The 56,746-nt window shown below is 66.7% G+C and carries 52 protein-coding genes (1 of these 52 cut by a window edge); 27 read left to right on the top strand and 25 right to left on the bottom strand.

The features are described from left to right. Both ABIB51_RS18500 and ABIB51_RS18495 read left to right on the top strand, forming a co-directional pair. Positions 1–322, top strand: the 3' portion of a protein-coding gene (locus tag ABIB51_RS18500; RefSeq protein WP_354190682.1) for a FadR/GntR family transcriptional regulator. Its footprint begins 467 nt before the window's first position; 322 of the gene's 789 nt are visible here — the last part of the coding sequence; its start codon lies off the left edge, out of view; it ends in the stop codon at positions 320–322. A 116-nt stretch (positions 323–438) separates the two neighbouring features. Continuing rightward, a complete protein-coding gene (locus ABIB51_RS18495; protein WP_354190646.1) occupies positions 439–1,506 on the top strand; it encodes a glycerophosphodiester phosphodiesterase family protein in 1,068 nt (355 codons plus the stop codon). 144 nt (positions 1,507–1,650) lie between these two features. Here ABIB51_RS18495 and ABIB51_RS18490 read toward each other — a convergent pair whose 3' ends face one another. Further along, complete coding sequence (locus ABIB51_RS18490) at positions 1,651–2,031, bottom strand: VOC family protein (protein WP_354190644.1); 381 nt, start codon at positions 2,029–2,031, stop codon at positions 1,651–1,653. 367 nt (positions 2,032–2,398) lie between these two features. On the opposite strand from ABIB51_RS18490, the gene ABIB51_RS18485 reads away from it, so the two are divergent. Continuing rightward, complete coding sequence (locus ABIB51_RS18485; RefSeq protein ID WP_354190686.1) at positions 2,399–2,548, top strand: hypothetical protein; 150 nt, start codon at positions 2,399–2,401, stop codon at positions 2,546–2,548. Positions 2,549–2,607: 59 nt separating this feature from the next. Then, entirely contained in the window at positions 2,608–3,060 is a 453-nt protein-coding gene (locus tag ABIB51_RS18480; RefSeq protein WP_354190642.1) for an SRPBCC family protein, read from the top strand. A gap of 124 nt (positions 3,061–3,184) precedes the next feature. Here the strand turns inward: ABIB51_RS18480 and ABIB51_RS18475 are convergent, their stop codons facing one another. Both ABIB51_RS18475 and ABIB51_RS18470 read right to left on the bottom strand, forming a co-directional pair. Beyond that, the gene (locus ABIB51_RS18475; protein WP_354190640.1) at positions 3,185–3,601 is read right to left on the bottom strand and encodes an ester cyclase; all 417 of its coding nucleotides are present in this window, start codon (positions 3,599–3,601) and stop codon (positions 3,185–3,187) included. A gap of 288 nt (positions 3,602–3,889) precedes the next feature. Further along, a complete protein-coding gene (locus ABIB51_RS18470) occupies positions 3,890–4,303 on the bottom strand; it encodes an ester cyclase (protein ID WP_354190638.1) in 414 nt (137 codons plus the stop codon). 190 nt (positions 4,304–4,493) lie between these two features. On the opposite strand from ABIB51_RS18470, the gene ABIB51_RS18465 reads away from it, so the two are divergent. After that, complete coding sequence (locus tag ABIB51_RS18465; RefSeq protein WP_354190636.1) at positions 4,494–5,690, top strand: TerC family protein; 1,197 nt, start codon at positions 4,494–4,496, stop codon at positions 5,688–5,690. 39 nt (positions 5,691–5,729) lie between these two features. On the opposite strand, the gene ABIB51_RS18460 is transcribed toward ABIB51_RS18465, so the two are convergent. The 6 genes from ABIB51_RS18460 to ABIB51_RS18435 form a co-directional block, all read right to left on the bottom strand. Beyond that, positions 5,730–7,091, bottom strand: a complete 1,362-nt coding sequence (locus tag ABIB51_RS18460) for an MFS transporter (protein WP_354190634.1) — start codon at positions 7,089–7,091, stop codon at positions 5,730–5,732. A gap of 96 nt (positions 7,092–7,187) precedes the next feature. Beyond that, a complete protein-coding gene (locus ABIB51_RS18455; RefSeq protein WP_354190632.1) occupies positions 7,188–7,955 on the bottom strand; it encodes an amino acid ABC transporter ATP-binding protein in 768 nt (255 codons plus the stop codon). After that, positions 7,952–9,052, bottom strand: coding sequence for an amino acid ABC transporter permease (locus tag ABIB51_RS18450; protein WP_354190630.1), 1,101 nt, complete (start codon positions 9,050–9,052; stop codon positions 7,952–7,954). Before ABIB51_RS18450 ends, ABIB51_RS18455 begins: the two co-directional genes overlap by 4 nt. A gap of 6 nt (positions 9,053–9,058) precedes the next feature. Further along, a complete protein-coding gene (locus tag ABIB51_RS18445) occupies positions 9,059–9,961 on the bottom strand; it encodes an ABC transporter substrate-binding protein (RefSeq protein ID WP_354190629.1) in 903 nt (300 codons plus the stop codon). Between the two features lie 345 nt (positions 9,962–10,306). Next, on the bottom strand, positions 10,307–10,642 hold the full coding sequence (locus tag ABIB51_RS18440; protein WP_354190627.1) for a cupin domain-containing protein: 336 nt from the start codon (positions 10,640–10,642) through the stop codon (positions 10,307–10,309). Positions 10,643–10,701: 59 nt separating this feature from the next. Then, a complete protein-coding gene (locus ABIB51_RS18435) occupies positions 10,702–11,007 on the bottom strand; it encodes an acylphosphatase (protein WP_354190625.1) in 306 nt (101 codons plus the stop codon). Positions 11,008–11,163: 156 nt separating this feature from the next. Here ABIB51_RS18435 and ABIB51_RS18430 point away from each other — a divergent pair, with 156 nt between their 5' ends. Next, positions 11,164–11,427: a YegP family protein gene (locus ABIB51_RS18430; RefSeq protein ID WP_354190623.1), complete on the top strand. Its 264-nt coding sequence runs from the start codon at positions 11,164–11,166 to the stop codon at positions 11,425–11,427. Between the two features lie 54 nt (positions 11,428–11,481). On the opposite strand, the gene ABIB51_RS18425 is transcribed toward ABIB51_RS18430, so the two are convergent. Next, a complete protein-coding gene (locus ABIB51_RS18425; RefSeq protein WP_354190621.1) occupies positions 11,482–11,955 on the bottom strand; it encodes a hypothetical protein in 474 nt (157 codons plus the stop codon). A gap of 126 nt (positions 11,956–12,081) precedes the next feature. Between ABIB51_RS18425 and ABIB51_RS18420 the strand changes: the two genes are divergently transcribed. Continuing rightward, positions 12,082–12,651: a PadR family transcriptional regulator gene (locus tag ABIB51_RS18420; protein ID WP_354190619.1), complete on the top strand. Its 570-nt coding sequence runs from the start codon at positions 12,082–12,084 to the stop codon at positions 12,649–12,651. Here the strand turns inward: ABIB51_RS18420 and ABIB51_RS18415 are convergent. After that, positions 12,623–13,336, bottom strand: a complete 714-nt coding sequence (locus ABIB51_RS18415; RefSeq protein ID WP_354190617.1) for a hypothetical protein — start codon at positions 13,334–13,336, stop codon at positions 12,623–12,625. The genes ABIB51_RS18420 and ABIB51_RS18415 overlap by 29 nt on opposite strands. Before the next feature lie 38 nt (positions 13,337–13,374). After that, on the bottom strand, positions 13,375–14,103 hold the full coding sequence (locus ABIB51_RS18410; protein WP_354190615.1) for a hypothetical protein: 729 nt from the start codon (positions 14,101–14,103) through the stop codon (positions 13,375–13,377). A 248-nt stretch (positions 14,104–14,351) separates the two neighbouring features. Here ABIB51_RS18410 and ABIB51_RS18405 point away from each other — a divergent pair, with 248 nt between their 5' ends. Both ABIB51_RS18405 and ABIB51_RS18400 read left to right on the top strand, forming a co-directional pair. Beyond that, entirely contained in the window at positions 14,352–15,599 is a 1,248-nt protein-coding gene (locus ABIB51_RS18405; protein ID WP_354190613.1) for a mechanosensitive ion channel family protein, read from the top strand. Positions 15,600–15,701: 102 nt separating this feature from the next. Then, positions 15,702–17,495 carry an alpha-glucosidase gene (locus tag ABIB51_RS18400; RefSeq protein ID WP_354190611.1) on the top strand — a complete coding sequence of 598 codons (1,794 nt, stop codon included), beginning with the start codon at positions 15,702–15,704 and terminating at the stop codon, positions 17,493–17,495. A gap of 297 nt (positions 17,496–17,792) precedes the next feature. On the opposite strand, the gene ABIB51_RS18395 is transcribed toward ABIB51_RS18400, so the two are convergent. The 3 genes from ABIB51_RS18395 to ABIB51_RS18385 form a co-directional block, all read right to left on the bottom strand. Continuing rightward, positions 17,793–18,590: an alpha/beta fold hydrolase gene (locus ABIB51_RS18395; RefSeq protein ID WP_354190609.1), complete on the bottom strand. Its 798-nt coding sequence runs from the start codon at positions 18,588–18,590 to the stop codon at positions 17,793–17,795. A gap of 143 nt (positions 18,591–18,733) precedes the next feature. After that, positions 18,734–19,612, bottom strand: a complete 879-nt coding sequence (locus tag ABIB51_RS18390; RefSeq protein WP_354190607.1) for a pullulanase X25 domain-containing protein — start codon at positions 19,610–19,612, stop codon at positions 18,734–18,736. Between the two features lie 305 nt (positions 19,613–19,917). Next, a complete protein-coding gene (locus tag ABIB51_RS18385; protein WP_354190605.1) occupies positions 19,918–20,178 on the bottom strand; it encodes a hypothetical protein in 261 nt (86 codons plus the stop codon). A 179-nt stretch (positions 20,179–20,357) separates the two neighbouring features. On the opposite strand from ABIB51_RS18385, the gene ABIB51_RS18380 reads away from it, so the two are divergent. Then, complete coding sequence (locus ABIB51_RS18380) at positions 20,358–20,582, top strand: hypothetical protein (protein WP_354190603.1); 225 nt, start codon at positions 20,358–20,360, stop codon at positions 20,580–20,582. Positions 20,583–20,744: 162 nt separating this feature from the next. Here ABIB51_RS18380 and ABIB51_RS18375 read toward each other — a convergent pair whose 3' ends face one another. Next, positions 20,745–21,239 carry a hypothetical protein gene (locus ABIB51_RS18375; protein ID WP_354190601.1) on the bottom strand — a complete coding sequence of 165 codons (495 nt, stop codon included), beginning with the start codon at positions 21,237–21,239 and terminating at the stop codon, positions 20,745–20,747. An 88-nt stretch (positions 21,240–21,327) separates the two neighbouring features. Here ABIB51_RS18375 and ABIB51_RS18370 point away from each other — a divergent pair, with 88 nt between their 5' ends. From ABIB51_RS18370 to ABIB51_RS18360, 3 genes are all read left to right on the top strand, one after another. Then, positions 21,328–21,468: a hypothetical protein gene (locus tag ABIB51_RS18370; protein ID WP_354190684.1), complete on the top strand. Its 141-nt coding sequence runs from the start codon at positions 21,328–21,330 to the stop codon at positions 21,466–21,468. A gap of 448 nt (positions 21,469–21,916) precedes the next feature. Next, positions 21,917–22,183: a hypothetical protein gene (locus ABIB51_RS18365; RefSeq protein WP_354190599.1), complete on the top strand. Its 267-nt coding sequence runs from the start codon at positions 21,917–21,919 to the stop codon at positions 22,181–22,183. A 1-nt stretch (position 22,184) separates the two neighbouring features. Then, positions 22,185–23,060, top strand: coding sequence for an FHA domain-containing protein (locus ABIB51_RS18360; protein ID WP_354190597.1), 876 nt, complete (start codon positions 22,185–22,187; stop codon positions 23,058–23,060). Positions 23,061–23,076: 16 nt separating this feature from the next. Here ABIB51_RS18360 and ABIB51_RS18355 read toward each other — a convergent pair whose 3' ends face one another. After that, entirely contained in the window at positions 23,077–23,265 is a 189-nt protein-coding gene (locus tag ABIB51_RS18355; RefSeq protein ID WP_354190595.1) for a hypothetical protein, read from the bottom strand. A gap of 598 nt (positions 23,266–23,863) precedes the next feature. On the opposite strand from ABIB51_RS18355, the gene ABIB51_RS18350 reads away from it, so the two are divergent. Genes ABIB51_RS18350 through ABIB51_RS18340 form a run of 3 tightly spaced genes read left to right on the top strand, consistent with a single transcriptional unit; the run spans position 23,864 to position 25,309 of the window. Then, complete coding sequence (locus tag ABIB51_RS18350) at positions 23,864–24,085, top strand: prolipoprotein diacylglyceryl transferase family protein (protein ID WP_502916173.1); 222 nt, start codon at positions 23,864–23,866, stop codon at positions 24,083–24,085. A gap of 43 nt (positions 24,086–24,128) precedes the next feature. After that, positions 24,129–24,419 (top strand): transposase, encoded by a 291-nt coding sequence (locus ABIB51_RS18345; RefSeq protein WP_354190593.1) that lies wholly within the window; start codon positions 24,129–24,131, stop codon positions 24,417–24,419. Between the two features lie 14 nt (positions 24,420–24,433). Beyond that, positions 24,434–25,309 carry an IS3 family transposase gene (locus ABIB51_RS18340; protein ID WP_354190680.1) on the top strand — a complete coding sequence of 292 codons (876 nt, stop codon included), beginning with the start codon at positions 24,434–24,436 and terminating at the stop codon, positions 25,307–25,309. Between the two features lie 454 nt (positions 25,310–25,763). Here the strand turns inward: ABIB51_RS18340 and ABIB51_RS18330 are convergent, their stop codons facing one another. The 3 genes from ABIB51_RS18330 to ABIB51_RS18320 all read right to left on the bottom strand — a co-directional run bounded on the left by ABIB51_RS18330 (position 25,764) and on the right by ABIB51_RS18320 (position 28,350). Further along, on the bottom strand, positions 25,764–26,237 hold the full coding sequence (locus tag ABIB51_RS18330; protein WP_354190591.1) for a hypothetical protein: 474 nt from the start codon (positions 26,235–26,237) through the stop codon (positions 25,764–25,766). 281 nt (positions 26,238–26,518) lie between these two features. Continuing rightward, a complete protein-coding gene (locus ABIB51_RS18325; protein WP_354190589.1) occupies positions 26,519–27,013 on the bottom strand; it encodes a hypothetical protein in 495 nt (164 codons plus the stop codon). Between the two features lie 251 nt (positions 27,014–27,264). Then, positions 27,265–28,350 (bottom strand): adenosine deaminase, encoded by a 1,086-nt coding sequence (locus tag ABIB51_RS18320; protein WP_354190587.1) that lies wholly within the window; start codon positions 28,348–28,350, stop codon positions 27,265–27,267. Positions 28,351–28,395: 45 nt separating this feature from the next. Between ABIB51_RS18320 and ABIB51_RS18315 the strand changes: the two genes are divergently transcribed. Together ABIB51_RS18315 and ABIB51_RS18310 are read left to right on the top strand one after the other, a co-directional pair. After that, complete coding sequence (locus ABIB51_RS18315) at positions 28,396–30,993, top strand: excinuclease ABC subunit UvrA (RefSeq protein ID WP_354190585.1); 2,598 nt, start codon at positions 28,396–28,398, stop codon at positions 30,991–30,993. Between the two features lie 205 nt (positions 30,994–31,198). Next, positions 31,199–31,864, top strand: coding sequence for a transglycosylase family protein (locus tag ABIB51_RS18310; RefSeq protein WP_354190678.1), 666 nt, complete (start codon positions 31,199–31,201; stop codon positions 31,862–31,864). Between the two features lie 98 nt (positions 31,865–31,962). On the opposite strand, the gene ABIB51_RS18305 is transcribed toward ABIB51_RS18310, so the two are convergent. Beyond that, positions 31,963–32,547, bottom strand: a complete 585-nt coding sequence (locus tag ABIB51_RS18305) for a hypothetical protein (protein ID WP_354190583.1) — start codon at positions 32,545–32,547, stop codon at positions 31,963–31,965. 147 nt (positions 32,548–32,694) lie between these two features. On the opposite strand from ABIB51_RS18305, the gene ABIB51_RS18300 reads away from it, so the two are divergent. The 6 genes from ABIB51_RS18300 (at position 32,695) to ABIB51_RS18275 (ending at position 38,549) form a co-directional block, all read left to right on the top strand. Next, positions 32,695–33,594 (top strand): MSMEG_6728 family protein, encoded by a 900-nt coding sequence (locus ABIB51_RS18300; RefSeq protein ID WP_354190581.1) that lies wholly within the window; start codon positions 32,695–32,697, stop codon positions 33,592–33,594. 106 nt (positions 33,595–33,700) lie between these two features. Continuing rightward, on the top strand, positions 33,701–34,573 hold the full coding sequence (locus ABIB51_RS18295; RefSeq protein ID WP_354190579.1) for an SDR family oxidoreductase: 873 nt from the start codon (positions 33,701–33,703) through the stop codon (positions 34,571–34,573). Positions 34,574–34,615: 42 nt separating this feature from the next. Continuing rightward, on the top strand, positions 34,616–35,005 hold the full coding sequence (locus ABIB51_RS18290; protein ID WP_354190577.1) for a DUF1622 domain-containing protein: 390 nt from the start codon (positions 34,616–34,618) through the stop codon (positions 35,003–35,005). A 41-nt stretch (positions 35,006–35,046) separates the two neighbouring features. Further along, positions 35,047–35,838 (top strand): isocitrate lyase/PEP mutase family protein, encoded by a 792-nt coding sequence (locus ABIB51_RS18285; RefSeq protein ID WP_354190575.1) that lies wholly within the window; start codon positions 35,047–35,049, stop codon positions 35,836–35,838. Between the two features lie 90 nt (positions 35,839–35,928). Further along, entirely contained in the window at positions 35,929–36,726 is a 798-nt protein-coding gene (locus ABIB51_RS18280; RefSeq protein ID WP_354190573.1) for a YqjF family protein, read from the top strand. 266 nt (positions 36,727–36,992) lie between these two features. Next, a complete protein-coding gene (locus ABIB51_RS18275; protein ID WP_354190571.1) occupies positions 36,993–38,549 on the top strand; it encodes an HNH endonuclease in 1,557 nt (518 codons plus the stop codon). Positions 38,550–38,741: 192 nt separating this feature from the next. On the opposite strand, the gene ABIB51_RS18270 is transcribed toward ABIB51_RS18275, so the two are convergent. The 4 genes from ABIB51_RS18270 to ABIB51_RS18255 all read right to left on the bottom strand — a co-directional run bounded on the left by ABIB51_RS18270 (position 38,742) and on the right by ABIB51_RS18255 (position 49,385). Next, positions 38,742–40,715, bottom strand: coding sequence for a serine/threonine-protein kinase (locus tag ABIB51_RS18270; RefSeq protein ID WP_354190569.1), 1,974 nt, complete (start codon positions 40,713–40,715; stop codon positions 38,742–38,744). An 82-nt stretch (positions 40,716–40,797) separates the two neighbouring features. Beyond that, complete coding sequence (locus ABIB51_RS18265) at positions 40,798–45,117, bottom strand: type VII secretion EssC family protein (protein WP_354190567.1); 4,320 nt, start codon at positions 45,115–45,117, stop codon at positions 40,798–40,800. Between the two features lie 63 nt (positions 45,118–45,180). After that, the gene (locus ABIB51_RS18260; RefSeq protein ID WP_354190565.1) at positions 45,181–46,530 is read right to left on the bottom strand and encodes an ABC transporter substrate-binding protein; all 1,350 of its coding nucleotides are present in this window, start codon (positions 46,528–46,530) and stop codon (positions 45,181–45,183) included. Beyond that, entirely contained in the window at positions 46,527–49,385 is a 2,859-nt protein-coding gene (locus tag ABIB51_RS18255; protein WP_354190563.1) for a hypothetical protein, read from the bottom strand. Before ABIB51_RS18255 ends, ABIB51_RS18260 begins: the two co-directional genes overlap by 4 nt. Before the next feature lie 230 nt (positions 49,386–49,615). On the opposite strand from ABIB51_RS18255, the gene ABIB51_RS18250 reads away from it, so the two are divergent. From ABIB51_RS18250 to ABIB51_RS18240, 3 genes are all read left to right on the top strand, one after another. Then, positions 49,616–49,897 (top strand): pyrophosphorylase, encoded by a 282-nt coding sequence (locus tag ABIB51_RS18250; protein ID WP_354190561.1) that lies wholly within the window; start codon positions 49,616–49,618, stop codon positions 49,895–49,897. Positions 49,898–50,157: 260 nt separating this feature from the next. Next, positions 50,158–55,782 (top strand): DUF6531 domain-containing protein, encoded by a 5,625-nt coding sequence (locus ABIB51_RS18245; protein WP_354190559.1) that lies wholly within the window; start codon positions 50,158–50,160, stop codon positions 55,780–55,782. A gap of 15 nt (positions 55,783–55,797) precedes the next feature. Continuing rightward, positions 55,798–56,604, top strand: coding sequence for a hypothetical protein (locus ABIB51_RS18240; RefSeq protein WP_354190557.1), 807 nt, complete (start codon positions 55,798–55,800; stop codon positions 56,602–56,604). The last annotated feature ends 142 nt before the right edge of the window (positions 56,605–56,746 follow it).

Genomic DNA, 56,746 nt, shown 5'->3' with positions numbered 1-56,746 from the left:
CCAACTCGTGGGCACCGCGTCGGGACTTGGTGCCGCCGTCGAGGCTTATCACGAGACGCTCGCAGAGCTCTATGCCTACTTCATTCCCTATCCCATCGAGCTGCTGCACAAATCCAACTGCGACCACGTCGAACTGGTGGCAGCCCTGCGTGCCGGCGATGTGCGGGAAGCCGTGGAGGTTTCGCGCAAGCACGTGGACATCCTGCACCGCACGATGTTCATGGGCCTGACGGACGGCGGCGACACCGCTGACCGGGGACGGCTGGCTGCACCCTCACAACGCAGTCTGGGTGCTGCGGGACTAGGCGTGCTGCCCGACTGAGCCGATCTGTTCACTCCAGGTCCAGTTCCCCGAACTCCCCAGTCCATCTGGCCTCCCTAGGTTGGTCGAGTCACCGGCGCAGCGCCGGTGACCGCCATCCAGGAGGAACCATCACCATGCGCACACCCCTGATTGCCGCGGCCACCGCCGCGCTCATCGCCTCTTTGGCCAACCCCGCCGTCGCCGCTCCCCCGGAAGCGGGCCACGCGCCGTCGTCGAACATTGCCGGAACCGTAACGTCCGAAATCAGGACCACCGCGAGCGCCGCTTCCTTTGACCTCCAGTCCCACCGCGGAGGCCGCGGCGAGTGGACCGAGGAATCCCTGGCCGCGTTCGCCAACTCGCTGAAACTCGGAGTGAGCACGCTCGAGCTGGACACCCACCTGACCGAGGACGGCAACGTCATCGTCTGGCACGACGACACCATCCAGGCGGACAAGTGCCGCGACACCTCTCCTGCGGCTTCCGGCGACTCCGACTTCCCGTACGTCGGGGACCGGGTCGCCGAGCTGTCGCTCGCCCAGATCAAGACCCTGGACTGCGGCTTCACCCAGCTCAAGGGTTACCCGGAGCAGGACGTCATCGAGGGCAACCGGATCGCCGAGCTCAAGGACGTGTTCCGGCTTGTGCGCAACGCCGGCGCTACGAAGGTCCGCTTCAGCATTGAGACCAAGGTAGAGAGCGGCCGGCCCGGCGGGGCGGGCATGGTGGCCCTGACCCAGGCCGTGGTCAAAGAGATCTACACCGCCGGCATGGCCCAGCGGACCACAGTGGAGTCGTTCGACTGGTCCTCGCTGAATCTCGCCAAAAAGATCGCCCCGCAGCTTCCGGTCGCCGCCCTGTCCAGCGGCGACGCCTGGCTCCAAGTCGGCAAGCCCGGCGCCAGCCCCAACCTCGGCGGCATCGACATCGATACCTACGGCGGCTCGCTCGCCAAGGCAGCGGCAGCACTGGGCTACAACGGGATCTCCCCCACCTTCCATTCCGTCACCCCCGGCATGATCGCCGAAGCCCACGCGCTCGGGCTGCCGGTGATCCCGTGGACGGTCAACACCCCGGCGGACATGGAGCGGCTGATGGACCTGGGCGTGGACGGCATCATCACCGACTACCCCACGCGCCTGCGCACGGTCATGGCGGATCGCGCGATGAAACTCCCCACGGCCTACGAACTCAAGGGCTGACGCGCTGATTTACAGGTGCCCGCGTTCTAAGCTCTGGTAACCACGCTGAACCGGCTCCCGCCCTGAAGGCGGGGGCCGGTTCCCTTCGGCTTCGTTGCCGGCGTCGGCGATGCTTTGCGTCGCTGATCGGTGCCGGCTTCCGGCCTAGGCGCGCTGGGAGAGGTTGAGAATGTTGCCCTCGCTGTCCAGGAACCAGGCGGACTTGCCCCAATCGGCGGTGGCAACGCCGTTCTCGGTCTTCAGACCGGGAAAATCGTACTCTTCAAAGACGACGCCGCGGCCCCGCAGATCCTCCATTTCGCGTTCGAGATTGTCCGTTTCCCAGCCCATCTGGGTGTTCTTGGCCGTCCCGGCATTCTCTGTCTGGTAAACGAGGAAGCCCGTTCCGTTGCCGCAGCGGTACATCACACTGTCGTCCTCCATGGATTCGGAGGGTTCCATTCCCAGCTTGTCCCGGTAGAAATCCTTCGCCCTGTTGATGTCCTTCGCGGCGAGGACAGCAATGATGTTTGAATCCTTCAGCATGATGATTTCCTTCTTTGCTTTTGATGTATCGCAGCGATGGCGGTGCTCCCCCCGGTTGCTGGCCCGGAACGTCCTTGTCCGGTGCCCGTGACCGCCCATTGCGCCGAGCCGGGGCAGCCACCTGGGACCGTTCAACGCCGCGCCACCTATCGCCGGCGCGAGGGTCCCCGAAACTTATGTGGCCATTATGGACCGATTCGGGCCTGCGGAAATAGGGGTGCCTGGTATCAGCTGAAGCGTCCTGGGCTGGCCCCGGACGAATTCCCTGCGCACCCCGCAGGCCCCCTAGCACTAAGGTCCAGCGACTCCGCCCAGCACCACGTTCAAAGGTTCCTGCCCGGACTGCAGCAACTCGATCTGCTTCCGGATGAGTCGCGTCATCCACAAGGAACGGGGGCCGGGCCTGGTCATGAGGCATGAAGAGGACGTGATCACGGTGCTGTTCGAGCAGGAGGGCTACAAAACGCTGTCCCGCCAGGCCGTGACGGAAGGCAAGTTGCTGACGCTCGCGACGTGACATGCGGCTGCCAGCCCGGTCTACTTCCGCCGGCGTCCGCAGGATGACAGAGTTGAACAATGAACGAGGAAACCGGCGGGCTGATCCTGAACCTCGAATGCACGCTCGATGCTCCCCCGGAAGAACTCTTCAGGATGCTGACGGAACCGACCGAACTGGTGAAATGGTGGGGTCCACAGGGCTTCACCCTCCCTGCAGCCGAACTGAACCTCACGGAAGGCGGCCACTACCGATTCCGCATGACGCCGCCGGACGGCGAACCGTTCCACCTCTCAGGCGAGTTCCTGGAGATCGATCCTCCATGGCGCCTGGTGTACACGTTCCGCTGGGAGGAACCGACACCAGACGACCGGGAAACCGTCGTCGACCTCTCCCTCGGGAGTACCGGCGAAGCCACGCGACTGGCGCTCTCGCAGGGACCGTTCCTGACGGAAGAGCGGTTGGCCCTGCACCGCAGCGGATGGACTGAGTCGTTCGAGAAATTGCAGACGGTCTTGGAGAGTCGCACCTGAGGATGTTTTTGCCGACGGGACGGCCTGACGTTGCGGAGCCGCACGGCGGGGTGAACCGGCACAGGTAGACGGTAGAAGTTAGCAAAGGGCTCTTCCGGGGAGGAAGAGCCCTTTGAGTTGCGCGTTAGGCAGCCACGGCGCCGATCTGCTGCATGAGGCGCAGGTTGTCCGTGGTGCCCCAGTGCTCGGCAACCTTGCCGTCCTCGACCCGGATGATGTCCGTGCAGTCGAATTCGACGCTCTTGCCCGTTGGTGCGATGCCGGCTAGTTCCCCACGATGGGTACCCGTAAGAACCACGTGGCATGCCTCCATGTTGCCGGCGACCACCTTGGGCTCGATCTCTTTGACCTTGATGTCCGGGAAAGCCGTCCGTATCGTGTCCACGAAGAATTTCACGCCGTCCTTGCCGGGCGGTTGTCCGGGGAGGGCTTCCTCGTGATCGATGTAGGAATCCATCGCCAATTCATCAATGAGGGCGAGATTGCCACTTTCCAAGATGTCCTTGTAAAACCGCTCAATCAGTCCATTTCCTTCCGACATGTCCGACTCCTTGTAGCGCGAGACCGAATTGGATCCCCCAGGCCTGTTGCACCGGCATGACCCGACGGTGCGCCGAGAATTGGTGGGGAGGTGCCAGCGGGGATCGGGCGAAAGGCCCCGTTAAGGCTGAAGATATTCCGGTCCTTCGAGGGAGTCAAGACGCCCCGAGAAGCACCGTTCGGGGCACGGCGACGACACGAAAAAATGCCATGACAGCAAGGGGCCCTTCCGCGGGGAAGGGGGCCCCTTGCCGCGCGAAATTGCTTGCGCGCTAACTAGAGTGCTGCCTTACTCAGGCACGGCGCCGATCTGTTGCATGAGGGTCATGATGTCCGTGGCTCCCCAGTGCTCGACGACTTTTCCGCCGTCGACGCGGATGATGTCGATGCCGCTGAATTTGACGCTGCGTCCGGTGGGCGCGACGCCCATCAGTTCGCCCTGGTGCGTTCCGGTCAGGACCACGTACTGCGCCTCCAGATTTCCATCTATCAGCGCCGGTTCGGTGGTCTTGGCCTTGAGATCCGGGAATGCCGCCCGCATCGTGTTGACGAAGTACCCGACTCCGTCCTTGGCGGGCGATTGCCCGGGTAGGGGGTCGTGATCGACGAAGTCGTCGCTCACCAGTTCATCGATGAGGGCGAGATTTCCATCCCCGATCACCTCTGTGTAGAACCGCTTGATCAATCCAGTCCCGTCAGCCATTTCCGACTCCTTAAAGTGGATGAGACCGCAGCCCAAGTTTCCCACTCCGGCCATGGCACATCAACGGTAAACGCCGGTCGCGCTGCCGCTCCGGCTAGGCTTGTTCACGAGACAGGCTGACCAGGAGGGTCACGTGCCCGGGAGCAAGTGCCCTCATGCTGCGGCGCTGGCCGTGAGCGAAGGAGTGAGCATGCAAGTTCCAACCCTGGTATGGATCCTGACCATCGCCGGGATCGTGGGCCTCCTGGCGTTTGATTTCTTCTTCCACGTGCGCAAGGCACACACACCTACGCTGAAGGAGTCGGCCATCTGGTCGTCGATCTACGTCAGCATCGCCTTGCTGTTCGGCGTCGGCGTCTTGATCTTCGGCGGAACCGACACGGGCACGGAGTACTTCGCCGGCTACGTCACGGAGAAGGCCCTTTCCGTGGACAACCTCTTTGTCTTCCTCATCATCATGGCCAGTTTCCGGGTGCCCCGCGCCGATCAACAGAAGGTGCTCCTGTTCGGGATCGTCTTCTCGCTGATCGCCCGGACCGCGTTCATCTTCCTCGGCGCCGCCCTCATCAACAGCTTCTCCTGGGTCTTCTACATCTTCGGCCTCATCCTGCTGCTCACGGCAGGCAACCTGCTCCGGCCCGATTCCCACGACGACGACTCCGACGGCTTGGTGGTCCGCCTCGCCAAGAAGTTCCTGCCCGCGTCCTCGCACTACGACGGCGACAAGCTCTTCACGGTCGAAAACGGCAAGAAAGTCCTCACCCCGATGCTGCTGGTCATGGTGGCGATCGGCGGGACGGACATCCTGTTTGCGCTCGATTCGATCCCGGCGATCTTCGGCCTGACCCAGAACGTCTTCGTCGTCTTCACCGCGACGGCGTTTTCGCTGATGGGCCTGAGGCAGCTGTTCTTCCTGATCGACGGCCTGCTGGACCGGCTCATCTACCTCTCCTACGGCCTCGCCGCCGTCCTCGGGTTCATCGGGGTGAAACTTGTTCTCCACGCCCTGCACGAGAACACCCTGCCGTTCATCAACGACGGCGAACACGTCAACGTCATCGAGGTCAGCACCGCCACCTCGCTCCTGGTCATCCTAGGAGTCCTCACCATCACCGTCCTGGCCTCCATCTTCAGCCCCAAGGGCCGGGCCAAGAACGCGGTCTCCGGTGCCAAGCGCCACGCCACCGACTACCTGGACCTCAACTACGAGACCGACCTCGCCGAACGCGACAGGATCTTCACCAAGATGGTCAGCGAAGAGGAACAGCTGCGGAAGCTGCCGGAGAAGTACAAGAAGCTCATCCGCAACGAAACCGAGTTCATGGACCTGCTGCGCAGCGCCCATGCGGAGCACGACAGAGCGATCGAACGGCAGACGCAGAACTGACCCAGCCCGGGACTGACGCGGCGGCGGGAGCGGCTGGCCTCAGGCCGCACGTTCCCGCCACAGCAGCGACACCACAAGCACCACCGCGCCGAGGCCCAGCATGACGAACACCATGAGCCCCCAGTTGGCCTGGTTGACGCCGGTGGCGTAGAAAATGCCGATCAGCACCGTGGCCGTGATCGCGCCGAGGTACCGGCAGGTCTGGTAGATCCCGGCCGCCACCCCGCGTTCCTCCGGCCGGGTGGACAAGTACATGCCCTGGCTGGAGGCGAGCCCGACCACCCCGTACGGCACGCCCAGCAGGGCCGTCAGCGCCAGGACCAGGGGGATGGCGAACGACGCCGTCAGGAGCCACATGGCCCCCGACGCGACAATGAGCAGGACGACGCCGGCGATCAGCATCCGCTTCACGCCGAAACGGTCGATTCCGCGGACAGCGAGCGGCGTGACCACCACCGACATCGCTGCCAGCGGCAGCATCAGCAGCCCCACGACGCCGGGATCGTAGCCGCCGGCTTCCTGCAGCAGCTGCGGCAGGCCGAAGAACGCGAAGTAATAGACGCCGCTGAACACCGCGAAGCCCAGGTACACCAGCAGCAGCGGCCGGTTCCGGCCGAGCAGCCGCAGGTCCAGGAACGGCGGGCTGAACCGCAGCTCGCGCCACACGAACAGCACCGTGAGCAGCGTCCCGCCGCCCAGCAGCCACCAGCGGTACCCCGGCAGCACGTCCAGCAGCGCCATCATCACCAGCACCATGGCCCCCAGGAAAGCCAGAATCCCTGGGATGTCCGAATCCCGCACCAGCTCGGAGACCCTGCCCCGTTCACGCCCTTCATCCGCCGGGGCGAACCGCCAGACCAGCAGGATGGCCGCCAGCGCCAGCGGGACGTTGATCAGGAACAGCGCCTGCCAGCCGACCAGGCTCACCAGCAGCCCACCAACCACCGGCCCGACGGCGGCAGCGGAGGTGTTGGCCATCTGGATCCGGCCCAGCGGCCGCGTGGACTTCACGTTTGCCTCCCGTGCCAGCGCCCCGACCATCACGACGGCGCTCGGGTAGGCGGTCGCGGTGCCGAGGGCCATGAAAGCACGGGCCACGCAGAGCAGCGCAAAGTTGGGCGCGAGCGGGGCGACGGCACACGTCACGGTGACCAGGGCCATGCCGAGCATGAACAGCCGGCGCGGCCCGAAGCGGTCCGCCAGCCTGCCCATCAGCGGCTGGCCCGCCGCGGACGTGAGGTAGAACGCGGTGATCACCCAGGTGACCGTGGCGACGTCGAGCCCGAAATCCGCGCGCAGCACCACCAGGGCGACAGCGATCATCGAGGAGTTCAACGGATTCAGCGCCGTGCCGAGGCTGAGTCCGGCGACGGCCAGGCCGGCCCGGGGAGAGTTGCTCACGGCAACAGTCTGTCCCACGGGCCGGCCAGTGACGAACTCCGTGACGCGCGCAGGGTCAGCTCCCGCCGCGAGAGCACCTTTTCAGCGCTGCCGGCGTCAGAGCACCTTGGAGAGGAACGCCTTGGTCCGGTTGTGCTGCGGGTCGTTCAGGATCTGCCTCGGCGGGCCGGCCTCCACCACGATGCCTTCGTCCATAAAGACCAGGGCGTCAGCCACTTCACGGGCAAATCCCATCTCGTGGGTCACCACGATCATGGTCATGCCGCTCCGGGCCAGTTCCTTCATGACGTCCAGCACCTCGCCCACGAGTTCCGGGTCCAGGGCGCTGGTGGGCTCGTCGAAGAGCATCAGCTTGGGGTCCATCGCCAGGGCACGGGCAATGGCTACCCGCTGCTGCTGCCCGCCGGACAAGTGCGCCGGGTAGTGGTCGCCCTTGTCCGCCAGGCCCACCCGCTCCAGCAGTTCCTTGGCCCGTGCCGTGGCGGCGGCCTTCGACAGCCGCTTCACCCGCATCGGGGCCAGGATGATGTTCTCCACGGCCGTCAGGTGCGGGAACAGGTTAAACCGCTGGAAGACCATGCCGATTTCCTGGCGCTGGAGGGCGGCCTCCTTGAGCTTCAGTTCGTAGAGTTTGTCCCCCTTTTGACGGTAGCCAACCAGCTGTCCGTCGACCGAGAGCCGGCCCGCGTCCACCCGTTCGAGGTGGTTGATGCAGCGCAGGAACGTGGATTTTCCCGAACCACTGGGACCCACGATGCACAGCACCTCACCCTGGTTGACCTCCAGGCTGATCCCGCGCAGCACCTTGTTGGAGCCGAAGTTCTTCGAAACCCGGTCCGCAAGCACCATGGGCATGCCGGTCATCCCTTACCTCCAAAATCCGTGCCGAGCGGTGCGCCCGGAAGTGCGCCCGGAGGCGTGCCCGGGGCCGCGAGCGGTCCCGGTTCCGGCGGCACCGGCCCCTTGCCCGTCTTGAGCCGTCCGGTCCCCCGCGAGAACCGCTTTTCGATGAAGTGCTGGCCCACCATGAGGGCCGAGGTGAAGAGCAGGTACCAGAGTGACGCCACAATGAGCAGCGGCACCGGCGTGAAGGTCACGGCGGAAATTCCCCGGGACACCCCGTAGAGGTCGATGCTCAACGGAATCGCGGCCACCAGCGAGGTGGTCTTGAGCATCGAGATCACCTCGTTGCCGGTGGGCGGGATGATGATCTTCATGGCCTGGGGAACCACTACGTACCGCATGGTCTGCCCCCAGGACATGGCCAGCGCCGTCGAGGCTTCCTCCTGGCCCTGGTCCACGGACAGTAGCCCGGCGCGGACGATCTCGGACATGTAGGCGGCCTCGTTCAATGCCAGTCCGATCACGGCCGTGATGAAGAGGTTGGTGAAGATCTCGTTCGGGACGGTGACCCACGGCGCCGTGAACGGGATCCCCAGCGTGAACACGGGGTAGATCAGGGCCACGATGCCCCAGAAGACCAGCTGCACGTACACCGGTGTTCCGCGGAAGACCCAGATGTACAGCCACGCCACGCTTTTCAGCACGGGGTTGGGTGAGAGCCGCATGATGGCCAGCACCAGGCCCAGGACAATCGCGCCCACCATCGCGTAGATGGTCAGCGACAACGTCACCCAGGCGGCCTGGCTGATCCGTCGGTCGAAGATGTATTTGCCCACCTCGGGCCAGCCGTAGTCCGCACGCTGGGCGGCGTCCAGGACGAAGACCGCCAGCATGAGGGCCAGGACCACCGCCACCAGGATCCGCCAGGGGTGCCGCAGCGGGACCGCGACAATCGGCGTCGGCTCGTCGCCGTCGTGTTCGACGACGACGGCGGCCCCGGAGTTGGCGTTTCCGCCGGCGGCGGTTCCTGTCCCGGCTGCCTCAGCGTTCCGTGCGCTGCGCCGGGTCTGTTGCCCGGGAGCCGGCTCAGTCATCCTGTCGGTTTCCGGCTCGCTCATGGGTGGTCACCCTTTGGCTGCCACGTTGAGCGCCGCCGTCTTGACTCCACCGGATTCCACGCCCCACTTGGACAGGATCTTGTTGTACGTGCCGTCGTCCATCAGCGACTGGAGTGCCTTCTGCAGGACCGGGGTCAGGGCGCTGTCCTTGGCCACGGGCATCCCGTAGGGAGCCACCTCGAAGGCGTCACCGGCGGTCTGCAGCTTGTCCTTGGTCTTGGAGATCGCGTAAAGGGTCACCGGCGAGTCGGCACTCATCGCGTCAACCTGGCCCACCACCAAGGCGTTGGTGGCCTGGTCCTGCGCATCGTACTTGAAGATGGTGATGGCGGCCTTGCCGGCGTCGGTGCACGCCTTGGACTTCGCAGGCACCTCGTCGGTGTCCTGGTAGGTGGTTGCCTGGACGGCGACCTTGAGACCGCAAGCGTTGTCCGGGTCGACGGTCTTGCCCTTCGGGGCGGCCCACTGGATGCCGGCGGAGTAGTAATTTATGAAATCCACCTGCTTTTCGCGTTCCAGGGTGTCGGTAAAGGAAGACACACCGACGTCGTCCTTACCGGCCTTCACCGCCGGAAGAATGTTGTCGAAGGTGCCGATGTCGAATGTGACCTTCAAGCCCAGGACTCCGCCCAGCGCGTTGGTCAGGTCCACGGCCCAGCCGGCCGGCGCACCGTTTTCGTCCTTGAATTCGTTGGGCGGGTAGTTGTTCGCCATTCCGACGTTGAGGACACCGGCGGACTTGATCTTCTCCGGAAGCGACGCCGCAATAGAGTCATTCTTCTTCACCACGACGGCGTCTGCCGCTCCGGAGGCGCCGGGTGTGGCGGCGGGTTCGCTGTTGTTGACACAGCCTGAAAGCGACATTGCCGTGACGACGGTAAGAACGGGAAGCAGGTATCGAGTGCGCATGGATTCCTTAGTTGATCAGGGATTCTTGGGACTGCCGCGACTTTGCGGACAGGCACGGTGTTCCGAATTGTTTTGACGCTAATGCACGGAGCCTGAGGCTGTTATTTCGAGGACTCCGGGGAAACGACGGATGTCGCGAAGAATTTCCCCGCCCCGTGCCTTCAATTCGGGAATGCTGGAAACGCCCACCTGCGTCATCGTACGCCGGAGTTTATCCGTTCGAGGCGACCTCTGCGCTGACTTGAGCTGCGGCGGAGACGCGATCGACGCCGGGACGCGCCTGTTCGTCTGGCGGCAGTTGTGGGCACGACACAACCAGGAGCCCTACCGCGCGGGCTTGAGACGTCAGGTTTTGATTTTCGCCACCGTCATGAGGATTGCCGAGTCTTCCTCCGCTTCCAGGCTGTGCAGCCCCTCGGGCACGATCAGGAGATCACCGGCTTTGCCCTGCCAGGATTCCTTTCCGGACTGCAGCCGGACGCAGCCCCGGAGCACATAGACGGTGGCTTCGCCGGGATTCTGGTGCTCACTCAACTGCGTGCCGGCCTTGAACGCCATGACGGTCTGGCGAAGGACCTTCTCGTGGCCGCCGAACACCGTGTCAGCGGCCCGGCCGCTGCCTGCCGCGAGCGCCGCAGTCATTTGCTGACGGGCCAGGGCTTCGATCGAGATTTTCTGCATGGGCCCACCGTACCCACAATCGTCCGCCGTGCCGAGGGTCCTTTGTCCCCAGGCGGGCTTCAGTAGACCACTCTGAAGGTACTGAATCCACCCGTGGCCGGGGAGATCCTTTCCTCGACGTTTTCCACCAGCCCCGGCGCATCCGTTGACCGCAGCCAGCGCCGGAACTCAAGCACCACAGTCTGCGGCCCCTCCGCGACAATGCCAACCGAGCCGTCGTCGTTGTTCCGGACCGTGCCGGTCAGCCCGAGCTGCTCGGCCTTGCGCACGGTCCAATACCGGAAGCCGACGGCCTGCACTGTTCCGTCCGCCCTCGCCGTCAGCCGGACACGCTCCCCGGATTCCACGCCTGGAAATTCAGCCATGATCCCAATGTAACGCCGGCCGCCAGCGGCGCCAGTCCCCAGACAAGGGACCTTCGCCCCTTACCCCGGAGAGCGTCCCTGTCGCAGTCTGTTACGACACCTCCGGCCCCCTCGCACACTCCGCCAGAGCGCCGGGACGCCTGAAAGGACAAGACGATGGCAGGCCAATTCGAACTCTTCACTGATGCAGAGTCACGCGTCCGATTCCGGTTGCTCGCCGCGGACGGAACCGTACTGGCAGTGTCCAGGGCCTACGAAGACAAACGCGCTGCAGCCGACGGGATTATGGCGGTCCGCGAATGCGCCGGCACGGGCTTGATCAGGGAAGACCGGACAACGCCCTGGGGCAGCACGGCCTGGACCAGGAGCAGCAGGGTGCCGCAGCATCGCCGTCGCCGGCACTTCCCCGCGGGTCAGTGAGCGGTCCGTTCAGTCAGCGCGGTTTACTAAGCGGCCCGTTGAGAGCCGTCACTTCTAGTCGGGCGCGACCGCGTCATGCTTAGCTGCGTTCCAGAGAAGGACGCCCAACACCACTGTGGCCGGCGTCCAGATCATCCGTTCCACCAACGACGGCGACGCAAGATTCATCACGGCTCCGACGGCCATCAGCCCGGCCGTCGCGTACGTCAAGCGCCGGCGCAGGGCGGGCGCCACCAACGAAGTTCCGGCGGCCGCCGCGAGCACGAGGTACACCCCGGCCGCGCCCGCGCTGGACATGCGCATGGAATCGGGCAGGCCCCCCGGATTCCCACCGCCATAGGCGGCTGATCCCCATGGCGCCCCGAGGGCCAGGGCCCCCTGGAATCCGGCGACTCCCAGAAAGAGGACCGCGGCTGCCTTCCCGGCCCGGCCAGCGCTGGCACGCCCCGCGCCGGTATAGCCAACGCCGGTCCCACCTGCGGGCGTCCGGTTCGCAAAATGCCGGGTCGCCACAGCTTTCAAATCCATCACAGATCCTTCTCTCCTGAGCGCCTGGCTCGTAGCAACTGCTTCTATCTTCCAGATATAACCTATCTGGAAGATACACTAGTCGCTGAGGACCATCCCTGGCTAGCAGTTCACGAAGGAGTACTAATGGCACGCTCGGACCAGACCCAGACCGCCGTTCTTGGCGCCCTGAGCATCATGCCGATGTCCGGATACGCGCTCAGGGAAGAAATCAAGAACACGCTGGGGCACTTCTGGAGCGAGAGTTTCGGTCAAATCTATCCCGCACTGGCAGAGCTGCAGCGTACTGGACTCGTGGAGCGCCCGGACGCCGAAGGCCGGTCCTCGAGCTACCGGATCACGGCCGCCGGCACGGCCCGGCTCCGCGAACTCCTGGCCGAACCGCCCCAGATGGGCAAGCCGCGAAACGGGGTGCTGCTGCGTCTCTTCCTCGGCCGCGAGCTTGGTCCGGAAGCGTGCCGCCAGCTGGTGCTGGAGACGAAAGCCCAAGCCGAACGGCAGCTTGCCGCCATGAATGAAGCCCGTGCCGAGTTGTCGGGCGGGCATCTCGGGGAGAACACGCCCTATGCGCTGATCACCGTCGCCGCCGGCGAACACTCCGCCCGGGCCAGCATTGACTGGGCTGAGGACGCCTTGGCGATCCTCGCCGGCCTGGATGGGGCGCCGGCTACTTCCCCGCCGGCCGCAGGGACGTGATCATCGTCCGGATGTCCTGGTACTCCGGAGTCGCCGCATAAAGTTTGGCCTTCTCCAGGTACGGCAGCGACGGGTCACCCGGCGTCGTGTTGTTCTCGGGGTTGTAGGCGGCCCCGAACAGGGCGCCGCTGGGCGGCCACAGGAACAGATGGAACATGGGACAGGCCGTGTTCCCGGTCTCTTGCGGCATCATGGTGATTCCGTATCCGGCGATGGTGGGCGGGGACGCCTGCGCGGCGGTGCTGTCTCCCCTGGCCTCGAAGACGTAGCGCGGCACCGGGGCATCGGCCGCCCCGCCCTCCGCCAGCGCCTGCAGGAGCTCTGAGTCGAACACCTCGTACGGATATTGCTGCGTGCACTCGGCCCCGGTGACGACGTTGGTCCGCAGGCTCGCCATCGGCTTTCCCGCCTCATTGATCACGTCCACGAACTCACCGCCGAGGGGCATCTCCCCGGCGGGGTCCCGCACCGTCCAGTCGGCAGGAAAGTCGAAGGACAGCCCGCCGTCCGTCGTCGTGAAAGTCTTCCAGCCCGACGACGGCGGCGCGGTGCCGGCTGCCGAGGTGGTTGCCGGCTGCGGTGTCGTCGTATCGGGCGGCGGCCCGGGCTGCGCACCGCAGGACACCAGCAGCAGGGCGAGGCAGATCATGCCGGTGAACGTGCCGCCGGACTTCCTGGCATCCATCAGGTCCCCCACCTTCAGCCGCACGTCCCGCTGGCCCGCTACTTCTCCGCCGGCCGGAGCGAGACGATGACGGCTTTGACGTCCTGGTACTCGTCCGTTTCCGTGTAGGCCTCCGGGGTGTCAGTATTCGGCGGGTACCCGGGCGGCATTTGGAAGGGACTGTAGACGCCGCCGAACACGGCACCGCTTGGCGGCCACGCGAAGAAATGCGAGATAGGGCAGGCCGAGGGGCCGGTCGGTTCCGGCGCGGAGGTGATCCCGTACTCCAGGGTATCCATTTTGGACTGATCCGTTGCGTTGGGGTTGGACCGGCCCTCAAACAGGAAGTTCGGCACTGCGCCTCCGTGGGCCAGTGCCGGAAGCGGCTCCAAGTCGAGCAAGGAATACGGGTATTTCTCCGCACATGCCGCCGAAGTAGCCGTGTTGGTCTGCAACGTGGCCATCGATTTGCCGTCCCGGTTCAGGACCTCCACAAAGATTCCGCCGGGCGTCGCCTCGGCTGCCCGGTCCTTGATGGTCCACACCGCCGGGTAGTCGAACATGAACTGGCCGTCCGCCGTCGTATAGGTCTCCCAGTTGTCCGATGCGGATTCAGTGGGCTTCGCCGTTGGATTCGGGGTCGCCGCCGCGGAGCCTGTGGGGGCGGACGTCGCCGGCGCTGACTTGGCCGGCGCGGAGCTGGACTGCGGACTCCGCTCTGCGAGCGTCGACGAACTGGGACTCGGGGCTACGGCGGGGGGAACGCATGCCGCCAACACAACGGTCATAAGGAATGCTGCAGAAACGGCCGTGCCGGCAAGTCGAGCTCGGTGCATGTAGCCCTCCCCCATGGGGTGCAAGTAGTTCGACTATTCTCGTTTGTCCGTGACCGCAGAGTAGGGCCGTTGGACCCCTTGCGGCGGGACGGCGGACCGTTTGCCCGCCCGGGGGCCAAACAGAAGCGACGGCGTGATGCTTCCCACGTTGACATCGCGCCGATTTCAGTTGATCGCGGAAGCTTGCTAGAGCTTAAGTAATGCATGAGTCCCTGATCCCCGCAATGCCGTTCCTGGCTATGGCTCTCGCCATTGTTGCCGGGCTGGTCCTGTCCTGGCTGGTGCGCCGGATTGTCCTCCGGCTCAACCGCAAGAACCCTGAGCTGGGCGAGACGTCCCGGGTGGCGCGGCTGCCGTTGCGTTTGGCGCTCTGCCTGGTGGGCGTGCGGATCGCCCTGGCCATGACCACCGAGGACGTCGAGTGGCGGCGCAACGTGGACCACCTGCTGGTGATCGTCCTCATCGCCACTGTGGCGTGGCTTGCCATCGCCATGCTGCTTATCATCGAATCCATCGTGCTGACGCGGTACCGGGTGGACGTCGCGGACAACCGCCGCGCCCGCCGGCTCCGCACGCAGGTGATCCTGGCCCGGCGGATCGGCGTCGCCCTGATCGCGTTGGTGGCCCTGGGCAGCATGATGCTGACCTTCCCCGCGATCCAGGCCCTCGGCGCCGGACTGCTCGCCTCCGCCGGCGTCATCTCGATCGTGGCCGGGCTCGCCGCGCAGACTTCCCTGGTCAACGTCTTCGCCGGCATCCAGCTCGCCTTCACGGACGCGATCCGCGTCGACGACGTGGTGGTGGTCCAGAAGGAATGGGGCCGGATCGAGGAGATCACCCTGACGTACGTGGTGGTCCACATCTGGGACGACCGGCGGCTGATCCTGCCCTCGACGTACTTCACCACCACCCCGTTCGAGAACTGGACCCGGCGCCAGTCGGAAGTCATGGGAACCGTGGAGTTCGACTTGGACTGGCGTGCCCCGCTCGAGGAGATGCGGGCGGAACTGAAAAAGGTTCTGGCGGGTACGGAGCTGTGGGACGAGCGGGCGGGGGTCCTGCAGATCACCGATGCCACGGCAGGCTTTGTCCGGGTCCGCATCCTGGTCAGCGCCGCGGACAGTGCCTCGCTCTTTGACCTCCGCTGCCTGATCCGCGAGGAACTGGTGCTGTTCCTGCAGCAGGAGCACCCGACGGCGCTGCCGCACGTCCGGCTCGAGTCGTTGCCTGCGGCCGCCGCTGACTCCGTCCCGCCCGGGGCCAGGTCCGGGACGAGGCGCCCGGGCAAGCTGGTGGCCGCGGACGAGCCCTCCCGGCACCCCTCGGACCCGCACGATTCCCAGCTGTTCACCGGATCCATCGAGGCCGTCCAGCGATCCCGGGCCTTCTCCGGCCCCGGCGAGGACGTGTTCGAGGACCGCGACAAGAGCATCGCCGCGCAGAACTGAGGGGGTCTTCCCAGCCCACGCTAACTGGTCGATAATCAGACGTTGGCGGGACCGCGGCAACCGGCCCCGCCACAACCTGCCGGACCAGCTGAGGAATCCCACATGACAGTCGAACAAGCACCCGCGGAATCCCTTGGGACCGCTTCCCGCGACTGGTTCCAGGGCGCCGTCGTCTATCAGATCTATCCGCGCAGCTTTGCCGATTCCAACGGCGACGGCATCGGTGACCTCCGCGGCATCATCAGCAAGCTGGATTACCTGCAGCGGCTGGGCGTCGACGTCGTCTGGCTGTCCCCGATCTACACGTCACCGCAGGACGACAACGGCTATGACATCAGCGACTACCGCAACGTGGACCCGCTCTTCGGCACGCTTGAGGACCTGCAGGAACTGACCGACGGCCTGCACACGCGCGGCATGAAGCTGGTCATGGACCTCGTGGTCAACCACACCTCGGATGAGCACCCCTGGTTCGTGGAATCCCGTTCCTCCAAGGACAACCCGAAGCGCGGCTGGTACATGTGGCACCAGCCCAGGGACGGTGCGGAGCCCAACAACTGGGGCTCGGCCTTCTCCGGGCCGGCCTGGGAGTTCGACCAGGCCACCGGCGAGTACTACCTCCACATCTTCTCGAGGAAACAGCCCGACCTGAACTGGGAGAACCCCGACGTCCGGGCCGCCGTCCACGACATGATGAACTGGTGGCTGGACCGGGGCGTGGACGGCTTCCGGATGGACGTCATCAACTTCATCTCCAAGACCCCCGGACTGCCGGACGGGCCGAAGGCGGACGGTAAGCTCCACGGCGACGGCACCCCGTTCTACATCAACGGCCCCCGCATCCACGAGTTCCTGCAGGAGATGCACCGCGAGGTGTTCGCCGGCCGCCCCGGCCGGCTGCTCACGGTCGGTGAAATGCCGGGCGTGACGGTGGAGGAGGCCATCCTGTTCACCGATCCCGCCCGGGGCGAGGTGGACATGGTCTTCCAGTTCGAGCATGTGGCCCTGGACCAGGAGAACGGCAACAAGTGGCGGCCCAAGAAACTCAAGCTCACCGAGCCCAAGCAGACCCTGGGGCGCTGGCAGGAGGGCCTGGCCGAGCGGGGCTGGAACAGCCTGTACTGGGGCAACCATGACCAGGCCCGCGCGGTGTCGCGCTTCGGTGACGACGGCGGGTACCGCGAGCTTTCCGCCAAGATGCTCGCCGGTATCCTGCACCTGCAGCGCGGCACGCCCTACGTCTACCAGGGCGAAGAACTCGGCATGACGAACATGACGTTCGGGGCGATCAGCGACTACCGCGACATCGAGGTCCTCAACCACCACCGCGAAGCCACCACCCACCTTGGCCACACGGACGCCGAGGTGCTTGCCGCGCTCGCGCCGCTGAACCGGGACAACGCACGGACCCCGGTGCAGTGGGACGCGTCCCGGAACGCCGGGTTCACCACCGGCGCGCCCTGGATCGCGGTCAACCCGAACGCCAACCACATCAACGCCGCCGCCCAGGTGGAGGAGCCGGACTCGGTCTACAGCTTCTACCGCAGGGTAATTGAGCTCCGGCACGCGCAGCGTGTCATTTCGCACGGAGACTTCGGTATGCTCCTGCCCGACGACGAGCATGTGTACGCGTTCACCCGGTCGCTGACCGAACCCGGTTCCGACGGGTCCGCGGACCGCACGGAGTTGCTGGTGCTGGGCAATTTCTCCGGCGCGGAGTGCGGCGTCGAGCTCGGCGAGGAGAGCTGGGGCGGTGCAGACCTGGTGCTGGGGAACTACCCGTCCGACGGCGGTGCTGCCGCGGGCGGTGCTGTTACGGGCGGCCCGTCCACGGCGGACCCGATGCGCCTGCGGCCGTGGGAGCTGAGGGTCCTGCGCCGGAGCAGCCGCCGTTGATCGCCACACCATCAGATCGACACAAACAGGATTGTCAACCAAGCGAAGGAGCCCGGCATGACCATTCCACCGCCACACGAACCTGAGCCGTTCCCGCCGGAACCGGGCCCCACGACGCCGCCGACCGAGCCCGGGGACCCGATCCCGCCGGAACCGGGCCCCGTCACTCCCCCGGCGCCGATTCCGCCGCCAGGCCCGGCGCCCACCCCTGGGCCCGTTCCGGGACCTGGGCCCCTCCCGATTCCGGACCCGGGACCGGTCCCGCCGCGACCGGATCCCACGCGTTTCTAGCGACGTTCAGCCCGCGGCAATGCCGTGGAGGAAGTTCCGCACTTCCGTGTTGAAGGCGTCGGGCGCTTCCATGTGGGCCAAGTGCCCGACGTCGGGGATCACCGAGAGCCTTGAGCCCGGAATCTGGCGGTGCAGCTCGTGGGCAACGTTCAACGGGGACCGCTGATCGTCCGCGCCGTACAGCAGGAGCGTGGGGATGTCGATGGTGGGCAGCACCGGGCGGTAGTCCGCCCGGCCACTGGCTGAGAGCAGGGCCCGCATTCCTGCCGGGCGGACGTCTGCCATGATCCCGGAGACTTCGGCAACCACGGCGGGATCCGCCTTGTCAGTGAAGAGCGACGGCAGCCACTCCGCGACGAATGTCTCCGGAGGCTGATCAATCTCGGCCAGCACCTGGGCGTACCGCCGCTCCACTTCCTCGGGCGGCAGGGAGCCGGCCCAGCCGGCGTAGGCGGAGGCCAGGACCAGGGACGCTGGCAGCCCGGGATACCCGCGGAAAAGCTCCAAGGCAACCATGGAGCCCCAGGACAAGCCCAGGAGGTGCGGCTTCTCCGGAACTGCCGCACGCAGGAATCCGGCGGTGACGGCCCCGAGTTCCTCGGCGGAGAAGTCCGGGACGGGGTCGTCCGACGCGCCGCAGCCCGGAGCGTCCCAGGCAAATACCGTGAAGTCGTCCGAGAGCCCTTCGAGCTGCGGACGCCAGATCCGGCTGTCCTCCCCGACCCCGTGGAACAGGACCAGCGGCGGCCCCTGGCCAACCCGCTGATAGGCGATCCGCAACCCGTCCAGCTCAACGGTTTCCATGAGCCAATGCTAGGCCGGTCCGCCGCGTCCGGGCAGGTTCAGGACGCGCAAAGCCGCCCGCGACGCGCAAATGACCCTCCGACACCCGAATACCGGTGTCGAAGGGTCATTTGCGCGTCGCCAGGACGATTCGGTGTCGGCGCCTACGGCAGGACGATGTCGCGGGTCCGGTGATCGTAGTGGATCACGAGGACGCCGCCGCCGTGGTGCACCTCGTGGTTGGGCCCGTCGAAGGCCCCGAAAGCGCCGTAGTTTTCATCCCAGGACCGGTTCAGGGCGATCTTGAAGGTGTAGAAGCCGGCCGGAATGTCCGCGGCAATCTTCCACAGTTGGTCCACCTGGTCCAGTTCCATCTGGGACTGGTCGTACTGGGGTGCCCAATTGGCCGGCGCCCCCAGCAGGATGTTGAAGTCACCGGCAACCGCGACGGCGTCCGGCTGCTCGACGGTTTCAGTGCTGACAGCGGAGGCTGCCGGTGCCTGGGCTGCGGCCGGAGCCGCGGCGGGGGCTTTGTCCGCTGCCTTGCGCTTCCGGACGACCTTGGCGACAGGGGCCACGGCTTCTTCGATCAGCTTGGCAGCCTTGCCGGCCACCTTGGCCGTTTTCGACGACGCCCCGCTGGCTGACGCTGCCTTCGCGGCGGGTTTCCCGGCCGGGGCAGCCGGCAGCGGGGTGTCGCCCGGTACCGGAGTGCCGGCGTCGAGCGCTCCGGCGAAGGCCGTCGGCTCGGCGAAGGCGACGGTGGCGCGCTGGCCGTCGTCGGTGATGGACCAGCCGGAACGTCCCTTGACCAGCCAGCCGGCCTTGACCAGCTTCGCGGTGGCGGTGGTCAGCGTCTTATGGCCGCGGGGAATTCCGCCGCTCAGGAGGTCACGTTCATGATCATTGAGAGGTACGCGCACGATTGCCTCGCCCAGCACGGCTCCGGCATTCAGTTTTTCGCCCGTCCACACCCCCTCCGTCAGGACATCCAGCACGGCTTTCAGCCGAAGGTTGGTGTTTTCCGCGGTGTTCGCGCCCATGGGTCTCCTTTAGAAGCAATTGATCCACCTGCATTTTGCCAAGGATGTGGGTCTTTTTGCGAGTGGAAACCATTAACTCCGTGCGTCGTGACCCACTATGACAGCCCGAATGGGGGTGCGCGGGGGACCAACGCACCCGTACCCGCGAGTAGCTTACCGCTCGAAGAGGTTCCTGCTCCCAGGACTACTCTGCCCGGGGCAGGATTCAGGACACCCCCGGGCGGACAATGAGCCCCATAGCCCTGCTCCACTGGCCCTGTTCCCACCGGAGCCGTCATGCCGCGATTCAAGGTCTGGCTGCAGCATCACCGTCTGCCGGCGTTCTTCGTCCTTGCCTTCTCGATTTCCTGGTCGTCCTGGCCCCTCTTCGCCGCCGGGCTGATGCCGCAGATGGAATTCCTGCCTATCGGCCCGCTGGCCGCGGCAGTGATCGTCATCGCCCTCGCCGAGGGCAGGCCCGGGTTCAAGGTCTGGGGACGCCGGCTGATCAGGTGGCGGGTGGGCTGGGCCTGGTACGCCGTGGCCCGCCTGCTCCCGGCGGCGCTGGCGCTGCTGACGGGACTCACGAACATGGCCCTCGGCGCCGCCGCACCAGGTCTGGCCGACGTGACGGGGTCCGGGCTCCTGGCGTTTTTCGCCCTGCGCCTGGTCAATCCTGTTCGGGCGGCTCAGCCTGATCGGGCTCCCCTCGACCTTTGCGATTACCTTCCTCTACGTCCGGCTGTTCAACCGCACGGGCGGCAGCGTGCTGCTCACGTTGCTCTTCCACAACAGCCAGGGAACGTTCACCGTGGGCTCGTTTGGTTTCGCCGGGGCAAAGGCCGGCCGGGCGGAGCTCATCTACTTCGTGGTGCTTGTCCTTGCCGTCCTGGCCACGGTCCTCGCCGACCGGGACGCCTGGCGCACGGCGCCCCGATCCGCCGTCGACCACCTGCATCTGCCCGCCGGGTCCGATCAGCTCCGCCGCTAAGGAGGGACCATGTCCTCACCCCTGCCGTCCCATGCCGGGCCGATTGCCCTGGCGATGGCGGCCCTGGGCTGGTGGATCCTGCGCACGCAAAATCGGGGGCCTGCGAATACGCCAGCCCCCGCAGCACCTCCGGCTAGCGGTGGTGCATCACGTTTTTACTGCCTACTTCTTGACGAGAGCGTTGCCGTAGCCAGCGTCGCACTTGCCGTCATGGATGACGCCCGCACCCGATGCCACAACGTAGTTGCTGACCGGGTTGAAGACGGCGGTGTTCACGTTGGTCACCTTGCCGGCGCAGTTGTCGGCACCGGAGGCGTTCATGCTCTGGCCGCCGATCCACATGTCGATCCAGGTGGTGGAGTTGCTGCCCTCAACGCTGGTTCCCTGGTGGCACGGGCCGTTCTCGGGATCGTTGCCGTCGCCGCAGGTGTCCTCGACGATGAAGTAGCGGCGAACGTCCGGAAGGTAGATCTTCGTGCCGGCCGGGTAGTCCAGCACGTCCTTGCCGGAAGCGAGGGAGTGGCCCACGGCGATGGTGATCGGGTCTTCGAACGTGCCCGTTCCGCCGGCCGTCTTGTGCAGGACGGGGTAGCTGATGGTCGCCGAGCCGACGGGGGTGTTGTTGTGACTTTCAGCGATAAATGGCGGTATTTTCACCGCGCTATTTGGCGCACGGAGCTGTCCGCAAGGGGATGGCGAGTTCAATCGGTCGTTGCAACACCCCTTTTATTGTGAGGTGTTGCCCATGTTGTCGAAGAAGGAACGGATCGAAAAGGAGGCCCGGTTCTGGGTGTTAATGGCCCAGGGCTCGACGCTGATCGCGGCGTGTTGTTATGCCACCAACGCCGGCGGTTCTGGCGACGATCCCCTCGGCGCGGACCGTTAGTCCTAGATTGCGGTTGTTGGAGGCACGGCAAAGGATGCCGACGGACTCTTCCTCGGAACAGCGGTTCTCAGCCATGATCATCCCGCGAGCCACATCGATTGTATCGTTCGCACCGCACCCGGGGAAGCCGATCCGGACGCCTCATCCGGAAAGGAGGACTTACCGGTCCTGGCGGGTGACAGCAGCTTCGCTGCCCGTCATCCAACGACCTTTAGGGTATTCTGCGCAAATCACGGGATGGGTTGAAGCCGCCGAGAGCCTCCCGCCGGCATCTGTTAGCCCAATGCGCGTCCACCGGGGCCCAAAGTTCCCGGCCGTGGCTTCAGCCATTCATCCCCGTGCCAGAGCAAGGGGGCGGAGGGATTCCCGTCGAGCGGGTGTCGGAATAGAGTTGGCCATGGGCCGGTTCCAGCCCGGCGCTCATCCCTCTAGCAGTGGAGAGAACAAAATGACTGAAGCAACAGCACACACATCCGGTACGGCGGGCACCGCGGCGAACCGTTCAATCCGTGACTGGGCGGACCTTGCAGAGGAAATGTGGTCCTACCTGACGGGCAAGGGCGCGGCGATCAACTATGAGTTCGTCGACATGACAGTGGAGGTACCAAGGGACATCGGGCCTGATGCACCCCGGGCGACCTGGAAGCTCAACGGAAGCCTCCGCGTGACGACCAGCGACAAGGACGCGGCGGGTTCCGGCGAGAACCGGCGCTAAGATGGCACCCCGAGTCAGGATAGACGCCGATCTGGAGTTCTCACTGACTGAACCATCAGGCGGCGGAACCTCCGGCTCGGTGCAGGCGGCCGAGACTGAAGTACGGGTCACCTTCAGCAGCCTGGATCCGTCCATGGTGCAGCGGATGCCGTCGCTGCGGCAGGTGCGGCCCCTGGCCAAGATGCTCGCCGAAAAGGGACTGACGATCGTGGTGGAGGGCCCGCAGGGCCCCATCGTGAGCCTCGGGGCCATCAACCGCACCGGAGCGCAGCGGCTGCTCACCGGTTCCGCGCATATCCGGCTCGGGAAGGTCGGCGCCCTCGCTCCCTTTGCCAAACACGGCCGGCGACCCCGGGCGCCGGGCTTCTCCTTGCTTCCGCCAGCAACTCTCTTCCCGCTACTTCCGACCGTCAGACGCAGGATTGTCCGCCGGATCACCACCACCCATCACACCCGGGGCAGCGGGCGTCCGCGTCTGATTTTCATTCAGGATTCCGCCACGTGGAACGGCCAGGTACCGCGCGAATTCGATCTTATTGGGGAGCGGACCAGTATCGGTAGCAGCCCCTCAGCTGACCTCCAGCTGCCGGGGCTCGACCCTGTCCACGCGGAAATTGTCCACAATGACAGGGACGAGTACGTCCTGGTCCGGCGCGGCGTGGTCACCGGCAGCTTTGGGCCTTCCGGCAGCTCAGTCCTGCGCACGGGTACCCGGCTCCAGATGGGGCCATGGCGCCTTGCCTACTTCCGGGAAGAGTTCGCCGATCACGGGAGGCCGTTCGGTGGCCGGAGCGGCGGGGAATTAGCCTATCAGCGCCCCCAGCTGGATCCACGCACCGGCCTGACGGAACGGGACGGATCCTCAGGAATCAGCTAGTTCTCGACGCTCCTCGTCACTGATCTTCTCCAGAAATTTCCTCCCCCTTGCCAAGGTAGTCAGGCCTCCGTCGGCCAGCGGTGTCTTCGAGGGTGTCCATCCAGTCGTACCCGTCCCCGGCCCGGCTGTCGGCGGGAAGGATCGGGGCAGTGACCGGTTCGGCGGTGTCGCCGGTAAGGGTGTGGATCATTGTTTGGGTGTTCATGAAGTGATGCTCCGTTTCGCTCGGGCGGGGCGGGCTCCTGGCCTACCGGCTATCCCTCTCCCCCACCATGTTTTGCCTGCTGGCGGAGCATCGCGTAGCCCGACGGAGCCGGGGCAACCCGCAGGGCAAGCAGCGGACGGGTTGGGGGAGGAAATAAGCGCAGCGCCGAGCACAACTCATTGGCTGCGCGGCCGTCCGGAGGACGGTTGTGCCGGCGGAGCGGGCACGTAGGATCCAACGGACAGCAGCAAAAAAAGGAAAAGGCTTGTGCTGTCCGAGCGCAGCGAGGCCCGTTTCGTTCTTCTCGCGGAGCCTTAGAGTCTGGTGGCGTCGTCCACCCATGTGGGCGGTTCGGATTCGTTGCTGTGCCACTCTGAGGGGGCCGTGCCGGGACGGAGGACGTCGTTCAGCCAGTAGGTCTCGTCGGGGTTCCAGCCTGCGAGGACTGTGCCGGACTGACCGACGGCGAGGTATCGCCCGGCGGTCGTGAGATAGCCGGGGACGGTGAGGTGAACGCCGTCGTGCCTACTGCCACAACGCCTACCGTGCCGAACGCGACATGGGCGTCTTCTCCTACCTCAAATAAGGGAGCCTGACCATGAATACCCCAATTGTCGCAGAACTGTTCCTGCCCTCCCCCGCGGTCAGCGCCTTCTCGCTCGGGCCGCTGACCATCCGCTTCTACGCCCTGTGCATCCTCGTCGGCGTCTGGCTCACCGCCCGCCGGCTCCGGGCCCGCGGCGGCACCACCTCCCAGACCCTGGACATTGTGACCTGGGCGGTACCCTTCGGCATCCTCGGGGGCCGGCTCTACCACTGAGGTGTACTACTGATGTGAGACACAGTTTGAAAGGATTGTGCCCATGTCTTCCCGTCCCACCTATTCCGATGAGTTCAAGGCCGATGCCGTTAGCCTGGTCATTTCCTCCGGCCGTTCGCCCGCTTCGGTAGCCCCCGAACTGGGGATCTCCGTGACCGCGCTAAAGCGGTGGGTGCAACTGCACCGGGAAGGACAGAGCGGTGCCCGTGGCACACCGGATGATCCGGTTGATCCCGCGAAATACAAGGCGTTGGAGGCCCGGCTGCGGGAAGTCGAAAGGGAAAATGATTTCCTGAAAAAAGTGTCGGCGTTCTTCGCCAAAGAACAACGGTAGAGGACCTTTACCGGCTGGTTCAGGAGAAGAACGCCGAATTCCCTGTGGCCTGGATGTGCGCCCGGCTGGGCATTCCACGGGCCTCGTACTACAGGTGGCTGGACCAGAAGGAATCAGCGACGGCTGCCCGGCACCGGGAGCTGACCGGACTGGTGAAGGCGATGTTCGATTCCTCGGACGGGACCTTCGGCCACCGGATGGTCCACACCAAACTTGCCTCCACCGGTGTGGAGGTTTCCGTGGGCACGGTCGCTGCCATCATGGCCGAGAACGGCTGGGCGGCCAAGCGGATGCGCGCGTTCAAACGCACGACAATCCCCTCGGACCCGGACAAGGTCTTCGCGGACCTCATCGGCCGGGACTTCACCTCGAACGCCCCCGGCACGAAGCTCGTCGGGGACATCACCTACCTTCGTACCGGCGAGGGCTGGCTCTACCTGGCCACCGTCATCGACCTGTGCACCCGCATGGTCGTTGGCTGGGCCATGGCCGATCACATGCGCGCCTCCCTCGTCACGGACGCGTTGAAAATGGCCAGAGACCGCGGACACCTGGCACCGGATGCAATTTTCCATAGTGACCGCGGCACGCAATACACGTCCAGGGAAATGGGCGCCTGGTGCACCGGCAACGGCGTCCGGCAGTCGATGGGAGCCACCGGGGTCTGCTGGGACAATGCCGTCGCCGAGTCGGCGTTCTCCTCCCTGAAAAACGAGTTCTACCACCACCACAGCTTCGCCACCCGCCAGGACGCCCGCCGGGCGACCATGCGCTATATCGAGGTGTTCTACAACCGCTGGCGGCCCCACACCAACAACGCCGGCCTGCCGCCAGCGACAGCAATGGCGAAATTCACCACCCACCAGCAGCCGCTACCTGCGGCCGCCTGACCAAAACGAAACTACGCGACTGTCTCACATCCTTGACACACCTCACTTGACACACCTCACAGAAAGGTTTGGCCTATCTGCACCGTTTCTGACCGGAGGACGCATCCTCGGTTTCTGCGCTGTCATCGCCGGGAGACTCTTCAGGCGCTCAGCTCTTGAGATTGAGCGCATCGCCGACGGGGCGTCCGTAAGGTAAGGCTCAACGGAAAGACTCGTCAGCGGTAGTCGCTCACAAGGATTAGCGGGCGTTGCCCGTTTCTGAATCGACCCCTATCTCGCGTTCATGCGCCTGGCCCGGTCGGGGCGAATTTCCCCGGTGGGGCGATACGTGGCGGTAGAAGGTTTGGCGGGTGATGCCGAGTTCGGTGCAGAGGTCGCTGACTTTGGTTCCGGGCTTGCCAATGGAGGCTGTGCATCGCAGCGCTAAGTGGCGTTATTTTCGCAGCGCTAAATGTCACCCCTTGATGTCCGTTAGCCGATCCCCTTGCGGACTGAGCCATGCGACACAGGTGTTGTCGTGCCACGTGTACGCCGTCGTGTACGCCGTGTTGACGATCTTTTCAGAGGACGACGCCGGTACAACGGGCACCGGCGCCTTCGGGGCGGCCGGTGCCACAGTAGCCTTCGGCGCGGCGGGTGCGGCTGCATTGCCGGCGGCCGCGGTTGCGTCGGACTTTGCCGCCGCGTCTGCTGCGACTGCCTTCTCGGCTTCGGTCTTCGCTGCTGACTCGGCAGCGGCCTTAGCCTTTTCGGCTGCGGTCTTTTGGGACGCGCCTACTTCGGAAGACGACTTGCTGGCGCTGGAGCCAGAGCTGGCGGAGCCGGAAGACTCTGCGGATGAGTTGGTGGCGCCGGTGCCGGTGCCACACGCCGATGTGGCGAGTAGAACCGAGAGCATGCCGGCAGCGAGCAGATTACTTCTGCGCATGGGAAATCGTAGCCTCTATTTGGGGTGCGGAAACAGAGAACCAGTGGCAGACAAAACCCTGCCCCGATTCGGTCACGGCATGCGGCAAATGCAAGAACATTGCCACCTCGGGAATTACCACACGAAACGGCGTTCAAGACCCTCTATTCGGCGTGCGCGCCAACCGGTGACCTAAACGTTACATTGTCCGGAGCAGAGGCTAATCCATGGTCCGTCGCGCTTGATTTGGCGAATTTTCGGGATTAGTGTCTCGAATTTCATGCCTCCGGCCAGCGGGGCTACTACTTCGTGACCCGTTCGCTGCCGTAGCCGGTGTCACACTCGCCGTCGTGCATCACGCCGTATCCGGGAGCCACCTCGTAGTTGTCAGCGGGATTGAACACGGCCGTCCGGACGCCCGTCACGTCTTGGGTGCACTCCTTGGCGAAGGACGCACTCTCCCCCTCGCCGCCAATCCACATATCAAGCCAGATGGAGGCATTGCCGTGCTCGTCCGCGCCGCTGTGACACGGGCCTTCCTCGGGGGTGGGTCCGTCTCCGCAGGTGTCTTCGACAACGAAGTACCGCCGCACATCGGGCAGGTAGATCCGGGTGCCGGCAGGGAAATCGAGGACGTCGCTCCCCGTCTCCAAGGAATGCCCGACGGCGATGGTCACCGGATCCTCATAGGTTCCGGCGCCGCCTGCCGTCTTGTGCACCATGGGGTGGCTGATGTCGAGAGAGCCCACGGGCGTGTTGTCGAACCAAGTGTAGGCCGTGGTGTACGAGTCTTCCACGACACGCTCATTGGAAGTCTTGGGAGGTGTTGGCGTTGGCGTTGGCGTTGGCGTTGGCGCCGGTGCACCCCCGCAGGCTGCGGCTGCGAGCGCAACAGAGATCAAGCCTGCCGCCAATACGGCTTTTCTGCGCATTGGGCACCTGCCTCTTCCACCGCTTCCGGCACGTACGTTGAACGCTACCCGCGGCGCCGACAACCGGGGTATGGAGATGACAAATTCACAGACTATTCAGAGGATACGTCAGATTCCTAGTGCCCGGAGGCGGCCAGCTCTGCCAGTAATTCCGTCTTCCGCTCCTCGCTTGCGAACGAGGACCGGATCGAGTTTGCGGCCAGCCGCACACAGTCGAATTCGGAAAGCCCGATCACCGACGTCAGCTGGGCGAAATTGTCATCGACATACCCACCGAAATATGCCGGATCATCTGAGTTCACACTTACGTTCAGGCCGGCCGCCAGCATCGCCGGCAACGGGTGCTCAGCCAAGGTGTCCACCGCCCGGAGCCGGACGTTGGACAAGGGACACACGGTCAGCGGCGTCAACTCGTTCACCAGCCGCTCCACCAGCTCGGGGTCCTCCATGCACCGGATGCCGTGGTCGATCCGCTCCACTCCCAGGAGGTCCAACGCATCGATGATGTACGACGGCGGGCCCTCCTCACCGGCGTGCGCGATCCGGTGCAGGCCGGCTTCCGCGGCCCGGGCAAAGAGCCGCTCGAACTTCGCCGGCGGGTTTCCCACCTCGGCGGAATCCAATCCGATTCCGGCAATCGGGGCGTCCATGGCGAGGAGCTGTTCCAGCACGTCGAGGGCGGATTCCTCGGAGAGGTCACGCAGGAAGGCCGCGATCAGCAGGGTGGAGATGCCGAATTCCTCCCGGGAGCCCGCCAGCACCGATGCCACACCGTTGACGCAGGTCTCCAGGGATACCCCGCGGGACAGGTGCGCCTGCGGGTCCAGCATGATCTCGGCATGCCGTACTCCGGCGAGCGCCGCCCGGGCCAGGTACGCCCGGGTCATGTCGGCAAAGTCCTGCTCGGTCTGCAGCACGGCCATGTTGGCGTAGTACAGGTCCAGGAAGGACTGCAGGTCCGTGAACTCATAGCGTGAGCGCAGTTCGTCCAGGTCGGCATAGGGCAGCTGGGTCCCGTTCCGCTCGGCCAGCGCGAAAATCAGCTCGGGTTCCAGCGTCCCCTCGATGTGCAGGTGCAACTCGGCGAGCGGAAGCACACCATGGGCTCCAGGAACTTCGGCCGGTTCCAGCGCAGCCCCGCTGTCCGGGTCGCCGACGGCCTCGAGTGTTTCGGCAGCCTCGGCGGCGTCGTAAGTGTTCATCCGGTAAGGATATGCCCAGCCCGCGAAGCGGATAGAGTCGAATCAATGCAAAATGAACAGCATGCTTCCCATCGGCCCGCTTCTTCGGTCCCGGATTTTGCCCCCGGCAACCCTGCGGACGGTTTTGTCCGGGTGCGCGGAGCGCGGGAGAACAACCTGCGCAACGTGGACGTGGACGTGCCCCGGGACGCAATCGTCGCTTTCACCGGCGTCTCCGGCTCCGGCAAGTCATCGCTCGCCTTCGGCACCATTTACGCCGAGGCGCAGCGCCGCTACTTCGAGTCCGTAGCACCATACGCCCGCCGGCTCATCCAGCAGGGCCACAATCCCAAGGTGGAGCAGATCACCGGGCTGCCCCCCGCCGTCGCGCTCCAACAGCGCCGCGGCACGCCGAGTTCGCGGTCCACGGTGGGTACGCTCACCACGCTGTCCAACTCCCTGCGGATGCTCTACTCCCGTGCGGGCAGCTATCCGGAGGGTGCCGACGCCCTGGACTCGGACGCGTTCTCCCCGAACACGGCGGCCGGCGCCTGCCCGGAGTGCCACGGCCTGGGGATAGCTCACACCGTCACCGAGTCCTCCCTGGTCCCGGACCCCTCGATGAGCATCCGCGACGGCGCCATCGCCGCCTGGCCCGGCGCGTGGCAAGGCAAAAACCTGCGCGACATCCTCACCCACCTTGGCCACGACGTCGACACCCCCTGGCGGAAACTGTCAAAAAAGGACCGCGACTGGATCCTCTTCACCGAGGAACAGCCGGTCGTAGAAGTGACGCCGCAGCGCGACCGCGTCGCCAAGCCCTACAAGGGCCGGTTCTGGAGCGCCAAGAGCTACGTGCTGCACACCCTCGCCGATTCCAAGAGCACCACCATGCGGGACCGGGTGCTGCGCTTTATGGAAACGGGACCGTGCCCGGTCTGCGGCGGCAGTGGCCTCAAGCCTGAGGCGCTCGCCGTGACGTTCGCCGGGCGGACCATCGCCGAGCTCAACGCCGTGCCCATGACCGGGCTGGCCGACATCATCCGGCCCACCGCCGAGCTTAAGGAGGCCGGGACCGCCTCCCGCAAACAGTCCTCCGGCGAGCGCAACGAGGTGGCCGTCGCCATCACCCGCGACCTCCTCCAGCGCGTCACCGTCCTGGTGGACCTTGGCCTCGGGTACCTCGCCCTGGGCCGCGCCACCCCCACCCTCTCCCCCGGTGAGATGCAGCGGCTCCGGATCGCCACCCAGCTCCGCTCCGGACTGTTCGGTGTGATTTACGTACTCGACGAACCCTCCGCGGGACTGCACCCGGCCGACGCCGAGCCCCTGCTGGCGGTCCTGGACCAGCTCAAGTCCTCCGGCAACTCGGTGTTCGTGGTGGAGCACAACATGGACGTCGTCCGCCGCGCCGACTGGCTGGTGGATGTGGGTCCCCACGCAGGCGAGGGCGGCGGCGAAGTGCTCTACAGCGGCCCCGTGGGCGGCCTCGCCGAGGTGGATGCCTCCGTCACCCGCCCGTTCCTGTTCCCGAACGGTTCGGCCGGATCTGCCGGAACCACGGACGACGGCGGAACCGGCACCGGCTCCGGCGGAGCCCGCCGGGAAGCTGCGGGCTGGCTCGAGCTGCGCGGCATCAGCCGGCACAACCTCCGCGAACTCGACGCGAATTTCCCGCTCGGTGTGCTGACCGCGGTCACCGGCGTTTCCGGCTCCGGCAAGTCGACCCTGGTCAGCCAGGTCCTCGCCGAGGTGGTCAGTGCCCGGCTGCACCCGGAGCCCGCGGCGCCGTCGGAGACAGCCGCGGCGGAGCCGGACGCCGAGACCGCAGGCCTCGATGAGCCGTTGTCCGTAGGCCCCGTGTCCGGGCTGGACCAGCTGGACCGGCTCGTGAAGGTGGACCAGAAACCGATCGGCCGCACCCCGCGCTCCAACCTCGCCACCTACACCGGCCTCTTCGACGCGGTCCGCAAGGAATTCGCGGCCACGGACGAGGCGAAGGCCCGGGGCTTCGGCGCCGGCCGGTTCTCCTTCAACGTGGCAGGCGGCCGTTGCGAGACCTGCCAGGGTGAGGGCTTCGTGGCCGTGGAACTGTTGTTCCTTCCCGGCAGCTACGGGCCCTGCCCCGAATGCCACGGCTCCCGCTACAACCCGGAGACCCTCGAGGTGACGTACCGCGGCAAGAACGTGGCGGACGTCCTGGGCATGACGGTCAATGCCGCCGCGGAGTTCCTCGACGGGGTCCCGCCGGCCGCGCGCAGCCTGCAGACGCTGCGCGAGGTGGGCCTGGGCTACCTGCGCCTCGGCCAGCCCGCCACAGAGCTCTCCGGTGGTGAGGCCCAGCGCATCAAGCTCGCCACGGAACTACAGCGCACCCAGCGCGGGCATTCCCTCTATGTATTGGACGAGCCCACCACCGGCCTGCACCCGGCCGACGTGCAGCTCCTGATGGCGCAGCTCAACCGGCTCGTGGACGCCGGAAACACCGTCATCGTGGTGGAACACGAAATGGATGTGGTGGCTGCAGCGGACTGGGTGATCGACCTCGGCCCGGCCGGAGGCGACGCCGGCGGCAAGATCGTCGCCGTCGGAACGCCCGACGCCGTGGCGCGTTCCACGAAGAGCCGGACCGCTCCATACCTGGCGGCGATGCTTGGAAATTGAAATAACATCTTGATAACGGCGGAGACCTGACTTAACCTTGTGTGCATGCCCGAGGACCGGGCAATTGCATGCCCGGTGCTGCCACCACCAGATACTGCCCGACCGGCGGACACCGCAGATGACCTCTATTGTCAGGGGCGGGCAGTGGCGCGACAACGTCCGGGGACGGACCGAGCGCTGGTGGCCCCCGGGAGCATCTGAAATCATGAAGAAATCCACCTATGGCACTGCCGCGCGCCGCGGCATCATACTGGCGGCCGTCTCGATGGCCGCAGTCGCACTCACCGCAACCTCCGCTACAGCGGCAGTCCCGAGGCACACCACAACGTCGGTCTGGGATTCGCTGGCCCAGTGCGAAAGCAGCGGCAACTGGGCCATCAACACCGGAAACGGCTACGCGGGCGGGCTCCAGTTCAGCGCCGGCACGTGGGCGGCCTATGGCGGCACGGGGTCCGCAGCAAACGCGAGCCGAGAGCAGCAGATCGCTGTCGCCGAGAGAGTTCAGGCCAAGCAGGGCTGGGGCGCGTGGCCGGCCTGCGCCGCGAAGCTGGGCCTGGGCGGCGGCGCAATAGCCCCGCAGGGCGCAACCACAGCACGGACGCCCGCCGCGGTCCCCGCACCGGCCAAGGCTCCCGTGCGACAGGCCGCCAGATACGCCGCCCCCAAGGCAGCCGTCCCTGCACACCGCCACGTTGCGCCCGTCACCGTGAGTGGCCAGACCTACACGATTCAGAGCGGCGAAACCCTGAGCACGATCGCCGGGAAGCTCAATATCGCCGGCGGCTGGCACGTGCTCGCCGGCGCCAACACCGCGAGCATCAGCAATCCCAATCTTGTGTTCCCGGGCCAGGTGCTGCAGCTTCCCGGCTAGGGATGACGGTTAAGGTACGACGCCGGAGCGTTCCCTCAAAGGGGACGCTCCGGCGTCGTGCGGTACAAGTGAGCCGTCCTGACTCTTGCTCTCAGGACTCAGGCGGCGCGGGGAATCTCGCGGACAATCTGGACTTTCCACGCGGCGTCGTCGCTGGTATCCAGCAGGGCCACCGTGCCCATGGCGAGGTGGAGGGCCACGCGCTTGGCGGCGAGGAGCTCCAGGTAGAGGTTTTCGTTCATCCGGGCCGGCGCGTCAATGACGTACTTCACGGCGTCGCGGACCTTGCGGTAGTTGGCGCTTTGTTCCCGGTGGAGGTGCAGTTCCAGCATCCGGCGCTGCCGGATCCGTGGTTCGTGGCGGTTGAGCCAGGAGACCGCGGCGTGGACCGCCACTACCAGCGTCAGCGAGACCACGTAAATTTCCCAGCCGCTGGAGAGCAGGAAGAGCGGGAGGTTGGCGATGGCCACAAAGGCGATAAAGAGGCGGAACGCCAGCAGGCGCCGCATCGTGAGGGCCACGGAAGCGATGGCCGCCCGGAAACCGCGCTGCTCTTTGCGTGCCGCCTCCGGGTCGATCGTGAACTCCTCGAGTACCAGAATCCCGTTGGCGTCCGGGCTGAGCAGTTGTCCGTACTCGGGCGCTGTCAGCGTCGCAGGTGTAGTTACTGATTTGTTCGACATGGCGGCGTGTCTCCCGGGCGGCAGGGGCGGTTTGTGCTAGTTTACGCGCCGAAGCTGAGGACTGTCTGTCCCGTTCCGAAATGTGAACACGCTCACCACGGGGCCATTGCAATTGGCGCATTTGGTCCGGGGCGTCAAACTGGAGGGATGCAGACCTTTCTCCCCTTCCCCGATTTCCAGCAGAGCGCCGCGGTCTTGGACCGCGAGCGGCTCGGCAAGCAGCGCGTCGAAGCGTTGCAGATCCTTCGTGCGCTGGTGATCCCGGAGTATGGCTGGCAGTCGCACCCGGCGATCCGGATGTGGATGGGGTACGTTCCTGCACTGACCCTTTACGGTCTGACGATGGTGGACGAGTGGACGGCCCGCGGCGGCGAGGACACCACCCGGGACAAGATCATGGAGTTCGCTCCCCAGGCGGCCCACCCCGCCTATGCCGCCAAGATCCCGATGCCGCCGTGGCTGGGCGATCCGGAACTGCACTTGAGCCACCGCTCCAAGCTGATCGCCAAGGATCCGCGCTTCTACACCCCGTTGTTCCCGGAAACTGAAGCGGACCTGGATTACGTATGGCCCGAGCCGAAGCTCGAGCTGCTGCCGGAGGATCCTTCCGGCGAGCGCATCTGGGTACTCCGCCTGCCGCTCGGAGATACTGAGCCCGATCAGCTCAAGACCGTCAGCCTGCCGCCGGTGGGTCGTGCGAAGGCGGCTTCCGCGGAGGATGACTACCAGTTTGTGTACGCGGACTCGGGTGCCCGCCGCCCGGCCAAGGTCCGGAAGCTGCCGCCGAAGCAGCTCGTCAAGAAGCCCACGCGCAAGCGTCAGCAGCAGGAAGAGGCGTTCAGGACCCTCCCGGGCAACTCCGTGGTCGCCATTCCGGTCCACGGCGGCAGTTCGTTCGCGATAGGAAAGGTGGTGGGCCGTCCGATCACCGAGGACGGCCAGTTCGCACGGAACTTCGAGGTCGACGAGATCCTGGACCGCTCGGCCTTTGACTACCCGGCACTGCTGCAGGATCCGCGGGCTTTCTTCCCGATCCCCGCGCTGTAGCTATAGCTGTTGCGGCAGAACGCCCGACGCCGGTCCGGCGTCGGGCGTTTCTGTCCTCCGGCGGGGAGTGCGGCGGAGGCACCGACCTTGCTGGCAGACTGGCTCTATGACTGTACTTCTAGCCGGTTGCGGCGATTTGGGGACCGAGGCCGGGTTGCGTTTCGCAGCAACCGGCCTCCGCGTGGTGGGCTGGCGGCGCTCGCCGGAGAAACTTCCGCCGGCCATCGAGGGCATCCGCACCGACTTGAGTACCGGAGAACTGCCACCGATCCCGGCGGATACCACCGCAGTCGTCGTCGCCCTTGCGGCGGACTCCCCCGCTGAGGGTGCCTACCGGGCCGCCTATGTGGACGGGCTCTCGAACGTGCTCGACGCAGTACTGGTGTCCGGGGCCGGCATCCGCAGGGTCCTGTTTGTCGCTTCCACAGCCGTCTACGGCGACGCTGGCGGCGGCTGGATTGATGAAGGCACGACGCCGGAACCCGGCGGGTTCTCGGGCCGCGTCATCCGCGAGGCGGAGGAATTGCTCTACAGTCGCTTGCACGGCACCAGCATTGCCCCGGTGGTGCTCCGGCTCGGCGGCATTTACGGCCCCGGCAGGACCCGCCTGATCGACCAGGTGCGCGGCGGAACGGCCGTGGTTCCGGCCGAATCGCGCTTCACCAACCGCATCCACCGGGACGACGCCGCAGCCGCGATCGTCCATCTGTGCACCATGGAGGCAGTTCCCGCGCCTGTGTACGTGGGCGTCGACAGCGAACCGGCCGAGCTGGGCGACGTACTCACTTTCCTGGCGGCCGAGTTGGGACTCCCCCAACCGCCGTCGTCCGCTGCTGACCCCGGCGGAGAACCGTCGCGCGGCGGCAACAAACGCTGCAGCAATGCGCTGCTTCGGGGCTCCGGTTTCGAATTCCGGTACCCGAGTTTCCGCGAAGGCTACCGGGCCGTTCTCGCCGGCGTCGGCGTGCGGCACCCCTGAGACCTGCGTTGGACTTCACTGCCTACTTTCCTGAGGGGACCCATGGATTTTCAGCACATCATTGAGACGGTCGGACGCTTTATGGACTTCGCCGGGGTGGCCGTGATGGTGGTCGGCGCCGTCGTTTCCATCCCGCTGGCGTTGCGCGGATTCCAGCCACGGCGGCTGCCCGCGGGATCCGAACCGCTCTCCATCTACCGCTCCTACCGCCAACTGCTGGGCCGTTCGATCCTGCTGGGGCTTGAACTGCTCGTCGCGGCCGACATCATCCGGACCGTGGCCGTCACCCCGACCTTCGAGAGCGTCGGCGTGCTGGCCATCATCGTGCTCATCCGGACGTTCCTGAGCTTCTCGCTCGAGCTGGAAATCACCGGCCGCTGGCCCTGGCAGAAGCAGCCAGCGGATTCCACCGCGGCATCAGCTGCTGGCTGAGAAACCTTTCGGGTGTCGCAGCCTCCGGCTAGGCTCGGGAAATGACGGAAAACGCCGCCCCTTCCCTTGCCGCCAAAGCCACTGAACTCCTCCGCCTCCATCAGGCACCGGAAATCCTGCAGGTCATCAACGTCTGGGACGCCATTTCCACCAAGGTGGTTGCCGACGTGCCAGGCATCGCCGCCCTGGCCACGGCCAGCCATTCGATCGCCGCTTCGCGCGGCTATCCTGACGGCGAGAATATCCCGGTTGAAGAAATGATCGACGCCGTCCGGCTGATCGCGGTTTCGACGTCGCTTCCGGTCAGCGCGGACCTCGAGGCAGGCTACGGAAACCCTGGCGAGACCGTGCGAAAGGCGATTGGGGTCGGCATTGCCGGCGCCAATATCGAGGACCAGATGCGCCCATTCGACGATGCCGTGGCGCAGATGCAGGCCGCTGCGCGCGCAGGCGAAGCCGAGGGAATCGACTTCGTCCTCAATGCCCGCACGGATGCGTTTTTGAAGGGCAAGGACCGGGAACCCCGGGCGGTGCTGGCCGATGCCATCGAGCGGGGCCGCGCCTTCCTCGATGTTGGGGCGACGACCGTGTTTGTGCCGGGCCTGTTGGACGAGGCCACCGTCGCCGCACTGGTGGAGGGCCTCGGCTGGAACAAGGTGTCGGTCATTAATGTGCCCGGCTCCCTGGCCCCGGCCAAGCTTCAGGAACTGGGCGTCGCCCGCATCTCTTACGGACCGTGGACGCAGCGCGTGGCGCTGACGGCCCTGGTCGACGCCTCCGCGGACCTGTTGGCCGGCGGAGTCCTGCCGGAAGGAACCCGGGCACTGACCTGACAGGCGAGGGCTCCTGGGCTCCCGAGTGGGCTGCCAGTCCAATGGCCCCTGGAGCCTTCTCACCATGCCGACCGAAGAGGGATGATCCGAATGGGCGTAGATCCTTGGCCGATTGCACCTGCGCTTCCCGCGCCGACCATCATGGACCAGCGGTGGCTGGACGCCGTCTTCCTGCACTGGAGAATCCCTGAGGACGTGGCAGCGTCGTTCATGCCATCGGGCGTCGCGCCGGACATCTTCGACGGATCCGCTTGGGTGGGGCTGATCGGGTTCCGGATGCAGGGTGCTGGAGTTGGCCGGGGCCCGGGAATCCCCTATTTCGGGAACTTCAACGAAATCAACGTCCGCCTCTACTCGCGAGAGCCGGACGGCACCCGCGGTGTGGTTTTCCTAAGCTTGGATGCCTCGCGCTTGGCGGTAGTAGTGGCCGCGCGGGCGGCCGGAATTCCCTATGTGTGGTCGCGGGCGTGCTTCCTTGGCGCCGATTCGCTTGGTGCCAAGGGTCGCACGGCGGGTTCTGGGTCTGCCGGGGCTGGAGGGGCCGGGTATTCAGTGCGCCGGTTCCGGGGTGGCGCCCGGAGCGAATTCGCGGTGGCCGCAGACCTCGATGCCGAAGCCGCCGATCCGCTGTCGATCCATCTCACGGCCCGGTTCGGTCTGCATACCCGGTTCAGGGGCCGGACCCTCTATGTCCCCAACGCGCACAGTCCTTGGACGCTATACCCGGCGCAAGTGACTCTGCTTGCGGACGAACTGGTCGGCGCGGCTGGCATCCATGTCGCCGGACCTCCGGAGTCCGTGCTGTTTTCGCCTGGCGTCCGCACACAATTTGGCCCGCCGAGGGTCCTTGTCGCCGGTCCTGATTACTGTCGGACGGCAGGGAATTAGCGACCACCGGCCACCGCGCTGAGCGGGGCTAATAATGTCGTACCCCCTTGGGAGTATGGGGTCATGGAAGCCGTCAGGGATTTCATTGCTCTCCGGGACACAGGCCGGAGTTCGGACCGGGGCGCAGCCCCGGTCCAGCGGCCCGGTGTGGACGGTGCCCTGGCGGCGTTGCAGGATGTGGGTTCGACGGCGGTGCAGGACGCTGAGCTCTGGGTGTTCAGGCGGCGGCGGATTTCGCCGGAGGGGTGGAGGAACTCTCGCGGACGATGGAGTTCCTGCAGCTCGTGGCGGCCGCCGCCGTGGACCGGACCCGGAAACAGGCCACAGCCGCGGCCGCCGCGGCCTCAACTGTCGGGGGCGGCGGGTCGTGGATGACCGGCTGGCGGGAGAGCCCGGGCGGCTGGGAAACCGGCGGCGGGCCCTCCGCGGCCGCGGAAGTGGCCGCGGATCCTGCCGGGACCACGGCGTTGCCCCTGCCGGCCGCGGCGGCGGTGGCCGGATTGGCGGCCTCGGCTGACGTGTCGGCGGTGGTGGATGACGGGTACCGGAACACCGAGGAGTTCCTCCGGGCGAGGTTGCGGATCGGGGCGCCGGAGGCGAAGCGCCGGCTCTGCCTGGCCCGGGGACTGCTGCCCCGCCCGGGGCTTACCGGTATTGTCGAGCCCCCTGTCCATGCGGAACTCGGCGCGGCCGTCGCCGCCGGGGAAATCGCGTCCCGCTCCGCCTCGATCATCACCGCGGCCCTGGACCGGGTCCGGCACCTCTGCGACGAGGACACCGCCAACCGGATGGAACACACCCTGACCCGCACCGCGGCCGAACACGACCCGGACTTTTTGGCCCGCGTCGCCCGGGGCTGGACCGAGGCCCTGGACACGGACGGCGCCGAACCCTCCGAGGAACTCCTCCGCCGGCTCCAGGGCGCCTTCATCCGCCCGCCCCGCGGCGGCCTGCAGCACCTCGAAATCTACGCGACCACCGAACAGTTCGAACACCTCCTGACCGTCATGAACACCGCCACCAACCCCCGCACCACCACCGCCACCGCCGGAACAAGTGACGGGTCCGTCGCGGTCGGTGGGGTCTCCGGGCACAGCCCTGCCGGTGGAGTGGAGGAGCCCGGGCTGCCGGTCCTGGATCTCCGCTCCCGGCCGCAGAAGCTGCTCGACGGCATGGTCGGCGCCTGTAAGGTCGCCCTCGCCGCCGGAGGCCTGCCCGCCACCGGCGGACTGCGCCCGCAGATCATGGCCACCATCGACTACCGCGACCTGCTCACCCGCCTCCAGGACGCATCCGGCACCACCGGCGCCGCAGCAGAACCGGCCGATCCCGCAGATCCGGCAGGTACCGCGACTTCGGGAATCCGTCAGTCACCCCGCCGGCCGGGCACGGGGACCGGGTCTCTGCTGTTCACCGGACCCGTCACCGCCGCCACCATCCGCAAGATCGCCTGCGACGCGGACATCATCCCGGTCCTGCTCGGCGGCGACGGCCAGGTCCTGGACATCGGCCGGGCCTCCCGGGTCTTCCCGCCGCACATCCGCAAAGCCCTCACCGCCCGCGACCACGGCTGCGCTTTCCCCGGCTGCACCATCCCCGCACCCTGGTGCGAAGCCCACCACATCACCTACTGGTCCCGCGGCGGCACCACCGGCACCAACAACGGAACCCTGCTCTGCTCACACCACCACCACCTGATCCACAAAGAACACTGGACCATCCACCTAAAAACCGGGATCCCCTGGTTCATCCCCCCACCACACATCGACCCCCAACAACACCCCCGCCGCAACCACTACTTTCGGCCCACCGACCACCCCTGACCGCCTGACTGCCCGGCGGCTGTGCGGTGCGCACGTCCGAGGTCTTCTACAACCAAGGCCGGTGCCACACCAAGACGCAGGCCGGCCGCCAGCGGCCGCGCGAAGATTCATCATCGACCAGCAGGCGCAAACCGCAGCCGCCTAACCCAAAAAGAAGCCGATCAGCTGCGTCACATCCTTGAGCCCGCAGTCCTATGAGTTCTCGCGGGACGTGATCCCGAAACTCGGGGACTGCAGCTCGGTGAAGTTCCCGACGCTGGCGCGTACGGTGCACTGGGGCGTGATCTGCAGGGCCGTCACCGTGAGCCCAGCGCTGTCCACCGCCAGTGCCCCGCCGCAACCGTCGGAGAACCGGACCCCCTTCTCGCCGCCGCTCACCGCGGCGAGCATCTGCGAGGGCTTTCCCGACGCGGGACTGACGTAGAGCGGGTTCAGCTCGTCGGCGCCGCCGGCCCACACTGGCACCAGGGTGATTTTCAGCGGGCTGGGCGTCACGACTCTCGCCGGAGTGCGCACCTCCACGCCCTTTAGGCGCTGGACGGGATAGGCGGTGCCCTTGACGGCAGGGTCCTGCGTCGCGGCCGTCGTCGCCTCCGACCCGGCGCTCAGCCACGCGTCGAGCGCCTGCTGGTCCGCGGGCGACACCGACACCTTGGCGGTCACCTGGACTGACCCTCCCGCCGGGATCTCCAACCCCGAGAGCTTCCAGCCGCACTGGACGTCAAGGCCGGTGATCGAAGCCTGATTCCGGCTCACCGAAGCCCCGTCCCACGTAACCGCCGGGCACGCTTCCCCATCGGCCAGGCCCGGGATCACCTCAAGGAATTCACCGGACAGCGGCGCCTTCTGCGCCGCGTACGCGACAGTAAGGCGGGTCTGACCGGAGGACGGCTCATACGATGCCTCCCGCGAGATCGTCAGACCGGTCGGAAGGGCCGCGTCCTGCTGCTGCTTGGATACCTGCTCGCCCTCCGTGGGCGCCACTTGCTGACCCGCAGGGGCGAGGACGACGAACCCGGTGACCATCCCGGCGAGGAGAAGGGCCGCGGCGCCGGCGAGGAGCAGCGCTTTACGAGTGCGCCAGAACGGGGTGGCATCCTTCTGCTCAAGCCGGACCTCCGCCCGGGGCCGTACTTCGCCGCGCGGGATCGGACGGACGATGGTTGCGCTGCCCGCCTCTCCGAGCTCGGGAGCCTCTGCGGCGTGGTCAACTGGCGACGCTGATGCGAATGCCGAGAGCTGCTCGTCCGTGAAGGCGCCCCGGACGACGGTGGCCGGGCGTTCGGCGTCGTCGAAGTCCTCCGGGGCCTCGGCACGCGCGATCGGGGCGCCGCCGGCGAGGCGGGGCACCAGACGCCGGAGCGTAGACGCGGCCTCACGCGCGGTCGGGCGCTGGGCGGGGTCTTTGGACAGCAGCCCGTCGAGTATGTCCCAGACCGCGTCGTCCACGGGAATCCGTGGCGGGCGCGAGGAAACATGGCGGTACGCGACGCTGAAGTCCGTCCCCGGCCCGGCGAAAGGAGTGCGTCCGGCAAGAAGCTCGTAGAGCAGGACGCCCGTTGAGTACACATCGCCGGGAGGGCCGGACCGGCCCTGGCTGATGAGCTCGGGGGGCATGTAATGCGGGGTGCCGATGAGACCGGTCGTCTGGCGGATCCGCTCGCCAACAACGTCGGAGATGCCGAAGTCGGAGACCCGTACGTCGCCCGCGCCGCACTCGGGCCATGGGCGGGCAAGGAGCACATTGTCCGGCTTAATGTCGCGATGCGTCACGCCCCGAGAGTGGGCGAAAGCCAGTGCGTCGAACACTTCGGCGGCGACGTTGAACGCGTCCGCGGGACGCAGCGGGCCGACCTCCTTCACCGTGTCCCGCAGCGAGCCTCCCGCGACGTAGTCCATGACGATGGCCAACCGCGCGCCCTCCACCACCATGTCGCGCACCGTGACGATGTGGGAGTCCTGCAGGCCTAGCAGCACGGATCGCTCGCGGACGAACCGCTCTACGAGCGAGGGATCGTCGGCGTGCTCAGGGCGCAGAACCTTGGCGGCAAAAGTCCGGCCATCGGCCGACGTGACGGTCCAGACCTCTCCGACGGCGCCGGAGCCCACTAGTTTGCCGAAGCGGTAGGACGCTCCCAGAGCCTGACCCGTCTGTGCGAATTTCATGCCGTCTCTCCAACGCTATCGATCTGATTCCTCAAGGCCGCTCCTCCGCCCACTCTTGCAGGGTAGGCGCTCGACGCCGGGCTCAGCCCTCGGCGCTCATCGACTGGATCAGCGCCAGTTGCCCGCCTACGCCGATATATCCACGCCCGGCAGTAAGCGCCACAGGCGCCTTTCTTGGGAGTACCGCGCCCAGCAGCTCGCCGTCGTAATCTACATCCGGTTGCAGCAGCACGCCCAAGCGGGATTTGCGGAGCGTCTTGGTCCAGTGGCTGTACAGCCCGCGGAGATCCGCGGCCCGTCCGGCCGCAATGACGCACAGCCCCGGCTGCCCGGAGGTCACGACCCCCGCGATGGATTGATCGGCGTCCTCGAAGCGCTCCGCGTCGTCGATCAGCAGAAACACTGGGCCGCGCTCCAGCCGCAAGGAGGCCAACAGGGCAGGCACCTCGTCCGTGCCTACAGCCACGCGATCCAGACCGGCGAGGGCCAAGGGCGAGCGACGATCGCAGATGCCCCACACCTGCGCTGGTCCCCGGGACGTGGCAGTGCCACGCAGGGCTGCAGCCAGGGCAAGCAACAGCGTGGACTTACCCGAACGGGCGGGCCCGGCGACGAGCGCGTGCTCCCCCTCGTAGATCTCCAGGAACGCAGGGGCGAGGTTCGCCTCCTGTATTCCCACCGGGATGAGCCAAGGCTCTGCCTCCAGCCGGGGCTCCACGCCCAGCTCCAGCATCGTGACGTCGGAGGGCAGGCGCCTGATCGCCTGGGTCTTCGCGGGCGCATGCGCCCAGTCCTGCCGCACACGATCCACCGCAGCCTCGACCCCGATGCCGGGCGTGGCCACATGCATCTGGAGCGAGGTGCGGGGATCCACGCAGCGTCCAGGAAGAGCAGCAGGGATCTCCCTGCCCCGGACGCCGAGCGAGGAGTAGTCGTAGGAGTCCGCCAGCCGGAAGAGCCACTTCTGCAAGGTCACCTCGTTTATGGCCGAGGGCACCGCCTTGGCGCGCGTGGTGGAGACCGCGAAGGACAGTCCCAGCGCCGGGCCGTCCGCGTAGGCCCGGTACAGCAAAGAAAGAAGCTGCTGCCCTTCGAAATCCTGGAACTCGTCCCGCAGCGAGGCCAGGCCGTCCAGCAGCACCACTGTGCGGCGGTGCCTGCCAGGGTCCGCACGGCGGCTCTCCAGCTCGGTGTGCAGGTGCCGCAGGAAGCGGGCCTGCTGCTCCTTGGCGCCGGCACCGGTTCCCACATACGCCACGGTGTGCGGCAGTCCTTCGAGCGCCTCGAGCTCACGGGAGCCCAAGTCGAGGATCATCAGGTCCAGCTCGGCCGGATCGGCGTCCTTCGCCAGTGTCAGCGCGATCGAGGCCAGCGTGGTGCTCGTGCCGGAGCCGGCCACGCCCATGAGCATCAGGTTCCCCATGGACATGTCCCACCCCGCCGCGGACTGGCGCTGCAGCTCAGGCTCGTCCACGATGGCCACCAGGACAGAGGAGCCCCGGACGGCGCCCACCATCGGAAGGAGCCGGGGTGCCGGGTCGGTGGGAGAGCCGGACGGTTCGGCAGGGAAACCGCCGTCCGGCTGAGGGAGAAAACCCTCAAGCTCCACACGCTCGCCCAAGGCCTCCGGCCAGACCTGCCGCGGCTGGGCGTACCCTGCCTCGGCGTTGGCTTCGACAACCGCGTCGATGAGGAGGTCCAGGTCGTTCTCGTCCACGGACGCAGACCGCGGTGGCGCCGCCGCGGGCACGGGGACGCCGAACCGGCGTATCTCGCGCACGTCCACGGCGGTGCCGCCTCCGAGCTGCGCCCGTCCGGTCACGAGGGCTGTCTGCACGGGTGTGATGTCGTCCTGGCCCAGTTTCACAAATGCGCGGCCCATCTGGGCCCGGCCGATCGCCGAGGCGGCGGGCACACCGATGACATTGTTGGAGTCGTCGCGGCTCTGCACGCGCAGGGCCACCCGGAGGTTCGTGTTCGCGAGGATGTCGTCGCTGACGACGCCGGCCGGGCGCTGTGTTGCAAGGATCATGTGTACACCCAGGGTGCGGCCCACTGCACCCACGCTGACGAGCGCCTTGAGCACGTCCGGGAAGTCCTTGGCAAGCATGGCAAACTCGTCGATCACGAGCAGCAGCCGGGGCATGGGCTCGGCCGGGTTGGTGGCCAGATAGGCGGTCAGGTTGTCGATGCCCTCGCCGGCCTCCGCGAAGACCCTCTGGCGGCGCTCCATCTCCGCCTCCAGGGCCCGGAGGGCACGGTCGGCGAGCTGCTCATCCAGATTGGAGATGGTGCCGATGGTGTGCGGAAGGCGTTCGCATGCTTTGAAGGCGGCCCCGCCTTTGAAGTCGACGAGGATGAAGTTCAGGCGGGTCGGATCGTTGCGTGCCGCGAGGCCGGCCACGAGCGAGCGGAGGAACTCGGACTTGCCGGAGCCGGTGGTGCCGCCGACCAGGCCGTGCGGGCCGTCCTTGACCAGGTCCAGGGTCAGGGTGCCATTCTCCCCTGTGCCGATCGGCGTGGAGACTCCGGTCGAGGCCTGCCACAAGCGACGGATCGTGGTCGCGTCCGGGCGGTCGTAGCCCAGGAGCCCGGGCAGCCGCACGAGCGGGGGCAGGGAGGCCCCGGGCACGCTCAGCTCCGGATCATCGAAGTGCGCCACGCGCATGGCGCAGCGCAGGGCCTCCTCCTGGTCCAGGCCCGCCAGGATGACGTCCTCCACGCGGGTCAGGTCCTCCGGCTGGTCCACAGTGGCCGCGGCGTCCTCCCCCACCCTGATGATCGTGGTGCAGGAGGCCGGCAACTGCTCCTCCGAGGTCGCGATGACGATGCCCGCCACCCGTGACGGGCGCTGCTGCGGGTTTACATGGACCCCTGGCATGGACCGGCCCGTGCCGAGCAGCGCGCGTGCCGGGGCATCCCTGCCCTCCGTGAGCACCTCGGAGTCCAGGACCACCAGCAACGCCGGTGTGGGCAACTCCTGGACGGCGTCCTTGAGCGTACGCAGCATGGCGACGCTCGTCTCACGGTGCGCGGACATCCACCGTTCCCCTGTGCTGCTGCCGGCCTGGCGCGTATGCGGCAGCCACGAGGCCCACTCCCACTCGTCAGCGCGCCCGGCGTCGCAGAAGACGCCGACGGTCAGGTCCGCTGGACCCACGTGCACCGCGGCCTGGGCCAGGAGGGACCGCGCGAGCGCCAGAGCCTCCTCTCGCGGCCCCACGATGCCCACCACGCCAGCGTCGGTCAGGTCCACGAGCACGGGCGCGGCCTGCAGGCGGGCGACCGCGAGGGAGTCTTTCACCCTCTCGTCTATCCGCGATCCGGCTGTGCGGTCCACCTCGGGCTTCCAGGGGACGTCACCTGTGCCGGCGTGCAGTGCCAGGAAATCGTCGTCGCCTGCGCGCCGCTGCCACAACGACGTGGCTGGGAGCGCGGGGCGCCGGACTACGGTCGCGGGATCGGGGATCATCCGATGACGTCGTGCGGTCTCCGTCGCTGCAGCTGTGCGGACCTGCTGCTCGAACTCCCGGAGCGCCCCGGCGAAGCGCTCGTCCTCTTCCTTGAGGCCCCGTCCGTGACGGCGCTTCTGTTCGAACCACATGCCCACGGCCATCACCGGGCTGAGCATGGCGAACATCGCGAAGCGTAGATCCCCCAGGATCAAGACCATCGCCCCCGCCATCACGAGGGGCGCCAGCACCGTGATGTAGCTGAATTTGCTGGCTGGCGGCACGTCCTTGCGGCTCGGCGGGACCAGAGGGTCGCCCGCCCAGGCCTGCCCGGGGCGAGGAGGCCGGTTGAACGGGGCTGTCGCCGCCGGTGTGAGGTTGTGCAAGCTGCCGGGCGCCGGGGCGGGCGTCTCGTCCAGGGACCGGCGCAGGAGGAGCACCGTGCCGCCCGCCGTGATCGTGGCAGTTTCGTTGACCAGGACCCCGTCCTCCCCGACCGGTTCGCCATTGACGAGGGTGCCGTTCGTGGACCCACCATCCAGCACCCGTAGGCCGTCCTCTTCCCGGCGCAGTCGGCAGTGGTCCCATGACGCGCTCTCGGTGGGAAGGCTCAGATCGGCGTGCGGGGACCGGCCGATGAGCATCTCGCGCCCTTGCGGAACGTCAGTCACACCGCCGGTGCGCTGGCCGCCGGCGAGCGTCACGCTCCAGCCGCGCACGCGCTGCGGAGTCTGCCACGGCGCCCGCGAGATGCGGCTGCCCTCCAGGAAGATCAACTCCGAGACGGGGGTGGAACCACGCACTTCTGCGTCGTTCACGAACACCGCCTCATCAGGAGCCAGCCGCGGGCCGCCGGCGGTCTCCACGAAGTCTGCCAGCGTCGTGGCCGGCGCGGCGTGAGCGACCTCGCATTCAAAGCGACGTTCGTCCAGGTCGATCAGCACGCGCACCGGGGCGCTCCTTCCGTGGTGAAATGGTGACCCGACGGCTCAGGGCGGGCCGGGGACAAGTGGTCAGGGTGTTGCCGGTGCCGGCGCCGGCACCCAGACGAGCCGCGGCGCGTCCTCGTCCGGCGGGCGCAGGCCCAGGTCCTGGGAAGAAGCGTAGACCGGGACTGTTTCCGCGGTCAGCGCCCCGGAGCGTGAGAAGTCCAGCCCCGGCCCGGCGAGGCCCTCACCAGGGCCGAACGACATAGTCCGCAACGCCACGCCGACTTTTGACGGATCACCGCTGCCAGCCAGCGCGGCCGCCCGCACGAGGGCGACGACCGCGTCGTGGCTGCCTGAGTCCGCCGCCCATGCGTCGGCGGAGAACGGGGCGTCGTCCGTCAAGTTCTTGACCTCCGGGTCGCCGGACGCCAGGCGCACGGCGGAGAGGAATGCGGACATCCCGCGCCCCTGGGCGTCCTGCTGGAGCGCCGCCGCATCGCCGCCGGCCGGGGCAACACTGACCAGCTGCCCGGAGGCGGCGCCGTCGAGTTCGGAGAGCGTGGAGGCGAAGGCCGGGGCAGTAGCGCCGACCGGAATGACGACGGGGACGGACACATCGCGGGACTGCAGGGCCTGGACCAGCCGAGCCAGCCGCTGCGGGGTGGCGGCCGAGACGACCACGGCGTCCGCGGGCTCGGCGACCCTCGTGGACTCGGCGCCTGCGGGGGCGCCCTCGGCAGGCGGGCGCAGCTGGTCGCCTGTTTGAATGGCGGCCTCCTGGGCCAGGTCCGTCACTTGTTCGAAGCCGTCGAGGCTGAGGGTCTGCGCGATCCCGACCGAGGGTGGGATCTCGCCGCCGTCCACGACGAGCAGCACCCTGTTCTTGCCGTTCAGCGCGGTTTGAAGGGCGGCCTCGGCGGATACGCCCGATGGCACCGTGGTCCAGGTGGTCTGCACGGGGTCCGACGGTTGCGCGTAAGGCAGGATCACCGGGAGGCCGAGCTCCTCGGCGGTCTTGGCCGCGGCCCGGGCCTGCGGACCCGTGGTCGCCACGACGACACCCGATGCTCCCTGCTCGGCGAGCGCGCGGACGGCGGCGCGGGCGCCGTCCTCCGTGCCGCCGTCGTTCTGGGCCGAGAGGGCGACGGCGGCGCCGCCCTGGGCGAAGCGCTGTGCGGCAACGATCGCGCCCTGCGCCGCCCGGTTGAACTCGGAGCCGGGCTCGCCGGACTGGCCCAGTGTGAGGACGACGCCGATGGAGAAGTTCTTCGGCAAGCCCTCGGCCTTCAGCTCAACAGGAACCGTCGCGGCTACCGGATCAGGCCGAGGCGCATCCTTGGGGCGGTTCAGCGTCAATGTCAGGGCGAGCGCAGCCGCGACAACGACAGCGGCCCCCGCGACGATCAGGGTCATGAGCCTGCTGCGGGAGCTCACGCGGCGCCGCCGATCTTCAGCGTGTACAGGGTCTGCGACGTCGCGCCGTCCGGCACCTCGAGGTGGAACGGCGGCAGTTCGTCGACGGCCGTGAGTGATGCTTTGAACTGTGCCTGGCGCAGCATTAGCCCGGCCACGTCCCGGGACCGGATGTTGGCATAGCCCTCAGCATTTTGGGATGCCAGTGCCAGCTGATAGTCAGCGGTACCGGCTTTGGCGGCGCTTGTGGCCATGGAGCCGAGCAGGCCGGATCCGTTCACCGAGCGGTCGCCCAAGTCAAGCATCACCTTGTTGAGGCTTGAGGACAGCAGGGCTCTGGCGCCGTCGACGTCACGGGTCGAGCCGGATGTGCCGGCGGCGATGCTCGCGAGCGAGGACTGCGTGCTCTTGGCCAGGGACGCGGCCAGGGCGTCGCTCTGCTCGAGCAGCTCATCCCGCTGCTTGTTCACCGTTCCCTCGGCGTCGTTCACCACCTCGTCCGATGTGGACTTCAAGCCAGAGATGGAGCGGTTGAATGCCGTGATCACGGCTTCGGAGCTCGCGCCGCCGATCTCGGCGACTTGGCGCACTTGCACGTCCACGGTCTTGTAGACCTCGGCGGCGGTCTCGGCCGAGACTTCACGGAGAGACTCCTTGATCTTGTCGCCGAGCCCGTCCTGCTGCTCCTTCAGCTTCGCGAGCGTCATGCCGACACGGCCAGAAGACTCGATCGCGTCGCCGAGACTGTCGTTCAGGTCCTCGAGCTCGCGCCTCGTGCTCGTGACCTTGCCCGTGGCGGCACGGTCGAGCGCCTTAGTGGCCTCGTTGATCGCGTCCAGCTTGGCGTCGATGTCCTCGATTCTGGTCTCCAGGTCAGTGAACGCCTGGCTGATCGCCTGGTCCGGGGCGGTGGTGTCGGTGGCCGCGAGGACCCCGTCCCATGCGGCTGTCTGGGCCTCCAGCCGTGCGTCCAGCGGGTCCTTGAACCCGTTCGGTGGGCGCAGCTCCTCCGCCGGCTTTTCGTTGTCAGCCGTGGGCTCACACGGAACGGCCGTCAGGTAGGAGCGCAGCTGCTCGACATTTTGGGCGGATAGCCGGCCCGCGCGGGGGAAGCCGCCGTCGGCCATCTCGCATAGCTCGTCGGCGAGCCGCTGGTTCTGCTGCATCATCGAACCCTTCAAAAGCGAGCCGTCGCCCACCTCGCTCCTCGCGCCCTTCGCAGTCTTCTCGACGTCGATCAGCTTCGCCCGCAGGCCGTCGATTCTGTCGCGGACCGCCGCAACCGCTTCGCGGGTCGCGGCGGCGGAGGCCCGGGCGGATTGGATCGCCTTGTCCACGTTTGCGAGGGCCGTCTTGTAGTCCTCGGGGGTCTCCGCGCCGTCGAGGATCGCAGCGAAATCGGCACGCACCTGCTCCAGCGTGACGGTGGAGGCCTCCTGATCCTTGATCGCGCCCTCGACCACCTGCGGCTGCAGGTCCGCCACGAGCTCGTCGCCCTTCTTCATCAGGCCCAGCAGCGCCCCGGTGACGGTCACGGCGGAGCCGTAGAGGGAGCAGGTCATCGAGCCCTGCTCTGCGCATTCCTCCGCCGTGGGGTTCTCGGGGCCCATGGTGGCTCGTATTGCGCCCGCTACGGTGTCACGGCAGCCCGCGCTTACCTTCGCGTAGGCGTCGAGCTGCGAGGCCATGGTCAGGACACTGGAGTAGACCGTGGCCGCCTTCTCCGACTTAGGCACGTCGGCCGAGCAGCCGTCGCCGTTGATTGGGGTTGTCGTGGCTACGGCCGAGGTGTCGCCCAGCATAGCGTCCACCGCGGAGACGGTCTGCTTCAGCTGCGACGCCGTCGTGGACTGCGTTGTCTTCGTTGCGCTCTCCAAGTCTGCGCCGAGATTCTTCAGCTGCTCCTTCAGTGCCACCATGGTTGCCGCCAGGGCCTTGGAGTTGTCGCCCAGCTCGCCCGCGGTCTTCGCACCCAGGGTCTGAGAGGTTACCTGCAGGTTCCGCCGAACATCTGTGATGGTGGATCCGGCCTTAGTCAGCACAGTGTTGACGTCCGACACCAGCGAGATGGTCCGGCGTTGCAGCGCCATCTCGGAGCCCGTGCCAGAGGAGAACGCGCCGGCGAGGACGCCATCCGCGCTGAGGTCGGTGTTGAGGCCCGGCTGGATCGCCACGTCGAAAGCAGGGACCTGGAAGTCCTTGACGTCAGCGACGAGGCGCAGGGTGGTACTCGCACCGGAACGCGGCGGGGCCAACACGGTGGCCCATTGCACGACGGTGGCGCCGTCCTCGGTGCTGCTCAGAACGCCGTTGGTGCCCGTTCCGCCGTCCGCGGAGCCCGCGGTGACGTCGCCGGCCCGCACACCGGTGAGCCTCGTTGAGGCGGCTATAGTCAGCGGGGCGCCCACAAGGGCGGTGTCGGAGCGGGTCTGGCCCGCGGCATCGTAGTGGATGACCCGCGGCTTGACTGTGAGGTTCTCCAGTGTCAGGTCGATCTCGACCGGCCCGGTGTGGCCTTGAAGCTCAGAGAGGTCGGAGCCGGACTTCTCCCCGGCCCGGTACTGCAGGCTCACTCGCACCGGCAGTTGGCCCACCACCTGGGCGGGGTCGTATTTCGTGTCCGCCGAGGAGGAGTCGCCAGCCGCGGACACGGAGATGGTGGTGCCATCTATCGTCTCAACTCCGGCGGCCGGAGACAGGCCCACGCGCACGCTCTGCAGGAGCTTGACCGGGTTGTCCACAGATTTCGGCTCCGGGGCCTGGCTGCACGACGTCGTCGCGATCAGCCCCAGGGCGACAAGGACGGCGCCCAGCGCCCGGCCCGGCGCAATGCGGCGCCCTGGGGTGTGCTGGTGCGTGTTAGTCCGTCTGGGCATGATGGTCCCTTTTCTGTTCGCTGTGCCTCCAGCATGATACGGGGTTGCGCTCGCGAATGGACTAATTGCGGCTTGTAGGAGCACGGGCGTGACTTGGGCCGCTCATGATCTTTCATAATAATCTATCCTTTTGTTGGATTTATTGACGGGTGTTGGTAGCGTCGGCAGCGTCTGGTCGCCGGCGGTTAAGTGTCCGGCGGAGAAGCGGTTATCTCTTGGGAGGAATTTCTATGTCTCGTGTGTTGTCTACTGAACAAGCGAAGGCTGCGATTGGGCAGGTGCAGTCGATCATTAACGGCGGTTTCACGGATCAGATCTCGGCGCTGGATGCGCAGGGACGGGTCTTGTCGGATCCGAATATCTGGGATGGTCCTTTGGCTGCACAGTTCCGTGGTTCGACGTGGCCGGAGACGAAAGCTGCTTTGGACAAGGCCAGGGAAGAGCTGGAGCAGTTGCGGGGGCAGTTGCAGAAGATCTCGCAGGACATCTTCTCCGCTGGCGGCGGCGCCTGAGCCTGTACGTGAGTGTGTGAGGGCCGGGTAGTCGCGCCGCTCTGGTGAGCGGGCGGTTACCTGGCTATTGCACGGCTTTGGTCTTGTCGGCCGGTCAGGGTTTTCCCGGTCCGGTTTTTTTGGGTTTTCTTGGCCTGGTTTGAGTCTCTTTTCGGACCGTCCCCGCTCTGGTGTTGTCTTTCCCGGGCGGGTGCCAGTCCTGTTGTTGTGTTGATGGTTTGTTCTGCTTTTTCCAGTTTTTCCAGTGGGGGGCCTTGGTTGTGACCGAGTTCGTTGAGATGCCGATGTTGCCGGCTTCAGATGCTTCTGATGGTGGGCGGTTCAGCTATGCCGTGGCCGGGTCGGTGAGGTCGGCCTTCGAATCAGCGGCGTCGCGGCTTGAGGAGCACTCAGGTTCCCGGGCGACGTACGTCGCCTCGGCGAAGGAGGACTTCAAGGGGCACTTCTCTGAGGTTTTCGAGGCCAACGCTGCCACCGCGAAGAACGACGCGAAAGCGTTGGTGTCGGAATTGCGGACGGTGGCCGGTTACGTGGGCCAGATGATCGAGGCGGCGCATCAAGAAGATGCCCGGCGCGAGAAGAATAATGAATGGGTCCGGGAACACAACGACCGCAATGGGTGGGAGCAATTCACAGATTGGTTTGGCGGTGAGGAAGCGAGGCCGAACGCGGCGCCGGGGAAGGCTCCGACGTTCGCCGCGGCCCGGGCCAGCACGGGGTCCCGCAATACCACGCCGCCCGGCGGCGGATACGGGGGTGGGACGTCCTCGGCGCGGCCGGCCAATCTGCGGACCTTCGCTGCGAACTCCCGTGGTCTGGATGACGGGTTGGCCTCGGCTCCGGGCACGTTGGCGGGGCACCTGTCCTCGTTCGAGTCCAGCTGCTACTGGGGATCGATTGAGGCCTCGGGGGTTTTGAGCGCCTACCGGACGTATCTGACGGCCAACGATGACGACGCGAAATGGGCGGTCATTGTCGCGGACGCGTTTGCGGCCGCGGGCGGTGAGGGAAACGTCTCTACTGTCTCGGACGCGGCCGTGAATGAGGCCCTGGCAGCGGCCGGCGTGAGCGCGAACCGGTCGGCGCTGGTGATCGATCCGCCGAAGGCGGCGGGCGCAATGCCCACGAGCGGGTACGCGAATGATCCCGTGAACACCGCGACGGGGAACTTCATCGAGCCGGAATCGGATCTGGGGTTCGCCGGGGTTGCCTCCAACGTGGTGCTTTCCCGGATGTACAACTCGCTGGCGTCGGGTCTGGAGACGCCCGGGGTGTTTGGTCCGGGGTGGGCCTCGGTTCTGGATCAGTACCTCAGGGTCTCGGATGAAGGCTGCCGGTGGGTGATGGCCGACGGCCGGGCCGTGGACTTTCCGCGCGAGGGGGCTGGCTGGGGCCGTGGGATGGGCGAGAATTATTGGCTGACCCGCGAGCCCGCACAAGCGGCCGACCTGGCGGAGCTGGGCTCCGTTCCGGAGGGCACGTCCGAGGTCCTGGTGGTCCGGGACAACCAGGGCGCCTGGTGGGCTTACAGCACCGCCGGCGTGTGGCTCGGTGCCGGGTCAGGGCCCGGCCGGACGGTGTCCGTCCTCCGGGAACGGCCGGAAACGTCGGCCGACGGCGTGGCTGCCGGCAGTGCCGGACGGGTGAGCCGGCTGGCGCATGTGCGCGGCCGTTTCCTTGACGTCGAGTACGTGAACGGGCTCGTTGCCGCGGTGCGGGCGTCGGACGGGCGCCGGGTCGAGTACGAATACGACTCCGCCGGAAGGCTGACGTGTGTGACAACCGAGCTTGGGACACGCAAGTACCGGTGGAATGAGCAGGGCCTGATAGAGGCTGTGGTCTCTGCCGCGGGTGTCCTTGAGGCAGAGAACACCTATGACGAACACGGCCGGGTTGTGCTGCAGGTGACCCAGCATGGGCGCCGGACCAGGTTCGCGTATTTGCCGGGCCGGGTAACGGCCGTTTCGGATGAGGACGGCACCCGCTCGAACTCGTGGATCGCGGACGCGAAGGGCCGCCTGGTCGGCGTGCTCGATTCCCATGATCAGCGTCAGTCCATGGCGTATGACGGCCACGGAAACCTGGTGTCCTTCACGGAACGCGACGGATCCGTCACGGTGAATGCCTACGACGCCCGGGGCCGGAAGATCCGGACCGTGACCCCGGAGGGTGCGGACCTCACGTACGGCTGGGATGAGCAGGACCGCATCACCACCCTGGTGACGGAGTCCGGGTCGGTCGTCTCCTATGAGTACGCCGATGAGGTGTCGCGGGACCCCTCGGTAATCCTGGACCCGCTGGGCGGGCGCACCGAGCTGGTGTGGCGGAACGGGCAGCTGGCCCGGGTAGTGGACCCGGCCGGAGTGTCGATCGGCTTTGACTACGACGGGTTTGGCGACCTGGTCTCGACCCGGAACGCGGCCGGGGACGTCGCGAGGATCGTCCGTGACCATGCTGGCCGCCCGGTTGCGGCGCTCAGCCCGTCCGGCGCCAAGACCCGTTTCGTCCATGACGGTGCGGGCCTGCTGGTGCGGCGTGAGGACCCGGACGGCGCCGTCTGGACCTTCGAATACGATTCAGCAGGGCGGACGACGGCGTTCGTCGCCCCGGACGGCGGGCGGACCGAACTCGAATACGCCGTCAACGGTGAACTGGTCCGAACTGTCGACCCGTTGGGCCGGGCCCTTGAGCGGATGTTCGACGAGCTCGGCAACGTCACCGGCGCGGTGCTGCCCGACGGCGCCCGCTGGGGCTTTGTCCATGACTCGCTGTCCCGGCTGGTCGGGCTCACGGACCCGGCCGGCCATGACTGGGTGCGCGAGTACGACAAGGTCGGTGCCCTGACCGCCGTCGTCGACCCCACCGGGGTCCGCGCGGACGCCACGACGGACCGCAGGGCCGGCACGGCCACCCTGACGGACGCGTTTGCGTCCTCGACGTACAGCTTTGACGAGTACGGGCGCCCCACGCAGGTCCAGGGCGCGGACGGCTCCGCCGAGCTTGTCTCCTACGATGCGGCCGGGAACCCGGTGGAGCTCGTCGACGGCGAAGGCGGCCTGACGGTCCTGGGCCGTGACGTGGCCGGGAAGATTACCTCGATCACGTCTCCCGCCGGCGCCGTCACCAGGTATGAGTACGACGGCTGCGGACGGCCCTGGAAAACCACGGACCCGCTCGGCGCGGTCACGGAACTGGCCTACGACGCCGACCAGCGGGTCACCGCCCGGACCCTGCCCACGGGCGAGGTCGAGACCTTCGAGTACGACCCGTGCGGGCGGCTCCTGACCCGCAATACTCCCGGCCAGGGCGTTTCCCGGTACGGCTACGACAAAGCCGGGCGGCTGAGCTTCTCCCAGGATTCCTGGTACGGCACCCGCAGGTTCAAATACAACACCGCCGGGGAACTGACCGAGACCGTCAACGGCGTCGGCGGCCGGACCCGGTTCGAGTACGACGTCCGCGGGCGCCTGGTCCGCATCACCGATCCGCTGGGCGGGGTGACCACCCGCACCTACACGGCCACGGACTTGGTCGATTCCGTCACCGACGCGCTCGGCCGGGCGACCACGGCTACTTATGACGCGGCCGGGCGGCAGCTCTCCCAGACCGACCCGGACGGGCACACCACCACCTGGACGTACGATTCGGCAGGCCGCGAATCCTCAACCTCGTTCGACGGGAAGCTGCTGGCCGCCGTCGAGCGTGACCTGATCCGCCGCCGCATGATCATCACCGACTACACGGGTGCCGACGGGCTGGCGGTGGAGCACGAGCTGGCGTTTGACCGGCGCGGGCAGCTGACCTCCCGCACCCGCGGGACCGGGCGAATGTCCTGGGAGTACGACGCCGACGGGAACCGCACCGGGTTCACCGACGCGCACGGAACTACCACCACGTATGTCCGGGATGCTGCGGGCCGGGTGACCGCCGTCAGCAACGCCCGGCTCGGGGAGGCCGTGTTCACCCACGACGCCTCGGGGCGTATCACCTCCGCCACCGCCGGGGATCTGGTCCAGGAATGGGCCTACCGCTACGGGAGCCTGTCCGAACACAGCCGCACCGACCGCACCGACCTTCGCTCGGCCGATGCCACCCTGATCGGCCGGGACGGGGACGGCCGGATCACGGCCCTGACCCGCGCTGGTGCCGTAACCCGGTACGGCTATGACGGGGCCGGGCAGATGGTCTCGGCAGCCACTACCCGGAACGGGGACGCGGATATTTCGGCGCCGACTTCCGTGCCGGCTTCCGTCTCGGAGTGGGTGTACGACGCCGGCGGGCGCCTTGTCCGCGAATCCACGCCGGCCTGCTCCCGGGCCTACGAGTACGACGCCGCGGGACAACTCCTTGCCATCACTGACGCGGACGGTACCCGGACGGAGTACGTCCATGACGGGCTGGGGCGCCGTACCCGGCTGATCCGCCCGGACGGGTCCTGGACGGAGTATGCGTGGGGCCAGACCGGCCAGCTGAAGAGCGTTGCCGGCCGCACGCCCGACGGCATGGACACCTCCCGGCATGAGCTGTGGGTGGATGCCCTCGGCGAGCTGGCTGCCATCGATGGTTCGGAACTGTGGTGGGACACCGCCAACCCGATCCCCACCCTCACATGCATCGGTGGCGACCAGAGTCTGTCCTTGCCTGGTGGCGTCACCGGTATCGGCGAGGCGTGGACGGCGCCGGGCTGGCGCGCTGCCCGCCCCACCGACCAGAACGACCCCTGGGCCGTCATCGGCGCGGCGGTGGCCACCACACCGGAACCCGGCGTCGAGGGTATGGGTGCTGTCCCCGGTATAGGGGCAGTGTCGGGGCTTGCCAGTGCGCTGCCGGCCGGGATCACCCTGACCGGCAACGGCGGTCTGGACATCGCGGGCCTGGAATGGCTCGGGGTGCGGGCGTATGACCCGGCTACCCGTGGCTTCCTCTCCACCGACCCCCTCTCCCCCGTCCTCGGCGCGGGCTGGGACGGAAACCCCTACGCCTACGCCGGCAACAACCCACTCAATACCACCGACCCCACCGGGCTGCGTCCGCTCACCGATGACGAGCTGAAGGCCTACGATAAATCGGCCGGGAGCCACTGGGAATACGTCGTAGGTGGTCTGGCCGTTGTCGGCGGGGCTGCGCTGATGTTTGTTCCCGGCGGCCAGGTCGCGGGTATGGGGCTGATGAGTTTCGGCGCCGACGTGGTCATCCAAAAAGCGACAACGGGCAAGGTTAACTGGGCGCAATCGGCTGCTATGGGGGCAGTCGGGCTGTTAGGAGGTGGGGCGTTGACTGCCGGGCGCGCTGCCGCTGCGTCTGCGGCATCGGTTTCAAGACTCGGCAGCTACGTTGCTGTCAATGCGGGCGTCAATGGAGCAGCGGGTGGAGTTGGCGGCACTGTTACCTATCTCGCCAAAAACGGGGGCCGGATTGATAGCTGGCGGGGCCTCATCGGATCCGCAGCTGGCGGTGCAGTCAGCGGTGCTGTGGGCGGACTGGCGGGTCCGGCTGGTGGGACACTGGCCCGAGCTGGCGGTTACGGTGCTTATACGGTCACTGCCGCAGGCGCTAGGGCCACCGTCCAAGCGGTAGCAGCGAGGACAGCACTCGGAAGTGGGGGTGCGATCGCTGGCACGGTAACCGACAAATTCATTTCCAATGAACCGGTGAAAATTGAGGACGTAGGCTGGGCTGGCCTCACTGGCGGCTTGCTAACTTTTCTTCCGGGAGGACCGTCCGCGTCCAGTACACTTCAACAGGCTGCACGAACTAACGCCAGTACGCTGTCCGGGCTGGTGGGCCGGGGGCCCGCTTCCATAAAACTTATCCGCTCCGCCCTATTTGGAACGACAGCGGGTTCTGGGCTGGATATCGCCAAGTTCGTGTTTACTGGGAGTTAAGGTATGGAGAAATTAGTGAACAAGCGTGAATCTGCTCGACTCCGCGGACTGGACAAATCTCGTGACTTTCGGCTGCGAATGCTTATCCCCGGGATCTTCCTAATATTGCTGATTGTGCTCATTGGCTTTTTGCCAACCGCGGTCGTTATGCATGCCACGGCGATCGGGGTCATTGGGCTTCTGTCAGGTGGAGCGGTGGGACTTCTCACAGGAATTCGCGGACCGTCATGGCCTATTTACGTTCTGATCGTCGCTGGAATCGCTTTGCTGCTGGTGCTTCCTTCCCCCTGGCGGTCGCTCGCCCTTCTGAGCGTTCCAGTTTCGGCGCTAGGGTTCGCGATGGGTAAGGAAATTGCCTTTTACCGCTTTAACAGTAGTCATGAGGTTTCGGAAACTACGTGGGTGGTGGCCGGAGAAGCTCTCGCCGATGTTAAAGGTGCCAAGCTTATAGCTATCTCAAAGCTGAACGGCTGGGATAGCGTCCAGGACGGTCGTTTCGTCGTGTCTCTCGGGCACCGCCGCTTCGAAGCCTGGGGTTCCACGGTGGACGGATTCATCGTACATACGGCTCTCGATGCACGAGACCTTGCGAGAATGTCAGTGCTCACGCGCTTCCCTCACGAGGACGAAGAAGTCTCGATTGCCCTGGACGCGCACGGATTGCGCGCGTGGGTACCTCTCGGAGTTATGGTCCCCACCAATGTTGCGGCTGAGGCACTAGAGGGGTTTTTTGAAACCCAAGGGGCTTTGAGCCTCGACGGATGGAATTGGGAAAGTGGGGCGCAAGCCCAGGAGTTGCGCTTCTCCGACGAGGCCTCTTAGACCCTGAGGTTGTCCGCCGGCAACAACCCCCTGAATGCCACCGATCCTACTGGGGGGGGGGGGGGGGGGGGGGGGGGGCGGGGGGGGGGGGGGGGGGGGGGGGGGGGGGGGGGGGGGGGCGGGCGGGGGGCGGGGGGGGGGC

The sequence above is a fragment of the Arthrobacter sp. UYCu712 genome (assembly GCF_040547005.1).
Classification (GTDB): domain Bacteria; phylum Actinomycetota; class Actinomycetes; order Actinomycetales; family Micrococcaceae; genus Arthrobacter.
The sequence above is the reverse complement of the archived record's forward strand: the minus strand, read 5'-3'. Positions and strand labels throughout refer to the sequence as shown.

Coding starts and splice junctions, on each gene's coding strand:
- ABIB51_RS18495 (WP_354190646.1), top strand. CDS start 439: ATGCGCACACCCCTGATTGCCGCGGCCACCGCCGCGCTCATCGCCTCT.
- ABIB51_RS18490 (WP_354190644.1), bottom strand. CDS start 2,031: ATGCTGAAGGATTCAAACATCATTGCTGTCCTCGCCGCGAAGGACATC.
- ABIB51_RS18485 (WP_354190686.1), top strand. CDS start 2,399: ATGAGTCGCGTCATCCACAAGGAACGGGGGCCGGGCCTGGTCATGAGG.
- ABIB51_RS18480 (WP_354190642.1), top strand. CDS start 2,608: ATGAACGAGGAAACCGGCGGGCTGATCCTGAACCTCGAATGCACGCTC.
- ABIB51_RS18475 (WP_354190640.1), bottom strand. CDS start 3,601: ATGTCGGAAGGAAATGGACTGATTGAGCGGTTTTACAAGGACATCTTG.
- ABIB51_RS18470 (WP_354190638.1), bottom strand. CDS start 4,303: ATGGCTGACGGGACTGGATTGATCAAGCGGTTCTACACAGAGGTGATC.
- ABIB51_RS18465 (WP_354190636.1), top strand. CDS start 4,494: ATGCAAGTTCCAACCCTGGTATGGATCCTGACCATCGCCGGGATCGTG.
- ABIB51_RS18455 (WP_354190632.1), bottom strand. CDS start 7,955: ATGACCGGCATGCCCATGGTGCTTGCGGACCGGGTTTCGAAGAACTTC.
- ABIB51_RS18450 (WP_354190630.1), bottom strand. CDS start 9,052: ATGAGCGAGCCGGAAACCGACAGGATGACTGAGCCGGCTCCCGGGCAA.
- ABIB51_RS18445 (WP_354190629.1), bottom strand. CDS start 9,961: ATGCGCACTCGATACCTGCTTCCCGTTCTTACCGTCGTCACGGCAATG.
- ABIB51_RS18440 (WP_354190627.1), bottom strand. CDS start 10,642: ATGCAGAAAATCTCGATCGAAGCCCTGGCCCGTCAGCAAATGACTGCG.
- ABIB51_RS18435 (WP_354190625.1), bottom strand. CDS start 11,007: ATGGCTGAATTTCCAGGCGTGGAATCCGGGGAGCGTGTCCGGCTGACG.
- ABIB51_RS18430 (WP_354190623.1), top strand. CDS start 11,164: ATGGCAGGCCAATTCGAACTCTTCACTGATGCAGAGTCACGCGTCCGA.
- ABIB51_RS18425 (WP_354190621.1), bottom strand. CDS start 11,955: ATGGATTTGAAAGCTGTGGCGACCCGGCATTTTGCGAACCGGACGCCC.
- ABIB51_RS18420 (WP_354190619.1), top strand. CDS start 12,082: ATGGCACGCTCGGACCAGACCCAGACCGCCGTTCTTGGCGCCCTGAGC.
- ABIB51_RS18415 (WP_354190617.1), bottom strand. CDS start 13,336: ATGGATGCCAGGAAGTCCGGCGGCACGTTCACCGGCATGATCTGCCTC.
- ABIB51_RS18410 (WP_354190615.1), bottom strand. CDS start 14,103: ATGACCGTTGTGTTGGCGGCATGCGTTCCCCCCGCCGTAGCCCCGAGT.
- ABIB51_RS18405 (WP_354190613.1), top strand. CDS start 14,352: ATGCATGAGTCCCTGATCCCCGCAATGCCGTTCCTGGCTATGGCTCTC.
- ABIB51_RS18400 (WP_354190611.1), top strand. CDS start 15,702: ATGACAGTCGAACAAGCACCCGCGGAATCCCTTGGGACCGCTTCCCGC.
- ABIB51_RS18395 (WP_354190609.1), bottom strand. CDS start 18,590: ATGGAAACCGTTGAGCTGGACGGGTTGCGGATCGCCTATCAGCGGGTT.
- ABIB51_RS18390 (WP_354190607.1), bottom strand. CDS start 19,612: ATGGGCGCGAACACCGCGGAAAACACCAACCTTCGGCTGAAAGCCGTG.
- ABIB51_RS18370 (WP_354190684.1), top strand. CDS start 21,328: ATGTTGTCGAAGAAGGAACGGATCGAAAAGGAGGCCCGGTTCTGGGTG.
- ABIB51_RS18365 (WP_354190599.1), top strand. CDS start 21,917: ATGACTGAAGCAACAGCACACACATCCGGTACGGCGGGCACCGCGGCG.
- ABIB51_RS18360 (WP_354190597.1), top strand. CDS start 22,185: ATGGCACCCCGAGTCAGGATAGACGCCGATCTGGAGTTCTCACTGACT.
- ABIB51_RS18355 (WP_354190595.1), bottom strand. CDS start 23,265: ATGAACACCCAAACAATGATCCACACCCTTACCGGCGACACCGCCGAA.
- ABIB51_RS18350 (WP_502916173.1), top strand. CDS start 23,864: ATGAATACCCCAATTGTCGCAGAACTGTTCCTGCCCTCCCCCGCGGTC.
- ABIB51_RS18345 (WP_354190593.1), top strand. CDS start 24,129: ATGTCTTCCCGTCCCACCTATTCCGATGAGTTCAAGGCCGATGCCGTT.
- ABIB51_RS18330 (WP_354190591.1), bottom strand. CDS start 26,237: ATGCGCAGAAGTAATCTGCTCGCTGCCGGCATGCTCTCGGTTCTACTC.
- ABIB51_RS18320 (WP_354190587.1), bottom strand. CDS start 28,350: ATGAACACTTACGACGCCGCCGAGGCTGCCGAAACACTCGAGGCCGTC.
- ABIB51_RS18315 (WP_354190585.1), top strand. CDS start 28,396: ATGCAAAATGAACAGCATGCTTCCCATCGGCCCGCTTCTTCGGTCCCG.
- ABIB51_RS18310 (WP_354190678.1), top strand. CDS start 31,199: ATGAAGAAATCCACCTATGGCACTGCCGCGCGCCGCGGCATCATACTG.
- ABIB51_RS18305 (WP_354190583.1), bottom strand. CDS start 32,547: ATGTCGAACAAATCAGTAACTACACCTGCGACGCTGACAGCGCCCGAG.
- ABIB51_RS18300 (WP_354190581.1), top strand. CDS start 32,695: ATGCAGACCTTTCTCCCCTTCCCCGATTTCCAGCAGAGCGCCGCGGTC.
- ABIB51_RS18295 (WP_354190579.1), top strand. CDS start 33,701: ATGACTGTACTTCTAGCCGGTTGCGGCGATTTGGGGACCGAGGCCGGG.
- ABIB51_RS18290 (WP_354190577.1), top strand. CDS start 34,616: ATGGATTTTCAGCACATCATTGAGACGGTCGGACGCTTTATGGACTTC.
- ABIB51_RS18285 (WP_354190575.1), top strand. CDS start 35,047: ATGACGGAAAACGCCGCCCCTTCCCTTGCCGCCAAAGCCACTGAACTC.
- ABIB51_RS18280 (WP_354190573.1), top strand. CDS start 35,929: ATGGGCGTAGATCCTTGGCCGATTGCACCTGCGCTTCCCGCGCCGACC.
- ABIB51_RS18275 (WP_354190571.1), top strand. CDS start 36,993: ATGGAGTTCCTGCAGCTCGTGGCGGCCGCCGCCGTGGACCGGACCCGG.
- ABIB51_RS18270 (WP_354190569.1), bottom strand. CDS start 40,715: ATGAAATTCGCACAGACGGGTCAGGCTCTGGGAGCGTCCTACCGCTTC.
- ABIB51_RS18255 (WP_354190563.1), bottom strand. CDS start 49,385: ATGCCCAGACGGACTAACACGCACCAGCACACCCCAGGGCGCCGCATT.
- ABIB51_RS18250 (WP_354190561.1), top strand. CDS start 49,616: ATGTCTCGTGTGTTGTCTACTGAACAAGCGAAGGCTGCGATTGGGCAG.